The sequence below is a fragment of the Streptomyces sp. NPDC014676 genome (assembly GCF_043084105.1).
GTDB lineage: Bacteria > Actinomycetota > Actinomycetes > Streptomycetales > Streptomycetaceae > Streptomyces.
This window is the reverse complement of sequence record NZ_JBIBZI010000007.1, coordinates 116,892-173,748: the sequence shown is the minus strand read 5'-3', so window position 1 is coordinate 173,748 and position 56,857 is coordinate 116,892. Positions and strand designations below refer to the sequence as shown.

51 protein-coding genes and 1 pseudogene (1 of these 52 running past the window's edge) are annotated in these 56,857 nt (G+C 71.0%); 14 read left to right on the top strand and 38 right to left on the bottom strand.

Annotated features, from left to right (window positions below; translation table 11 throughout):
* The 17 genes from ACF1DX_RS21295 to ACF1DX_RS21215 all read right to left on the bottom strand — a co-directional run.
* Positions 1-72 carry the 5' end (the start) of a cytochrome P450 gene (locus ACF1DX_RS21295; RefSeq protein WP_391792710.1) on the bottom strand. Its footprint begins 1,470 nt before the window's first position, so only the first 72 of its 1,542 coding nucleotides appear in the window; it begins with the start codon at positions 70-72; the stop codon falls past the left edge of the window.
* Between the two features lie 51 nt (positions 73-123).
* Positions 124-744: an ATP/GTP-binding protein gene (locus ACF1DX_RS21290; RefSeq protein ID WP_391792709.1), complete on the bottom strand. Its 621-nt coding sequence runs from the start codon at positions 742-744 to the stop codon at positions 124-126.
* The gene (locus ACF1DX_RS21285) at positions 725-1,135 is read right to left on the bottom strand and encodes a DUF742 domain-containing protein (protein WP_391792708.1); all 411 of its coding nucleotides are present in this window, start codon (positions 1,133-1,135) and stop codon (positions 725-727) included. The genes ACF1DX_RS21290 and ACF1DX_RS21285 overlap by 20 nt, the downstream gene beginning before the upstream one ends.
* Complete coding sequence (locus tag ACF1DX_RS21280) at positions 1,132-1,539, bottom strand: roadblock/LC7 domain-containing protein (protein WP_385053612.1); 408 nt, start codon at positions 1,537-1,539, stop codon at positions 1,132-1,134. The genes ACF1DX_RS21285 and ACF1DX_RS21280 overlap by 4 nt, the downstream gene beginning before the upstream one ends.
* Entirely contained in the window at positions 1,536-3,113 is a 1,578-nt protein-coding gene (locus ACF1DX_RS21275; protein WP_391792707.1) for an ATP-binding protein, read from the bottom strand. Before ACF1DX_RS21275 ends, ACF1DX_RS21280 begins: the two co-directional genes overlap by 4 nt.
* Before the next feature lie 417 nt (positions 3,114-3,530).
* The gene (locus tag ACF1DX_RS21270; protein WP_391792706.1) at positions 3,531-6,389 is read right to left on the bottom strand and encodes a DEAD/DEAH box helicase; all 2,859 of its coding nucleotides are present in this window, start codon (positions 6,387-6,389) and stop codon (positions 3,531-3,533) included.
* A gap of 39 nt (positions 6,390-6,428) precedes the next feature.
* Positions 6,429-7,319: a diacylglycerol kinase gene (locus tag ACF1DX_RS21265; RefSeq protein ID WP_391792705.1), complete on the bottom strand. Its 891-nt coding sequence runs from the start codon at positions 7,317-7,319 to the stop codon at positions 6,429-6,431.
* A gap of 31 nt (positions 7,320-7,350) precedes the next feature.
* Positions 7,351-8,220 (bottom strand): twin-arginine translocase subunit TatC, encoded by an 870-nt coding sequence (tatC, locus tag ACF1DX_RS21260; RefSeq protein WP_391792906.1) that lies wholly within the window; start codon positions 8,218-8,220, stop codon positions 7,351-7,353.
* 92 nt (positions 8,221-8,312) lie between these two features.
* Positions 8,313-8,594, bottom strand: a complete 282-nt coding sequence (gene tatA / locus ACF1DX_RS21255) for a Sec-independent protein translocase subunit TatA (RefSeq protein WP_073933654.1) — start codon at positions 8,592-8,594, stop codon at positions 8,313-8,315.
* 236 nt (positions 8,595-8,830) lie between these two features.
* Positions 8,831-9,025: a hypothetical protein gene (locus ACF1DX_RS21250; protein ID WP_391792704.1), complete on the bottom strand. Its 195-nt coding sequence runs from the start codon at positions 9,023-9,025 to the stop codon at positions 8,831-8,833.
* 10 nt (positions 9,026-9,035) lie between these two features.
* Positions 9,036-9,329, bottom strand: coding sequence for a hypothetical protein (locus tag ACF1DX_RS21245; RefSeq protein ID WP_391792703.1), 294 nt, complete (start codon positions 9,327-9,329; stop codon positions 9,036-9,038).
* Positions 9,330-9,382: 53 nt separating this feature from the next.
* On the bottom strand, positions 9,383-10,378 hold the full coding sequence (locus ACF1DX_RS21240; protein WP_391792702.1) for a helix-turn-helix transcriptional regulator: 996 nt from the start codon (positions 10,376-10,378) through the stop codon (positions 9,383-9,385).
* An 18-nt stretch (positions 10,379-10,396) separates the two neighbouring features.
* A complete protein-coding gene (locus ACF1DX_RS21235; RefSeq protein ID WP_030867338.1) occupies positions 10,397-11,350 on the bottom strand; it encodes a YafY family protein in 954 nt (317 codons plus the stop codon).
* A 123-nt stretch (positions 11,351-11,473) separates the two neighbouring features.
* Positions 11,474-11,845: an FKBP-type peptidyl-prolyl cis-trans isomerase gene (locus tag ACF1DX_RS21230; protein WP_006132299.1), complete on the bottom strand. Its 372-nt coding sequence runs from the start codon at positions 11,843-11,845 to the stop codon at positions 11,474-11,476.
* A 56-nt stretch (positions 11,846-11,901) separates the two neighbouring features.
* The gene (locus tag ACF1DX_RS21225) at positions 11,902-12,882 is read right to left on the bottom strand and encodes an FKBP-type peptidyl-prolyl cis-trans isomerase (protein ID WP_391792701.1); all 981 of its coding nucleotides are present in this window, start codon (positions 12,880-12,882) and stop codon (positions 11,902-11,904) included.
* 199 nt (positions 12,883-13,081) lie between these two features.
* On the bottom strand, positions 13,082-14,443 hold the full coding sequence (pafA, locus tag ACF1DX_RS21220) for a Pup--protein ligase (protein ID WP_004933460.1): 1,362 nt from the start codon (positions 14,441-14,443) through the stop codon (positions 13,082-13,084).
* Between the two features lie 9 nt (positions 14,444-14,452).
* Complete coding sequence (locus tag ACF1DX_RS21215) at positions 14,453-15,712, bottom strand: MFS transporter (protein WP_391792700.1); 1,260 nt, start codon at positions 15,710-15,712, stop codon at positions 14,453-14,455.
* A 94-nt stretch (positions 15,713-15,806) separates the two neighbouring features.
* Here ACF1DX_RS21215 and ACF1DX_RS21210 point away from each other — a divergent pair, with 94 nt between their 5' ends.
* A complete protein-coding gene (locus tag ACF1DX_RS21210) occupies positions 15,807-16,829 on the top strand; it encodes a LacI family DNA-binding transcriptional regulator (protein WP_391792699.1) in 1,023 nt (340 codons plus the stop codon).
* 781 nt (positions 16,830-17,610) lie between these two features.
* Here the strand turns inward: ACF1DX_RS21210 and prcA are convergent.
* From prcA to arc, 6 genes are all read right to left on the bottom strand, one after another.
* Complete coding sequence (gene prcA / locus ACF1DX_RS21205; RefSeq protein ID WP_391792698.1) at positions 17,611-18,369, bottom strand: proteasome subunit alpha; 759 nt, start codon at positions 18,367-18,369, stop codon at positions 17,611-17,613.
* 67 nt (positions 18,370-18,436) lie between these two features.
* A complete protein-coding gene (gene prcB, locus ACF1DX_RS21200; protein WP_385193230.1) occupies positions 18,437-19,282 on the bottom strand; it encodes a proteasome subunit beta in 846 nt (281 codons plus the stop codon).
* Positions 19,234-19,827 carry an endonuclease VII domain-containing protein gene (locus ACF1DX_RS21195; protein ID WP_391792697.1) on the bottom strand — a complete coding sequence of 198 codons (594 nt, stop codon included), beginning with the start codon at positions 19,825-19,827 and terminating at the stop codon, positions 19,234-19,236. Before ACF1DX_RS21195 ends, prcB begins: the two co-directional genes overlap by 49 nt.
* Positions 19,828-19,859: 32 nt before the next feature.
* Positions 19,860-20,078 (bottom strand): ubiquitin-like protein Pup, encoded by a 219-nt coding sequence (locus ACF1DX_RS21190; RefSeq protein ID WP_030825909.1) that lies wholly within the window; start codon positions 20,076-20,078, stop codon positions 19,860-19,862.
* A gap of 178 nt (positions 20,079-20,256) precedes the next feature.
* Complete coding sequence (gene dop, locus ACF1DX_RS21185; RefSeq protein WP_391792696.1) at positions 20,257-21,768, bottom strand: depupylase/deamidase Dop; 1,512 nt, start codon at positions 21,766-21,768, stop codon at positions 20,257-20,259.
* A gap of 232 nt (positions 21,769-22,000) precedes the next feature.
* A complete protein-coding gene (gene arc / locus ACF1DX_RS21180) occupies positions 22,001-23,767 on the bottom strand; it encodes a proteasome ATPase (protein WP_391792695.1) in 1,767 nt (588 codons plus the stop codon).
* Between the two features lie 245 nt (positions 23,768-24,012).
* Here arc and ACF1DX_RS21175 point away from each other — a divergent pair, with 245 nt between their 5' ends.
* Entirely contained in the window at positions 24,013-24,318 is a 306-nt protein-coding gene (locus ACF1DX_RS21175; protein WP_391792694.1) for a ferredoxin, read from the top strand.
* A 79-nt stretch (positions 24,319-24,397) separates the two neighbouring features.
* Here ACF1DX_RS21175 and ACF1DX_RS21170 read toward each other — a convergent pair whose 3' ends face one another.
* From ACF1DX_RS21170 to ACF1DX_RS21160, 3 genes are all read right to left on the bottom strand, one after another.
* The gene (locus tag ACF1DX_RS21170) at positions 24,398-24,976 is read right to left on the bottom strand and encodes a hypothetical protein (protein WP_391792693.1); all 579 of its coding nucleotides are present in this window, start codon (positions 24,974-24,976) and stop codon (positions 24,398-24,400) included.
* Between the two features lie 229 nt (positions 24,977-25,205).
* Entirely contained in the window at positions 25,206-26,108 is a 903-nt protein-coding gene (locus tag ACF1DX_RS21165) for a tRNA (adenine-N1)-methyltransferase (RefSeq protein ID WP_030867301.1), read from the bottom strand.
* A 59-nt stretch (positions 26,109-26,167) separates the two neighbouring features.
* On the bottom strand, positions 26,168-27,853 hold the full coding sequence (locus tag ACF1DX_RS21160) for a site-2 protease family protein (protein ID WP_391792692.1): 1,686 nt from the start codon (positions 27,851-27,853) through the stop codon (positions 26,168-26,170).
* Between the two features lie 198 nt (positions 27,854-28,051).
* On the opposite strand from ACF1DX_RS21160, the gene ACF1DX_RS21155 reads away from it, so the two are divergent.
* The gene (locus tag ACF1DX_RS21155) at positions 28,052-28,981 is read left to right on the top strand and encodes a RecB family exonuclease (protein ID WP_391792691.1); all 930 of its coding nucleotides are present in this window, start codon (positions 28,052-28,054) and stop codon (positions 28,979-28,981) included.
* Positions 28,982-28,995: 14 nt separating this feature from the next.
* Positions 28,996-29,667 carry a response regulator transcription factor gene (locus tag ACF1DX_RS21150; protein WP_004990257.1) on the top strand — a complete coding sequence of 224 codons (672 nt, stop codon included), beginning with the start codon at positions 28,996-28,998 and terminating at the stop codon, positions 29,665-29,667.
* A gap of 72 nt (positions 29,668-29,739) precedes the next feature.
* On the opposite strand, the pseudogene ACF1DX_RS21145 reads toward ACF1DX_RS21150, so the two are convergent.
* From ACF1DX_RS21145 to metH, 4 genes and pseudogenes are all read right to left on the bottom strand, one after another.
* Positions 29,740-31,317 (bottom strand): annotated as a pseudogene (locus tag ACF1DX_RS21145) (ABC transporter substrate-binding protein).
* A gap of 69 nt (positions 31,318-31,386) precedes the next feature.
* Positions 31,387-32,994, bottom strand: a complete 1,608-nt coding sequence (locus tag ACF1DX_RS21140; protein WP_391792690.1) for an ABC transporter substrate-binding protein — start codon at positions 32,992-32,994, stop codon at positions 31,387-31,389.
* A gap of 444 nt (positions 32,995-33,438) precedes the next feature.
* Positions 33,439-34,140 (bottom strand): HAD family hydrolase, encoded by a 702-nt coding sequence (locus ACF1DX_RS21135; protein ID WP_391792689.1) that lies wholly within the window; start codon positions 34,138-34,140, stop codon positions 33,439-33,441.
* 117 nt (positions 34,141-34,257) lie between these two features.
* Entirely contained in the window at positions 34,258-37,770 is a 3,513-nt protein-coding gene (metH, locus tag ACF1DX_RS21130) for a methionine synthase (RefSeq protein ID WP_391792688.1), read from the bottom strand.
* A gap of 300 nt (positions 37,771-38,070) precedes the next feature.
* On the opposite strand from metH, the gene ACF1DX_RS21125 reads away from it, so the two are divergent.
* The 6 genes from ACF1DX_RS21125 to ACF1DX_RS21100 all read left to right on the top strand — a co-directional run bounded on the left by ACF1DX_RS21125 (position 38,071) and on the right by ACF1DX_RS21100 (position 45,134).
* Positions 38,071-38,835, top strand: coding sequence for an IclR family transcriptional regulator (locus ACF1DX_RS21125; RefSeq protein ID WP_030867272.1), 765 nt, complete (start codon positions 38,071-38,073; stop codon positions 38,833-38,835).
* A 334-nt stretch (positions 38,836-39,169) separates the two neighbouring features.
* Positions 39,170-39,964, top strand: coding sequence for an MIP/aquaporin family protein (locus ACF1DX_RS21120; RefSeq protein ID WP_391792687.1), 795 nt, complete (start codon positions 39,170-39,172; stop codon positions 39,962-39,964).
* A gap of 63 nt (positions 39,965-40,027) precedes the next feature.
* A complete protein-coding gene (gene glpK / locus ACF1DX_RS21115; protein WP_391792686.1) occupies positions 40,028-41,566 on the top strand; it encodes a glycerol kinase GlpK in 1,539 nt (512 codons plus the stop codon).
* Positions 41,567-41,574: 8 nt separating this feature from the next.
* Positions 41,575-43,191: an FAD-dependent oxidoreductase gene (locus tag ACF1DX_RS21110; RefSeq protein WP_391792685.1), complete on the top strand. Its 1,617-nt coding sequence runs from the start codon at positions 41,575-41,577 to the stop codon at positions 43,189-43,191.
* Between the two features lie 134 nt (positions 43,192-43,325).
* Complete coding sequence (locus ACF1DX_RS21105; RefSeq protein ID WP_030867249.1) at positions 43,326-43,997, top strand: FadR/GntR family transcriptional regulator; 672 nt, start codon at positions 43,326-43,328, stop codon at positions 43,995-43,997.
* A gap of 126 nt (positions 43,998-44,123) precedes the next feature.
* Positions 44,124-45,134: a PAC2 family protein gene (locus ACF1DX_RS21100; protein WP_391792684.1), complete on the top strand. Its 1,011-nt coding sequence runs from the start codon at positions 44,124-44,126 to the stop codon at positions 45,132-45,134.
* A gap of 51 nt (positions 45,135-45,185) precedes the next feature.
* Here ACF1DX_RS21100 and mshC read toward each other — a convergent pair whose 3' ends face one another.
* The 4 genes from mshC to ACF1DX_RS21080 form a co-directional block, all read right to left on the bottom strand.
* Entirely contained in the window at positions 45,186-46,415 is a 1,230-nt protein-coding gene (gene mshC, locus ACF1DX_RS21095; protein WP_391792683.1) for a cysteine--1-D-myo-inosityl 2-amino-2-deoxy-alpha-D-glucopyranoside ligase, read from the bottom strand.
* Positions 46,416-46,713: 298 nt separating this feature from the next.
* Positions 46,714-47,547: an SCO1664 family protein gene (locus ACF1DX_RS21090; RefSeq protein WP_391792682.1), complete on the bottom strand. Its 834-nt coding sequence runs from the start codon at positions 47,545-47,547 to the stop codon at positions 46,714-46,716.
* Positions 47,511-48,101, bottom strand: a complete 591-nt coding sequence (locus ACF1DX_RS21085; protein ID WP_030867241.1) for a DUF3090 domain-containing protein — start codon at positions 48,099-48,101, stop codon at positions 47,511-47,513. The genes ACF1DX_RS21090 and ACF1DX_RS21085 overlap by 37 nt, the downstream gene beginning before the upstream one ends.
* Before the next feature lie 89 nt (positions 48,102-48,190).
* On the bottom strand, positions 48,191-48,877 hold the full coding sequence (locus ACF1DX_RS21080; protein WP_391792681.1) for a histidine phosphatase family protein: 687 nt from the start codon (positions 48,875-48,877) through the stop codon (positions 48,191-48,193).
* Positions 48,878-48,939: 62 nt separating this feature from the next.
* On the opposite strand from ACF1DX_RS21080, the gene corA reads away from it, so the two are divergent.
* On the top strand, positions 48,940-49,935 hold the full coding sequence (corA, locus tag ACF1DX_RS21075) for a magnesium/cobalt transporter CorA (RefSeq protein WP_030867237.1): 996 nt from the start codon (positions 48,940-48,942) through the stop codon (positions 49,933-49,935).
* A gap of 62 nt (positions 49,936-49,997) precedes the next feature.
* Here corA and ACF1DX_RS21070 read toward each other — a convergent pair whose 3' ends face one another.
* Positions 49,998-50,786, bottom strand: a complete 789-nt coding sequence (locus tag ACF1DX_RS21070; RefSeq protein ID WP_391792680.1) for a ferritin-like domain-containing protein — start codon at positions 50,784-50,786, stop codon at positions 49,998-50,000.
* A 208-nt stretch (positions 50,787-50,994) separates the two neighbouring features.
* Positions 50,995-52,050 carry an LLM class F420-dependent oxidoreductase gene (locus ACF1DX_RS21065; RefSeq protein WP_391792679.1) on the bottom strand — a complete coding sequence of 352 codons (1,056 nt, stop codon included), beginning with the start codon at positions 52,048-52,050 and terminating at the stop codon, positions 50,995-50,997.
* A 185-nt stretch (positions 52,051-52,235) separates the two neighbouring features.
* Here ACF1DX_RS21065 and ACF1DX_RS21060 point away from each other — a divergent pair, with 185 nt between their 5' ends.
* Positions 52,236-53,222, top strand: a complete 987-nt coding sequence (locus tag ACF1DX_RS21060) for an aldo/keto reductase (RefSeq protein WP_391792678.1) — start codon at positions 52,236-52,238, stop codon at positions 53,220-53,222.
* Positions 53,219-55,282 (top strand): helix-hairpin-helix domain-containing protein, encoded by a 2,064-nt coding sequence (locus ACF1DX_RS21055; protein ID WP_391792677.1) that lies wholly within the window; start codon positions 53,219-53,221, stop codon positions 55,280-55,282. Before ACF1DX_RS21060 ends, ACF1DX_RS21055 begins: the two co-directional genes overlap by 4 nt.
* 60 nt (positions 55,283-55,342) lie before the next feature.
* Here ACF1DX_RS21055 and ACF1DX_RS21050 read toward each other — a convergent pair whose 3' ends face one another.
* A complete protein-coding gene (locus ACF1DX_RS21050) occupies positions 55,343-56,029 on the bottom strand; it encodes a hypothetical protein (protein ID WP_391792676.1) in 687 nt (228 codons plus the stop codon).
* Positions 56,030-56,076: 47 nt separating this feature from the next.
* Between ACF1DX_RS21050 and ACF1DX_RS21045 the strand changes: the two genes are divergently transcribed.
* Positions 56,077-56,265 carry a DUF5703 family protein gene (locus ACF1DX_RS21045; protein WP_026085313.1) on the top strand — a complete coding sequence of 63 codons (189 nt, stop codon included), beginning with the start codon at positions 56,077-56,079 and terminating at the stop codon, positions 56,263-56,265.
* Positions 56,266-56,338: 73 nt separating this feature from the next.
* Here ACF1DX_RS21045 and ACF1DX_RS21040 read toward each other — a convergent pair.
* Positions 56,339-56,857: chaplin (locus tag ACF1DX_RS21040; protein ID WP_391792675.1), on the bottom strand; the 519-nt coding region annotated here is incomplete at its 5' end.

Genomic DNA, 56,857 nt, shown 5'->3' with positions numbered 1-56,857 from the left:
GGGCGGGCCGGGCCGGGCGTCGTCCGTTCCGGTCGGGGAGTCTCCCGTCAGGGAGGTGGGTTCAGGCGTCACAGTGGTCGCTCCGAGGGGAAAGCGGGATCAGGGGCGGGAGGGATCCCGGGGTCAGGTGAGCGAGCCCGTCATGGCGAGCGAGTGCAGGAACCGCATCAGGGTCATCAGCACGTCGCGGCTGGAGGCGCGGCGCCGCACATCACAGTCCACGATGGGGATCTGCTCGGACAGGTCGAGGGCGGACCGCAGGTCCTCGACGGGGTAACGCGGGGCGTCCGGGAAGGAGTTGACCGCGACGACGAACGGCACACCGCGCTCCTCCAGCCGTCCCATGACGTCGAAGCTGACTTCGAGGCGGCGGGTGTCGACCAGCACGACCGCGCCGAGCGCCCCCTCGAACAGCCCGTTCCACAGGAACCAGAAGCGCTCCTGGCCGGGGGTGCCGAACAGGTACAGCACCAGCTGGTCCGTGATCTTGATGCGGCCGAAGTCCATGGCGACCGTGGTGGCCGTCTTGGACGCGGAACCGAAGTTGTCGTCGACCCCGATGCCGGCCTGTGTCATGGTCTCCTCGGTGGTCAGCGGTTTGATCTCGCTGACCGAGCCGACCATGGTCGTCTTGCCGACCCCGAATCCGCCCACGATCACGATCTTCACCGCGGCCTGTGCCGTGTGCGGCAACTGGTCCTCGGCGCGGGGGCCCGGGATGGTCTCAGAGCCTTTGAAGTCCATGCATCACCGCTTCGAGAAGGGAACGGTCGGGCAGCGCCTTGCGGACGATCGGGAAGCGTGCCTGGACCAGTTCCGCCGCCAGCATCTCGGTGAGCAGCCTGGTCACCACGCTGAACGGCAGATTGAGATAGGCCGACAGTTCGGCCACGGACAGGGGGGCGGCACAGAGCCGGAGCAGCGCCGCCTGCTCGGGGGTGGCGGAGGGCGGGGGGTCCGGGGAGCCGGCCACGATCAGCGTGACGAGATCGATGTCGGCACGTTCGCCGTCCGGTCCGGTGACGACGTACAGCCGCTCCGGGTTGCCGCCCTGGCCCCCCTTCCCGGCCTGTTCGGCCGGCTGCGGAGGGGGGCCGTCCTGGGGGAAGCGCCTCTGGCGTTGCGGAGGAGTCATACGGTCTGCCCGTTCCGTCGGGGCGGACTGGTCAGATGGGCGCCGATGCGGACGACGAGGTCGCGCATCATGCCGCCCATACGGCCCGGCTCGCAGGTCATGTCGGAGAGCACCGCGAGATAGGCGTTGGCGCCGGCCGCCATCAGGTAGAAGTAGCCCTCGTCGATCTCGATGAGCACCATCTTCATCTCGCCGTTGCCGTAAGGGAGTTCCTGGGCGACGGCCCCGGCGAGGCTCTGTACGCCCGCACAGGCCGCGGCGACCCGGTCGGCGGCGTCCGGCTCGCCGCCGTAGCGGGCGATGCGCAGGCCGTCGGCGGAGAGCACCACGATCATCTCGACGCCGGGTACGCCGTCGGCGAGCTCCTTGAGCATCCAGTCGAAGTTGGCTCGTTGCTGGATCACTTGAGGTCCCCCTCGTCATCGGCCTCGGTGCGGGCCGGTTCGTTGATGAGATGCAGGTAGGCGGTCGGGTTCCGGGTGAAGTCGGTGGTGGGGACGCCCGGGTCGAGGCCCTTGCGCATGCCCTCCCAGAAGGCGTCGACCCACAGCCCGGGTTCGCGGTCGTCCTGCTTCTTCTCGGGCTCGGGCCTGGCCCAGATGTCGTGGTACTCCTCGCCCCGCTCCTTGGCCTCCCGCTCGGCCCGTTCGGCGGCCGCCTGTTCGGCGTACCGCTGGGTGATCGGGGTCTTCACCCGGCTGCGGCGCTGGGGCAGTCCGCCCGCGGTCCACTCGGTGACCTCGGGGACGTCGTCCTCCATGGAGACGGTGGCGGGGATGCGGGGGCTGGTGGGGCGGCGTTTCTTGGGGGTGCGCTCGGGGCCGGGCAGGGCGTCGACCGGGCGGGGCACGGAGGTCGCCCCGATGCCGTGGGCGAGGCCCACGCCGGGCTCGTCGGTGATCATCTCGCTGGGTACGACGAGGACGGCGCGGACGCCGCCGTAGGCGGAGGCGCGCAGCGAGACCTGCATGTTGAACGCGGTGCAGAGGCGGCCGACGACGGCGAGGCCGAGGCGCGGGTTGCCGCCGATCTCCTGGAGGTCGGTGCCCTTCTGGGCCTGTTCGAGGATGCCCTCGATGCGGGCACGGGCCTGCTCGTCGAGGCTGACGCCGGCGTCCTCGATCTCGATGGCGACGCCGGTCTGCACCTCGGTGGCGGTGACGCTCACCTTGGAGGTCGGCGGCGAGTAGCGGGTGGCGTTGTCGAGGATCTCGGCGGCGGCGTGGATGACCGGCTCGACGTAGATGCCCTTGATGTTGATCTTGGCGATCGACTTCAGGTCGATGCGGCGGTACTCGAGGATGCGGGACATGGCACCGCGCAGCACGCTGTAGAGCGCGACGGGCTTGGGCCACTGGCGTCCGGGACGGCCGCCGCCGAGGACGGAGATGGAGTCGGCGAGGCGGCCGATCAGCGCGGTGCCGTGGTCGATGCGCAGCAGGTCGTCGAAGACCTCGGGGTTGCGGCCGTGGTCCTCCTCCATCTCGCGGAGTTCCTTGGCCTGCTGGTGGACGATCGCCTGGACGCGGCGGGCGATGCTGACGAAGGAGCGCTGGGCGGAGTCGCGCAGGTTCTCCTCGTCGTCGATGATCTTGAGCATCGTCCGCAGCATCCGGAGCTGGTACTCCGGCAGGTCGCGCCAGGCCGGGTCGAGCCGGGGCAGGTCGCGCAGCACCTCATGGGGGTCGTTCCCGCTGTGCAGGTGGTTCAGGGCCGCGGGGACGACCTGGTTGATGAAGTACTCCGTCTCCGTGTTGTGGGCGGCGATCCGGGACTCCAGGTACGCACGGTGACGGTCGTGCTCGGCCCGCGCCTCCCGCAGGATCCGGCCGCGGCGCACCGCCTCGGCCGCGGCGGCGGTCACCAGCAGGGTCGCGACGGCGCCGCACACGCCGACGGCGATCCGGGCGGGCTCCGTCACCAGGGCGACGGCGGCTCCGGTCGCCGCGGCCATCACTATGGCCGGCAACAACAGCACGCGTGTGTGGGGAAGTTGGACACTCGCCATATGAGCCCTCTGAAACGAATCGACTGACGGCCGGGAAACGTGCACATAGGGGAACAAGCGCACGAATTCATCTCAACTCGGTGCGCTGCGGGCGAGCTTAGTCCGACAGGATCATCGCCATGTCATATTCGGCGAGTGCCGGAAATGACCCCTGGGACAGGAGTACGCTCAGGTCGTTTACACGCTGCGCGGCCGTTCGAACACCATCCGTCACCGCGTCCAGGCGTACGAAAACCACTCACCGTAAGGGGTGAGGGAGCGCCTCGGGCTCCTTGATCCTGCCCACGGAACCGGGCGGTGACGCCCTTCGATGAGGGCGCGCGCAAGGCAGAAGCCCGGCGCGCACGGGGCGCACCGGGCTTCTCCAGGACTCCTGGACCGGGCCGTTCAGCCCACGGACGAGTAGGCGACCACACCGCGCAGCAGTCCGTCGACCGCCTTGCGGGCGTTCCTGCCGACCGTCGACCCCTCGACGGACGGCGCGGCGGCGGAGATCTGACCGAGCACGTCGATGACCTGCTTGCACCAGCGCACGAAGTCACCGGCCGGCATCTCCACCTCGCGCAGCACCTCGTCCAGGCCCTTGCCGGACGCCCACATGTAGGCGGCCCAGGCGAAGCCGAGGTCGGGCTCGCGCTGGCCCACGCCCTCCGTCTGGCTGATCCGGAAGTCCTCCTCCAGGGCGTCCAGCCGGCCCCAGATGCGGACCATCTCGCCGAGCGCCGCCTTCGCCCTGCCCGACGGCAGCTTGGGCGCCATCGCGTCGTCGGCGACCCGGGCCTCGTACACCAGCGCCGACACGCACGCGGCGAGCTCGGCGGGGGCGAGCCCCTCCCAGACGCCCTCGCGCAGGCATTCACTGGCCAGCAGGTCCAGTTCGCCGTACAGCCGGGCCAGCCGCTTGCCGTGCTCGGTGACCTCGTCGCCGCGCAGGTAGTCCATCTCGGTCAGCAGCGCGACGATCCGGTCGAAGGTACGGGCGATGGTGTTCGTCCGGCCCTCGATACGGCGCTCGAGCTGCGAGGTGTCGCGCAGCAGCCGGTGGTAGCGCTCGGCCCAGCGGGCGTGGTCCTCGCGGTCCTGGCAGCCGTGGCACGGGTGCGCCCGCAGCGCCTTGCGCAGCCGCGCGATCTCCCGGTCGTCGGCCGCCTGGGAACCCTTCTTGCGGTGCCGGTCCGGGACGATGTGCCCGGCCTTGGTGCGCAGCGCGGAGGCGAGGTCCCGGCGGGACTGCGGGGAACGCGCGTTGAAGGACTTCGGGATCCGCATCCGTTCCAGCGCCTCCACCGGCACCGGGAAGTCGATCAACGCCAGCCGCTTGACCTGGCGCTCGGCGGTCAGCACCAGCGGGCGCGGGCCGTCGGCGTACTCATAGCCGCGGTGGCCGTTGGAACGGCCCGCCGGCAGCCCCGGGTCGAGCACCAGCGCCAGCCCCGCGTACTTTCCGGTGGGTACGTGGATGACGTCACCGGGCTTCAGCTTCTCCAGCGCGGCGGCGGCCTCCGCGCGCCGCTGCACCGCGCCCTGCCGGGCCAGTTCGTTCTCCCGGTCCTTCAGCTCCCGGCGCAGCCGCGCGTACTCCTCGAAGTCGCCGAGGTGGCAGGTCATGGACTCCTTGTAGCCCTCAAGACCCTCCTCGTTGCGCTGCACCTGACGCGAGATGCCCACGACCGACTTGTCCGCCTGGAACTGCGCGAAGGACGTCTCGAGGAGCTCGCGCGAGCGGTGCCGGCCGAACTGCTCGACCAGGTTGACCGCCATGTTGTACGACGGCCGGAAACTGGAGCGCAGCGGATACGTGCGCGTGCCGGCCAGCCCCGCCAGGTGCTCGGGGTTCATGGCGCGCTGCCACAGCACGACCGCGTGGCCCTCGACATCGATGCCGCGCCGGCCGGCCCGGCCGGTCAGCTGGGTGTACTCGCCGGGGGTGATGTCGGCGTGCTGCTCGCCGTTCCACTTGACGAGCTTCTCCAGCACCACCGAGCGGGCGGGCATGTTGATGCCGAGCGCGAGGGTCTCGGTCGCGAACACGGCCTTCACCAGACCGCGCACGAACAGCTCCTCGACGACCTCCTTGAACGTCGGCAGCATGCCCGCGTGATGGGCCGCGATACCGCGCTCCAGGCCCTCCAGCCACTCGTAGTAGCCCAGGACGTGCAGGTCCTCGGCCGGGATGGAGGCCGTGCGCTCCTCGACCAGGGCGCGGACCTTGGCCCGCGCCTCCTCGTCGTTGAGCCTGAGGCCCGCGTACAGGCACTGCTGGACGGCGGCCTCGCAGGCGGCACGGCTGAAGATGAAGGTGATGGCGGGCAGCAGGCCCTCGGCGTCGAGCCGCTCGATGACCTCCGGCCGGCTCGGCGTCCACACCCGCGAGCGCTGCCGGCGCTCCCGCTCCCGGTCGGCCTCGCGCGTATTGCCCCGCCCGCGCTTGCGGTCGCCCCAGGACGGGCGGCTCGCCTCCAGGCGGGCCATGCGCGTGAGGTCCGGGTTGACGGCCTTCTTGCCGCCCTCCCCCTCCTCGAACAGGTCGTATATCCGGCGTCCCGCCAGCACGTGCTGGAACAGCGGCACGGGCCGGTGCTCGGAGACGATCACCTGGGTGTCACCGCGGACGGTGTCCAGCCAGTCGCCGAACTCCTCCGCGTTCGACACCGTCGCCGAGAGCGACACCAGGGTCACCGACTCGGGGAGGTGGATGATCACTTCCTCCCAGACGGCACCGCGGAAGCGGTCCGAGAGGTAGTGCACCTCGTCCATCACCACGTAGCCGAGGCCGAGCAGGGTCTGCGACCCGGCGTACAGCATGTTCCGCAGCACCTCGGTGGTCATCACGACCACCGGGGCGTCGGAGTTGACGCTGTTGTCGCCGGTGAGCAGGCCCACCTTCTCCGTGCCGTAGCGGCGGCACAGGTCGGCGTACTTCTGGTTCGACAGCGCCTTGATGGGTGTCGTGTAGAAGCACTTCTTGCCCTGCCGGAGGGCGAGGTGGACGGCGAACTCGCCGACGATCGTCTTGCCGGAGCCGGTGGGCGCGGCGACCAGCACGCCCTTCCCCGCTTCGAGCGCCTGGCAGGCCTCGATCTGGAAGGGGTCGAGGCCGAAGTCGTACATCTCGCGGAAGGAGGCGAGCGCGGTGGCCTGCTCGGCAGCGCGCCTGCGCGCCGCCGCGTACCGCTCGGCCGGTGAGAGGTCCTCTGTCATCGTGCTTTCGAGCGTACCGGGCCGCACCGACAACAGGACGATCATTATCCGGAACCGTCCCTGTGAGCAGCGGGGCCACCCGGTTCAGGGGCCGACGACCCGCAGCGCGCCCGGCACGCAGCGCGCGGTCAGCGGCAGCGGGCCCACCGGCTCCCCGTCCGCGTACCCGGTGACCTCCTCGGCGGCCAGTTCCACGCTCGCCGCCCGCAGCACGGTGATCGCGGGATGGCCGATGTGCGTGCCCCGGTACACCCTGGGGAAGACCCGTAGCAGCGTGGCCCGGCTGCACTCGCCGACCACCGTGATGTCGAACAGCCCGTCGGTCAGGTCCGCGCCGGGGCAGATCCGCATGCCGCCGCCGTACGACGGCCCGTTGCCGACGGCGACCAGCGTCGCCTCGACCTCGCGGACCTCGCCGCCGTCGAGGGTGATCCGGTAGGGCAGCGGACGGAAGGCGGCCAGCTCGGCGACCATCGCGACGTCGTACTTGACGCGGCCGAGGGGCAGCCGCATCCGGTTGCCGCGGTCGTTGACCCGGGAGTCGAAGCCGGAGGCGAGTACGGCGCCGAACCAGCGGTCGCCGACCCGGCCGAGGTCGATGTCGCGGACCCGGCCGCACTTGAGGGCGTCGGCGATCATCCGGCCGGCCGCGGCCGGTTCCCGCAGGGGCATGCCGAGGGCGCGGGCGAAGTCGTTGCCGGTCCCGGCGGCGACCAGGCCGAAGGGGGTGCCGGTGCCGACGACGGCCTGCAGGGCGAGGTTCGCCATGCCGTCGCCGCCGACGGCGATCAGGGCGCCGGTGCCCTCCTCGACGGCGGCGCGCGCCCGGTCCAGGGCGTCCCGCGGGTCGTCGCCGAGCACGGTCCGCACCGAGAAACCGGCGTCCCGGAACGCGGAAGCGGCCGGCCGCGCCGCGCGGGCGCCCCGGCCGCGGCCCGCGGTGGGGTTGACGAAGAGGGTGATCTCGCTGGTCACGGGGATGACCCTATGAGCTGCGGGGCGGTCCTCAGGTCACGTCGTCATAACCGTTGACCCGGTCCCTGGTCGCCTGCTCGGGCAGGGCGGCCACGGGCTCCACCGGATCGATGGACTCCGGGGTGAGGTCCAGCTCGGACGCCTCGTCGTCGGCGGGGCCCTGGGATTCCCTGCGGGCACGCCGTTTGTCGTTGAGCAGCGAGAACGCCACGGCGACGAAGTAGAGGACGACGATGGGTCCGGAGAGGGCGATCATCCCCACCGGGTCCGTGGTGGGCGTCGCGACCGCGCCGAAGACGAAGACGCCCATGACGACACCGCGCCACCAGCCGGCCATGCGGCGGCCGGAGACGATGCCGACCAGGTTCAGCATGATGAGCAGCAGGGGGAGCTCGAAGGCCAGGCCGAAGACCAGCACCATCCTGATGGTGAAGTCGAGGACCTCGTCGAGCGAGAGGATGTTGGCCGATCCCCCGGGGGTGAGGCTGAGCAGCACCTTGATGCTGACGGGGAGGATGACGTACGACAGGTAGGCGCCGCCGGCGAACAACGGAACCGCGGCCGAGACGAAGTAGTAGGTGTACTTCTTCTCGTGCTTGTGCAGCCCGGGGGCGACGAAGGCCCAGAGCTGGTAGAGCCACACAGGGCTGGAGACGATCAGGCCGGCCATGAGGCTCACCTTGATCGTCGTGGTGAACGGCGACGTCAGCGTGTTGAAGGAGACGATGGCGCAGTTACCACCGTCACTGTTCGCCAGGTCCTCGCATTTGGGCACCGGCTCCGCGAGGAACTGCATGAGCTGCTCGCTGTAGAACGCGGCCACGATCATCACCACGACGATCGCGACGACGGCCTTGGCGAGCCGGTTGCGCAACTCACGCAGGTGTTCCACGAGGGGCATCCGCCCCTCGGGATCCCTCTCCTGCTTGCGGGCAGACTTGAGCAACCCACGTTCCCATCTCGTGCGGCGGGCCGGAGTTCACCGGCCCTGCGTCAGCGCTTGGTCGTGTCCGTCGGCTCCGTGACCGGGCGGGAGCTGGTCACGTCGCCGGGGGCGGCCTGGATGGTGCGCTGCGCCGGGGGCTGCTCGCCGGTGGCCGGCGGGTCGGCGGGGGCGGCGGACTTGTTGTCGTCCTTCATCGCCTTCGCCTCGCTCTTGAGGATGCGGGCGGACTTGCCGAGCGACCGCGCCATGTCCGGGAGCTTCTTCGCGCCGAACAGCAGGATGATGACGACGAGGATCAGAATGATCTCGGTGGGGCCGAGCCGTCCCATAAGTCTTTACCTTCTCACCGAGGCGGGTGGGTGGGTGGCTGTCCGACCGGTCGGACAGGCGTCCGAACGACGGTGCTGACAGCGATCGTAACGCTCAGGGGTGAACGTCCGGCAATCCCTGTGCGTACTCCCGTCCGCGGTCCGGGCCTCGTTCTCCGGTCCGCGATCAGCAGCGTACCTGCCGGGACCCGCACGGTGACAGGGGCGAAGCCGCGCCGGGAGCCGGCCGGAACCGCTCAGAGGGACTCGGCGGAGCGGGCCGCTCCGGCCGCCGCGCGCTCCAGGTCCTCCGCGGCACGGCCGATACGGCGGGCCGAGTCCGTGACCTGCCTGCCGAGCCGTTCCGCCTCGACGAAGACCTTGACGGCGAACACCCCGAGCACCAGCAGACCCAGGAACCCCACCGCAACCGCGAACATCGGCCAGAACATGAGGGCGAGCCTAGACGGTCGAGTGCAGCCGCAGTGTCCGGACCCCGCCGCCGGTGAGCAGCTCCACGATCCGCTCCCCCGCCGGCTTGCGGACGGCCGCCCCGCACTCGGGGCAGGTGAAGGAGTAGAACGTGGTGCGGCTGCTGGCGCCGATGGCCAGGCGCAGCGCGCTCGCGGCGAGCTCGAAGCGCTCCCGGCAGTCCGGGCAGCCCGCCCGGAACATCACCGGGGCCACGCTCCTCATCCCCGCGAACGCGGACGCCGCCGTCATGGTCCGCGCTCCGGACATCGCCGACTCGCTCAAAGCCCTCGCTCCTGCCTGTCGTCCTGTCCGTCCCGCACCGTGCGCGGGCCCGGTCATCCGGCCGCCTCGACCCCGTCGTACGCCGCCAGCGCCTCGCGGGCCGCCTGCCGGGCGCTGTCGGCCAGCGCGCGCGGCTCCACGATGCGGCCGTCGCGGCCGAGCCGCAGGGCCAGCCGTCTGAGCGAGGCCGGGTCGGGCGTGCGCAGGGTGATACGCAGCCCGCCGTCGGGAAGCTCGTCCGCGCTGTCGTGCGGGTAGTACTCGGCGACCCAGCGGCCGCCCGGTCCGACCTCGACCACGACCTCGGGGTCCTCGGCCGCGGGCTGCACCAGCGCTTCCGACAGGTCCCGCAGCTCGACCTCGGGCGGCGCGGACGGCTCGTCGAGGATCCTGATCTCGGCGACCCGGTCGAGCCGGAAGGTGCGGCGCGCCTCGGAGCGCCGGCACCACGCCTCGACGTACGTGTGCCCGACGCTGACCAGGCGGATGGGGTCGATCTCCCGCTCGGTGACCTCGTCGCGCGCGGGCGAGTAGTAGCGGATCCAGAGTCTGCGGCGCTCGGCGATGGCCCGGTCGACGTCCGCGAAGACGCCGCCCTCGGACTCGAAGGTCACCGAGAGCCGGGAGCTGGCGCCGGCCGCCTCGCCGGCCGCGGTCTCCACCTTCGCGGTGGCCCGCAGCAGCGCCTGCCGGTCGCCCTCGCGCAGCCCCGGCAGAGTGGCCACGGCACGGGCGGCGACCAGCAGCGCGGTGGCCTCGTCGGCGGCGAGCCGCAGCGGCTCGGCCGCCTCCGCGCCGAGGGCGGCCGGGTTGTGCCACCAGATGCGCTCACCGTCGGTGTCGATGTCCAGCAGATCGCCGCCGCGGAAGCTGGTGCCGCACATGGGCAGCACGTCGAGGTCGGAGACCAGCTCGTCCTCGGTGATCCCGAAGGCACGCGCCACGTCCTCGATCCGCGCGCCGGGACGCTCCCGCAGATACGTCACCAGGGAGAGCATCCGCCGGGTCTGGTCGATGGCGTTCACGGGCCTGACCGGTTTGCCTGCCACGTCTTTCTCCGCTCCCCCTCAGCCCTTGGCCACGGCACGCAGCCGGTCCATCACGTCGGCCCGCAGCTCGGCGGGCTCCAGAACCACCACGTCCGGTCCGAACTCCACCAGCCAGGCGTCCAGGCCGTGCCCGTACGGAATCTCCAACTCGTCCCAGCCGTCGCCGAGTTCCCGCACCACGGTGGCCTTCGCCCGAAGGGGGTAACCGGCGTCGGAGCGCAGCCGGATCCGCGCCGAACGGTCCGCGCTCTCCCCCGCCCAGCTCGCCACGGTCTCCCGCACGGTGACGACGTCCGGCACCGGGACGGTGAACCGGCCGCCGCGCGAGCGCACCTTCCCGGTGATCCGGGAGAGCCGGAAGACCCGCTCGGCGCCCCGGTCGCGGTCCCAGCCGGCCAGGTACCAGTGGCCGCGCCAGCACTCCAGCGCCCACGGTTCGACGTGCCGCTGTCCGGGCTGGGCGGCGTTGGCCTTGCGGTAGTCGAAGACGACCGGCCGGCGGTCGCGGCAGGCCAGCATCAGCGGCTCGAACGCGGCCTCGTGCACCGGGATGCGCGGCTCCAGCGCGCCATGGGCACCGTACGGGTCGACGTCCTCGGGCAGACCGGCCGCGCGCAGCTTCTGCAGGGCGCCGCTGGCCGCTCCGGCGAGCCGGGCCTGCTGCCACACCTTGGCGGCGAGCCCGAGGGCGGCGGCCTCCTCGGCGTCCAGGGTGATGGGCGGCAGCCGGTTGCTGTCGCGGCGGGCCAGATAACCGACCTCGCCGTCGAGGTTCTCCACGGTCTCGATGACCAGTCCGAGTTCCCGCAGATCGTCCTTGTCGCGCTCGAACATGCGATTGAAGGAGTCGTCGGAGCCCGCTTCGAGATAGGCCTCGATCGACTCGCGCAGCTCACGCTTGCTGAGGGGCCGGCGTGTCCCGAGCAGACACAGCGCCAGATTCATCAGCCGCTCGGCCTTGGCAATGGCCATCGACCCGCTTCGCCTCCCTATGGTGCTTACGAGCGACGACCGTACCGCCCCGAGGCGGCGCGGTAAAAGCCGGAGGCCCATGCCCGGACAGGCATGGGCCCCGGATGATCGGCTCCGGTCGGATCAGACGCCGAGCAGGTCGACCACGAAGATCAGGGTCTCACCGGGCTTGATCGCCGGGGTGGGGCTCTGGTTGCCGTAGGCGAGGTGGGCGGGGATGGTCAGCTGACGACGGCCGCCGACCTTCATGCCCTGCACGCCCTGGTCCCAGCCCTTGATGACCCGGCCGCCGCCCAGCGGGAAGCGGAAGGGGGTGCCGCGGTTCCAGCTGGCGTCGAACTCCTCGCCCGTGCTGAAGGCCACACCGACGTAGTGCACGGTGACGGTCTGGCCCGCCTTCGCCACCTCGCCGTCGCCCTCCCAGATGTCCTTGATCTCGAGGTCCGCCGGGGGCTCGCCGCCCGGGAAGTCGATCTCGGGCTTGTCGATGCTCACTTGTTCTCTCCTTGTTGCGTGACCTGCGTCAGGAACAGTCTCACAGACTTTCCGGGTCAGACGGTGCCGAGGATGTCCACCACGAAGACCAGGGTGTTCTTGGCCAGCTCGCTGTCGGGGCTGGAGCCGTAACCGAGGGAGGGAGGGATCACCAGCAGGACCCGGTCGCCCACGTTCTTGCCGACGAGGCCCTGGTCCCAGCCCGCCACCACGGCACCGGTGCCGATCTGGAACGCGGTGGCGCCCCCGTGGTCCCAGGAGGAGTCGAACTTCTCGCCGTCCTCCCACTTGACACCGGTGTACTGGGCGATGAGCCCCTGACCGGCCTCGACCTTCTTGCCGTCGCCCTTGATCAGCACCTGCTGCGTGAGCTTCTCGGGGGCCTTGGCGCCCTTGGGGACGGTGATGGTCGCCGCCTTCTGCGACGGGGCCTTCACCTCCGGCATCCCCTCCTCGGAGGCCGCCTGCTCGCCCTTGACCTCGGCCTTGGCGTCGACGGCGGCGGCCCCGACCGGGTCGACCACCCAGATCAGCACGTCCTTCGCGGCGATGCCGGACGAGGGGTTCAGACTCTCGCCGATCAACTCACCCGCGGTGCCCTGCACAAGGATCCGGCTGCCCGGCTTCTTGCCCTTCAGGGCGTCGAGGACCTTGGGGGGCAGTTGGCGGCTCTGCTTGCCCACCTGCTCCACGGACTGCTGGTGGGGCGCCTTGCCGTCCGCGGCGGGCGCGGCCCAGGTGCCGCCGAGTTCCTGGTCGCCGCCCCACTTCTCCACCGTCCAGTCCAGCCGGACGTAGTCGGAGGCCTTGATCGCGGTGCCGCTGCCCTCCGAGACCGTCTCGACGACGGTCTTCTCGGACGGCTTGCCGTCCTCGGGAACGGAGATCTCGGGCTTCTCCCCGGCCTTCCCGTCGACCTGTGCGACGCCTCCCGTCTTGTCGCCGTTGCTGTCGTCGTCCGACCCGCACGCGGCGGTGAGCAGCAGTGCGGGAACGGCCAGCAGCGCCGCGACGCGTCGTTTCATATTGTAGTTCATCAGTCCCACTGGAATCGGGGGTGGGGGGCAATGGCCGCCACTCTACGACGTACCTGCCCCGCACGCGGCTCACGCCGGGACACGTCGCGGCCATGAGCGCCGTGCGGGCCCACGATCAGCACCCGCCGCCTTCCCTCCGGAAAAACGCCCGAATGCCCGGAGACCGAGAGGCCTCCGGGCATTCGGGCGTCGCACCTGATCACATACCGGCGATCAGCTTCTCCACCCGCTCGTCCACCGAACGGAACGGGTCCTTGCACAACACCGTGCGCTGGGCCTGGTCGTTCAGCTTGAGGTGCACCCAGTCGACGGTGAAGTCGCGGCGCTGCTCCTGGGCCCGCCGGATGAAGTCGCCCCGCAGCCGGGCCCGAGTCGTCTGCGGCGGAACGGACTTGCCCTCGAAGATCTTCAAATCGTTGCAGATCCGGGCCGCTTGTCCCTTTTTCTCCAGCAGGTAGTACAGGCCCCGCCGACGGTGGATGTCGTGGTAGGCGAGGTCTATCTGCGCGACCCTCGGGTGCGACATCGTCATGTTGTGCTTGGCCCGGTACCGCTCCAGGAGCTTGTACTTCATGACCCAGTCGATCTCGGTGCCGATACGGTCGAGGTCCTCGGCCTCGATCGCGTCCAGCGTACGGCCCCACAGCTCCAGCACCTGCTCGACGGTGCCCGTGCGGATACCCCGGCGCTCGCAGAAGTCCAGCGCCTTCTCGTAGTACTCGCGCTGCACCTCCAGCGCGGAGGCCTCCCGGCCACTGGCCAGACGCACCTTCCTGCGCCCGGTGATGTCGTGGCTGACCTCGCGGATCGCCCGGATCGGGTTCTCCAGGGTGAGGTCGCGCATCACGGTGCCCGCCTCGATCATGCGCAGCACCAGGTCGGTGGCGCCGACCTTGAGCAGCATGGTCGTCTCGGACATGTTCGAGTCGCCCACGATGACGTGCAGCCGGCGGTAGCGCTCGGCGTCCGCGTGCGGCTCGTCGCGCGTGTTGATGATGGGCCGCGAGCGGGTCGTCGCCGAGGAGACGCCCTCCCAGATGTGCTCGGCCCGCTGGCTGACGCAGTACACGGCGCCGCGCGGCGTCTGCAGCACCTTGCCGGCGCCGCACAGGAGCTGCCTTGTCACCAGGAACGGAATGAGGATGTCCGCGAGCCGCGAGAACTCCCCGTGCCGGGCCACCAGATAATTCTCGTGACAACCGTACGAGTTGCCCGCGGAGTCGGTGTTGTTCTTGAAGAGGTAGACGTCGCCCGCGATTCCCTCCTCGTGCAGGCGTCGTTCGGCGTCCACCAGGAGTCCCTCGAGAATGCGCTCGCCGGCCTTGTCGTGGGTGACCAGTTCGGTCACGTTGTCACATTCCGGCGTTGCGTATTCCGGATGTGACCCCACGTCGAGATAGAGGCGGGCACCGTTCCGCAGAAAGACATTGCTGCTGCGGCCCCATGACACGACACGGCGGAAGAGGTACCGCGCCACCTCGTCAGGCGACAGGCGGCGCTGTCCCCTGAACGTGCACGTGACGCCGTACTCGTTCTCCAGCCCGAAAATGCGGCGGTCCATGAGGGAACATTACGCCCGATCCCCCGACCTGAAACGAGGTTCGACGGCACGATTCGGATCATTTTCCGAACGGGCCGCGACCACCGCTCTCCCGGCGGGAACTGCCAGTACCCGCCCCGTGGCGATCAAAACCAGCAGCGACACACCACCCGCGACCCCCGGCACGGCGAACCCCCACAGCGCCCCGCCCGCCTCGACGACCGGACCGGTGAGGCCCGTTCCGACCGACGCGCCGACGGTGAAGGTGGTCACCAGCCAGGAGAACGCCTCCGTGACCGTCCCGCGCGGCGCGTGCCGGTCCACGAGCACAAAGGCACAAGCGATGGCCGGTGCCAGGAAGAGCCCGGCGACCACCATGAGCAACGTCATGGCCACCGCGCCCGGCATCAGCATCAGCGGCAGGTAACACACCGCCAGAAGGGCCACCAGCCCCTGGAGTCGCCGCGCGGGCTCACCGGTCCACTGCCGCGCCCCGTACGCCATACCGCCGACGAGCGCACCCAGCCCGATCCCGGCCATCAGCCAGCCGTACACCTGGTCGCCGCCGTGCTCGTCCGCGTACGACACCGCCGCCACGGTGATGGACCCCAGCGCCATCCCCACGGCCAGGAAGGCACCCAGCAGCGCGAGCAGCCCCGGCGAGCGCAGCGCGCCCAGCCAGTGCGCCTCGCGCGGCGCCGACCGCCAGGCCCGCGAGGGCGGCGAGACGACCACGGAGAGGGCGCCCAGCACCCCGATGACGTTCAGCACCAGCAGCGCGGCCTGCGCCGACCACAACGAGGCGCACACCGTCACCAGCAGCGGCCCGACGGTGAACATCACCTCCTGCGCCACGGCGTCCATGGCGTACGCCCGGTGCACATGGTCCTCCTCGGGCAGCACGGAGGACCACAGGGCGCGCAGCCCGCCCTCCAGGGGCGGGGTGAAGAGCCCCGCCGCGGCCACCGCGCCGTACGCCACCGCGGGCGACCCGGTCCCCGCGAAGGCGAACACGGCCATCGCCAGCGCCGACAGCACCGCGGCCGGCAACTGCACCCTCGGCTGCCCGCGCAGATCCACCAGCCGCCCCAGCACCGGCTGCCCCACGGCGTTGGCGACGCCGTACACCGCCGCCAGCGCGCCGGCCAGGCTGTACGTACCGCCCTCCGCGCGCACGAACAGCACGATCGCGATGGCGGCGGTCGCGTTGGGCAGCCGTCCCACGAGCGTCCCCACGAGCAGCCGGGTGGCGTGCCGCGCCCGGAGGATCTCCAGGTATCCCGTGGCCATGCGGGCCCCTTCACTGGAAGTTTTACGTATAACTAAGCTCTCCATACGTACCATGTCCGCTGTTCACCAGTCCAGACGAAGGAGCGGCCCGACGATGCCCCGAGCCGGCACCCGCCCCACGAGCCGGGACGTCGCCCGGGCCGCCGGCGTCTCCCAGGCCGCCGTCTCCCTGGTCCTCGGCGACAAGTGGCGCGGCCGGGTCTCCGAGACCACCGCGGAACGCGTCCGGGAGGCCGCACGCACCCTGGGCTACCGCCCCAACCTGGCCGCCCGCAACCTCCGCCTGGGCCGCACCCGCACCGTCCTCCTGGTCGTCCCCGCCCTCACCACGGAGTTCTTCGCCGGCGTCTACACCGGGGCCGCCCGGGTGGCCTCCCGGCACGGCTTCGGCGTGGTCCTCTACCCCTCCCCCGAGGGCATCGGCCCCGCCCGCGACCCCTTCGCGTCCGCACAGGCGGCCCTGGACGGCGTCATCGCCTCCTCCATGGCCGCGGAAGCCCTCACCGCGATCCGCGGCGAGGCACTGCCCCTGGTGATGCTGGACAGCGACCCCGAGGGCAGCGTGGGCGCGGCCACGGTCAACCTCGACATCGCCGACGGCGTCCGCCGGCTCACCGACCACCTCCTGGCACTGGGCCACCGCCACTTCCTCCACCTGGCGGCGGATGTGCCGTCCTGGACCTTCGAGGTGCGCGCACGGGAGCTGGCGGCACGACTGCGGGAGGTTCCCGGAGCGTCGTTGCGTACGGCGCGGGCACCGATCTCGATCAAGGGGGCGGAGGCGGCGGCGGAGGCCGCACTCCGCGGGGCGGCGACGACACCGGACCGCCCCACCGCCGTGGTCTGCGACGACGACCACCTGGCGGCCGGCACGTACAAGGCCGCACGACGACTGGGGTTGCGTGTTCCCGAGGACCTGTCCGTCACCGGCCTGGACGATCTGGCCCTCGCGAGCGCGATCGATCCGGAGCTGACCACGGTGCGGTTGGACGCGGAGCTTTTCGGCGAGCGGGGGATGGAAGCGCTGCTGGCGGTCCTGGAGGGCCGCGCCCCCGCCGCGGGCGACATCCCGGTCGAACTGGTGGTACGGGGTTCCACGGCCCCGGCGCCCCGCTGAGGGCCACGGCGGCCCTCCGCGCCGGTGCTGAGCGGGGCGGGCTCGCAGCCCGGCGGCTTACCGGGTGCCCCGCGCTGGTGCCGGCCGGGCGGGTTCGCGCGGCCCGGCGCCGTGTGGGTGCCCCGGTGTTCGGTGTGGGCCGGGGGTTGCACGGCCCGGCGCCTTGCGGGTGCCCCGGCGTTGGTGCGGGCCGGGGGTGTTCGCGCCGCCCGGCGCTTGCGGGGTGCCTCCCCCACTCTCGGCTGCGCTCGAGCGGGAGGTACCCCCACCGCCCACCCGTGCCGCCCTGGGGGTACCTCCCAGGCCCTCAAGGCACTGGGGGAGGCACGACTGCCCGCGGATCGCGGGGCATGCGGCGCGGCTGCCCGCGACTGACGCGGCACGCGACTGCCCGCGGGAGCGGCGGCATGCGGCAGCGACTGTCCGCGGATCGCGAGAGGCGAGGGCAGGTAGTCGCGTACGGCGGGAAGGGGACGGGGCGGGGGTGGCCGCCCGCAGTGGCTGGCGCGTCCGCACCCCGCGCCCTCCGAGAAACGTGATCCGCGCCAGTCCGAGGACGGACACCCCCGACGCGGCCCCGACCCACCCACCGGCCGTGGGCGCTACGCACACCCCCACCGAAGCCGCACAGGCGCCGCAGGCATCCCACCCACCGGGCCGAAAGCCGCACCACGGGCATCCCGCCCACCGGACCGAACGCCACGCCGCAGGCGCTGCCCCGGCCCCACCGGACCGAACGCCACGCCGCAGGCACCCCGCAGGCGTCAGACGCGCACCCCCACTACTCGACGTCCCCGCCGGAGTCCGTCTCGGCCTCCGCCTCGGAGGCCGTCTCCGCACCGCCCGCCTCCAGCAGACGGGACAACTGACGCCCCCCGATCCGCTTGAACTTCCGCTTCTGCGGCCGCGTACGGTCCAGCACCGCCACCTCCAGCCGCTCCGCGGGAATCTCCCGCTCACTGCCATTGGTGTCCCGCGACAACGCCTGCACCGCCAGCCGCAGCGCCTCCGCCAGCGTCATCCCGTCCCGGTGCCGCTGATCCAGATACCCGCTGATCTGCTCCGCGTTACCCCCTACCGCCACCGAGCCGTGCTCGTCCACGATGGACCCGTCATGCGGCAACCGGTAGATCTGGTCGAACTCCGGGGTCTCCCCGACCTCGGCCACCACCAGCTCCACCTCGTACGGCTTCTCCCCCACACTCGAGAAGATCGTCCCCAGCGTCTGCGCGTACACGTTCGCCAGACCCCGGGCCGTCACATCGCCCCGGTCATAGGTGTAACCCCGCAGATCGGCGTACCGCACGCCCCCGATCCGCAGATTCTCGTACTCGTTGTACTTACCGGCCGCGGCGAACCCGATCCGGTCATAGATCTCGCTGAACTTGTGCAGCGCACGGGACGGGTTCTCACCGACGAACACGATCCCATCGGCATACTGCAGCACCACAAGGCTGCGACCACGGGCGATCCCCTTCCGGGCATACTCCGCCCGGTCCGCCATCGCCTGCTGAGGTGAGACATAGAACGGCGTCGACACCGGTTATCCGTCCCTTTCTGTCGAAGTCACTGGACCACCAAACAACCGAACAACCCTCCCGCGCGGCCTACAGCAGCGAGGCCCGCGGCCCGTCCGGCTGCTCCAGCCGCCGCTCCAGCACCGACCGGGCGATGTCGGACGCCTCGTCCTCGGTGAGCCGGCGGAAGCCGTCATCGGTGATCACGGTGACGATCGGGTAGATCCGGCGGGCGACATCGGGACCACCGGTCGCCGAGTCGTCGTCTGCCGCGTCATACAGCGCCTGCACCACCAACGTGGTGGCCTCGGCCTCACTCAGGTCGTCCCGGAACAGCTTCTTCATCGCACCGCGCGCGAAGATCGACCCGGAACCCGTCGCGGCGTACCCCTGCTCCTCCGAACGCCCGCCCGTGACGTCGTAGGAGAAGATCCGCCCCTTCTCCCGGTCCACGTCGTACCCCGCGAACAGCGGGACGACGGCCAGCCCCTGCATCGCCATGCCCAAATTCGAACGGATCATCGTCGACAGCCGGTTCGCCTTGCCCTCCAGCGACAGCTGCGCGCCCTCGACCTTCTCGAAGTGCTCCAGCTCCAGCTGGAACAGCTTCACCATCTCCACGGCGAGACCCGCCGTACCGGCGATCCCCACCGCCGAGTACTCGTCGGCAGGGAACACCTTCTCGATGTCCCGCTGCGCGATGACGTTCCCCATGGTGGCCCGCCGGTCACCGGCGAGCACGACCCCGCCGGGGAACGTCACCGCCACGATCGTCGTCCCGTGCGGTGCCTCGATCACACCCTTCACGGGCGGCAACGACCTCTTGCCCGGCAGCAGCTCCGGCTGGTGCTCGGAGAGGAAGTCCATGAAGGAGGAGGACCCCGGCGTCAGGAAGGCAGCCGGTAGACGCCCGGTGCTACGAGTGTTGGCTTCCACGCGATTCCTTCCACGTATGCGGCAGCCCGCCTTATGGCATCGGGCCGATCCTTGAACTGCCCCAGCGCCGCGTTGCAGCTGAAGCACAGTACGCCACGGACCCTACCCGTCTCATGGCAGTGATCCACATGTGCGGCAGGCGCCGCCAGACATATGCAGCAGACGCCTCCCTGGGAGGCGACCAACTCGTCACGCTCGGCTTCGGTGATGCCGTACTGGCGCTTCAGATAACCTGCGCGCCCCTCGGCGGCTCGGCAAGCCTTGCAACGCGTCGACAGCCCATCCGACGCTGTTGCATTGCGGTGCCACTCGCTCCACGGCTTGACCTCGTCGCACTTAAGGCAGAGCTTGTGCCCCTCGGGCACCTCTGCCTTGGGGCGGACTTTCCGCCCCAAGGCTTGCTGACGCATCCGGTGATAGCGCGACGCGCAATCTCGACAGTGTGGCTGCAGGCCGTCCAGGTTTGACCGCTTGCGGGCGAAGGCTGCGCGCGGTTTGTCCTCACCGCACCGCGCGCAGCGCTTCAGATCCTCTTTCAACGCCAACCCCGAAGCCCCCCAAACCTTCGATTCGAAGGTTACTCGCCGCCCTTTTGGACGAATGAACGAACGAAGTCCTCGGCATTAGCCTCCAGGACATCGTCGATCTCGTCCAGGACGTCGTCCACGTCCTCGCTCAGCTTTTCCTGACGCTCCTTGAGGTCCTCCGAAGCCTGCGCCTCAGCCGCCTGCTCCTCGACCTCCTCCGTGGACCGGGTGGCCTTCTGCTGTCCGCCGCCGGTGTCCTTGGTCGCCATCACCCTCACCCCGCTCGGTTCGCCCGACACACTTGCTCGGTCAAGATCAGACCCTACTCGCCGGGTCCGACAATGCCCCCGCAGTTGCTCCAACGTACGGGGACCATCTCGATGATTCCCGGACCCGGCGTTTTCCACCCTGTCCGGCCGGTCCTTCCCGGGTGTCCCCGGTACCCGCTCAATTTCCCGACAACACCCTGACCAGGTCTTCTGCCGTGCGGCAGCGGTCCAGGAGCTCCTTGACGTGATTACGCGTTCCGCGAAGCGGTTCCAGGGTTGGGACCCGCTGGAGCGAGTCCCGGCCCGGCAGATCGAAGATCACCGAGTCCCAGGAGGCCGCCGCGACGTCGTCCGCGTACTGCTCCAGACAGCGCCCGCGGAAGTACGCGCGGGTGTCCTCCGGAGGCTTCGTACGGGCCCGCTCGACCTCTCCCTCGTCCAGCAGCCGCTTCATCCGCCCCCGGGCCACCAGGCGGTTGTAGAGGCCCTTCTCGGGGCGTACGTCGGCGTACTGCAGGTCCACCAGGTGCAGCCGGGCGGCGTCCCAGTCCAGGCCGTCCCTGCGCCGGTAGCCCTCCATGAGCTCCCGCTTGGCGACCCAGTCCAGCTCGCCGGCCAGGCTCATCGGGTCGTTCTCCAGCCGTGTGAGCGTGTCCTCCCAGCGGAGCAGTACGTCCTTGGTCTGTTCGTCGGCGTCCGCCCCGAATCGCTCCTCGACGTACTTGCGGGCCAGCTCGAAGTACTCCATCTGGAGCTGTACCGCGGTCAGGGTCCGTCCGCTGCGCAGCGTGACGAGTCGTTTCAGGGAGGGATCGTGCGATACCTGGTGCAGTGTCCGTACCGGCTGGTCGACCGCCAGGTCCACCGCGATGAACCCGTCCTCGATCATGGACAGGACCAGCGCCGTCGTACCCAGTTTCAGGTAGGTGGAGATCTCGGACAGGTTCGCGTCGCCGATGATCACGTGGAGTCGCCGGTACTTCTCGGCGTCGGCGTGCGGTTCGTCGCGTGTGTTGATGATGGGCCGTTTGAGGGTGGTCTCCAGGCCTACTTCGACCTCGAAGTAGTCCGCGCGCTGGCTGAGCTGGAAGCCGTGCTCGTGGCCGTCCTGGCCGATGCCGACGCGGCCGGCACCCGCGAAGACCTGTCGGGAGACGAAGAAGGGCGTCAGGTGGCGCACGATGTCCGAGAAGGGGGTCTCCCGCTTCATCAGGTAGTTCTCGTGTGTGCCGTAGGAGGCGCCCTTGTTGTCGGTGTTGTTCTTGTAGAGGTGGATGGGCTGGGCGCCGGGGAGCTGTCCGGCGCGTTCTGCCGCTTCGGCCATGATCCGTTCGCCGGCCTTGTCCCAGAGGACGGCGTCGCGGGGGTTGGTGACTTCGGGGGCGCTGTACTCCGGATGGGCGTGGTCGACGTAGAGCCGTGCGCCGTTGGTGAGGATGACGTTGGCCAGGCCGATGTCCTCGTCGGTGAGCTGGCTGGTGTCGGCGGCCTCACGGGCGAGGTCGAAGCCTCGTGCGTCCCGCAGCGGGTTCTCCTCCTCGAAGTCCCAGCGGGCCCGGCGGGCCCGGTGCATCGCCGCCGCGTAGGCGTTCACGATCTGGGACGAGGTGAGCATGGCATTGGCGTTGGGGTGGCCGGGGACGGAGATGCCGTACTCCGTCTCGATGCCCATTACTCGCCGTACGGTCATGCGGCCCTCCTTGCCCGGCGGCGTCCCCGGTCGGGGGCGCTGCTGTACCGCCGGCGCTCCGGTGCGTGTGCGGTGCCCGTCCCCGCACTGCGCGACTCGGCGGTATGGAAGAGCCTAGAACGCCTTTGCGCTGGTGGGGAGATCATTTGCGTCATTGCTGTGCTCCAGCCGTGGCCCGAAAAGCAGTCGGCTGCGGGTACCCGTCGAGGGGCACCCGCAGCCGCCCTGGCTTTTACAGGTACTGTCCGGTGTTCGCCACCGTGTCGATGGAGCGTCCGGTGTCGGCGCCCTGCTTTCCGGTGATGAGGGTGCGGATGTAGACGATCCGCTCGCCCTTCTTTCCGGAGATGCGGGCCCAGTCGTCCGGGTTGGTGGTGTTGGGCAGGTCCTCGTTCTCCTTGAACTCGTCCACGCAGGCCTGGAGCAGGTGGGAGACGCGGAGGCCCTTCTGGTTCTTCTCCAGGAAGTCCTTGATCGCCATCTTCTTGGCGCGGCCCACGATGTTCTCGATCATGGCGCCGGAATTGAAGTCCTTGAAGTAGAGGACTTCCTTGTCGCCGTTGGCGTAGGTGACTTCCAGGAAGCGGTTTTCCTCGGATTCGGCGTACATCTGTTCCACGGCGGTCTGGATCATGCTCTGGACCGTCATGGCCTTGTCGCCGCCGTGCTCGGCGAGGTCGTCGCCGTGCAGCGGGAGGCGTTCGGTGAGATATTTGCCGAAGATGTCCTGGGCCGCTTCGGCGTCCGGACGCTCGATCTTGATCTTCACGTCCAGCCGGCCGGGCCGCAGGATGGCGGGGTCGATCATGTCCTCGCGGTTGGAGGCGCCGATGACGACCACGTTCTGCAGGCCTTCCACGCCGTCGATCTCGGCGAGGAGCTGGGGGACGATGGTGTTCTCCACGTCCGAGCTGACACCGGAGCCGCGGGTGCGGAAGAGGGATTCCATCTCGTCGAAGAAGACGATGACGGGGGTGCCCTCGCTGGCCTTCTCCCGGGCTCGCTGGAAGACCAGGCGGATCTGCCGCTCGGTCTCGCCGACGTACTTGTTCAGCAGCTCGGGGCCCTTGATGTTGAGGAAGAAGCTCTTGCCGGCGGCCTGGCCGGTGACCTCGGCGACCTTCTTGGCCAGCGAGTTGGCGACGGCCTTGGCGATGAGCGTCTTGCCGCATCCGGGGGGCCCGTACAGCAGCACGCCCTTGGGCGGCCGCAGTTCGTGCTCCTTGAACAGGTCGGGGTAGAGGTACGGCAGCTCGACCGCGTCGCGGATGGCTTCGATCTGGCCGCCGAGGCCGCCGATCTGCTCGTAGCCGATGTCGGGGACTTCCTCGAGGACGAGTTCCTCGACCTCGCTCTTGGGGACGACCTCGTAGACGTATCCGGAGCGGGGCTCCATGAGCAGGGCGTCGCCGGGGCGGATGGTGACGTCCAGCAGCGGCTCGGCGAGCCGCACCACCCGTTCCTCGTCGGTGTGCCCGAGCACGAGTGCCCGCTCGCCGTCCTCGAGGATCTCCTTGAGGGTGACGATGTCACCGACGCGCTCGAATTCCATGGCCTCGACCACGTTGAGCGCTTCGTTGAGCATCACTTCCTGGCCGCGTCGGAGCTCTTCCAGTTCGACGCTGGGGCTGACGTTCACCCGGAGCTTGCGGCCGCCGGTGAAGATGTCGGCGGTGCCGTCCTCGTTCGCCGTGAGGAAGACCCCGAAGCCGGCCGGGGGCTGTGCGAGTCGGTCGACCTCCTCCTTGAGGGCCACGATCTGGTCGCGGGCCTCACGGAGCGTGCCGGCGAGTCGTTCGTTCTGGGCGGACACGCCGGCCAGGTTGGTCTGCAGCTCGACGATCCGCTCTTCGAGAATCCTCGTGTGTCGCGGAGAGTCGGCGAGCTTGCGTCGCAGGACGGCGATCTCCTGCTCAAGGTAGGCAATCTGCCCGGCCGGGTCGTCGGACCCGCGTCCCGGGCGGATGCCGCGGTTCATGTCGTCGTCGTGGGCTGCCACGGTCCTCACCTCCTCCAAGGGGAGCTGGACGCTTCCAGACCCTACCTGGGCGGGTGTCGATTGAAACCCCTAGATCACAAAGACGGTCGGGGTGTGTCCGATCTTCACCCTTGCGCTCTCCCTCACGCCAGGGGAATACCCACCGAAGATGATTGGAACCCAGGCGGGGGTAGGGTCGAAGTGTTCAACACCCGTCGGAGCTGGCCGGATTCCCGTTCGGTTCGACGCAGGAAACGGCAGGAGAGATGAGCGTGCGGCAGGAGACCGGAGTCGGTGGCGAGGCCCTGGAGGTCTGGATCGACCAGGATCTGTGTACCGGTGACGGCATCTGCGCCCAGTACGCGCCGGAGGTGTTCGAGCTGGACATCGACGGTCTGGCCTATGTGAAGAGTCCGCAGGACGAGTTGTTGCAGGACAGGGGGGCGGCAACGCCCGTGCCGCTGCCGCTTCTCACGGATGTGGTCGACTCGGCGAAGGAGTGTCCGGGCGAGTGCATCCATGTCCGTCGGGTTTCGGACGGCGTCGAGGTGTACGGGCCGGACACCGAGTGACCGGTGTGATGCGACGTGTCACGACTGTCTGATTTATCACACGTCGGGGTGTGTGCCCTGCCGTACGCCCGCGCGCGGGTCACACACTCCTGGCGTCGGACGGGGCGGACCGTACGAACGCGCCGTCCTGCCACCGCCATTTCACGTTCTCGCGCACATCGGGGCAGCAACTGGGCACGTCGGCGGAGGAGTAGCCGAAGAGCACGGCGGTGACTTCGCCGTCACGTACGGCGAAGTCGCCGACGTTGGTGCGGTCCTCGGGGCCGGCGAGGGTGGCCACCACGCGCGGTGCCGTGCCGCTCGCGCTCCGGGTGAGGACGTACACGCTGTCGGGTGGGGTGCCCATCGGGGTGTCGCAGTGGACCACGGCCACCGTTTCCGGGCGGCCGTCGCCGTCGAGGTCGCCGGACGCCTTCTTCTTCACCACGGCCTTCACCCTGCCGCAGTCGAGGGGGAACTCGACGGTCGCGGGGTCCGGCGGGGTGATGTGCGCCGGGGCGCTCTTCGTGTGCGGTCCGGGCGTCGGGGCCGCGGTGGCGGCGTCGGGCCCCAGGGCCGGGGAGAGGGCCACGACACCGGCGAGGGCCGTGGCGGTGGCGACCCAGTGGATGGGCCGGGTGTGCGTGTGGGCGAGCTCCGGGACGGCGGATGGCTGCACTAGGAGTGTCTCCTGTGAGGGCTGTGCCGGTGGGGGTGGCCAGCATCGTGCCACACGTCACAGTACGGAGGGAACGGCGGGGGTGTGCGGTTCCGGTGCGGGGGGACCGGGAAGGGTTTCGCCCTCCGTGCCGTCGGTCGGGTCAACGTGAGGACGCCGTGGCGCAGTTCCGAGCGGTTGCCGGGAACTGCGCCACGGCGCCTGTTCGTTGCGGGGGTGGCGGTCCGCGTCAGCGGGCGGTGCCTCCGTCGGCGTTGGGGCCGGCGTAGTCCTCGCCGTAGGCGCCCTTGGCGGGGCGGCGGCGGCGCATGGGCGGCTCGACGCCGTCGGCGAGGCGGCGGGCGGTGAGGAGGAAGCCGGTGTGGCCGATCATCCGGTGGTCCGGGCGGACGGCCAGGCCCTCGATGTGCCAGTTGCGGATCATCGTCTCCCAGGAGGTCGGCTCGTTGAAGCAGCCGATCTCGCGGATGGACTCGACGGTCCGGGCGAGCTGGGTGGTGGTGGCGACGTAGCAGCACAGGATGCCGCCGGGGACGAGCGCCTTGGAGACGGCCTCCAGGCACTCCCAGGGGGCGAGCATGTCGAGGATGACGCGGTCGACGTCGGTGTCGGACAGGTTGTCCTGGAGGTCGCCGACGGTGAGCTGCCAGGCGGGGTGCGGGCCGCCGAAGTAGCGCTCGACGTTCTGCCGGGCGATGTCGGCGAAGTCCTCGCGGCGCTCGTAGGAGTGCAGCATGCCCTGGTCGCCGATGGCGCGCAGCAGGAAGCTGCTGAGCGAGCCGGAGCCGACGCCGGCCTCGACGACGCGCGCGCCGGGGAAGATGTCGGCGAAGGCGAGGATCTGCCCCGCGTCCTTGGGGTAGACGACGGCTGCCCCGCGGGGCATGGACAGGACGTAGTCGGGGAGCAGGGGGCGCAGCGCGAGGTAGGCGACGTTCCCGGTGGTGCGGACAACGCTGCCCTCGGGAGCGCCGATCAGTTCGTCGTGGGGGAAGGAACCCTTGTGGGTGTGGAAGTTCTTCCCGGCCTCGAGCGTGAACGTGTAGTGGCGGCCCTTGGGGTCGGTCAGCTGAACCTGGTCCCCGACCTTGAAGGGCCCGCGCCTGCGGGCGGCACCGGTCGGTTCGGACATGTGAACAGCCTACCCGTCCCGGGAGGGGGCGCCGACCACGGCGGGGTGCGGGCGGGGGGTCAGCTGGGCCGTGCCATCGCCTTCACGAAGGCCCGCTCGACGTCCGCGGCGGACAGGACGCCGTAGATCTCGCCGCTGTCCTCGACCACCAGGTACTCGGTGGCGGGGGTGGCGCGCAGGGCGTCCAGGAGGTCCTCTCCGGCGAGCTCGGCGGAGACGTGCATGCCGTCGGTGAGGTCCTGGGCGAGTCCGCCGACGGGTACCCAGGGGCGGCGGTGTTCGGGTACGCCGACGATGGCGGCCTCGCGGACCAGGGAGAGGGGGACGCCGTCGGGGTCGACGACGACCAGGGCGCGGGCACCGGCGGCGTTGGCCCGGCGGAGGGCCTCGGAGAGGGGGGTGTCGGTCTCGACGGGCACCGCGCGGCGGGTGAGGTTGCGGGCGCGCAGTTCGGGGAGGTGTTCGCGCAGCCGGGCCATGCGCAGGCTGTTGCCGGCGCCGGTCCAGATGATCGCGGCGAGGATGGCGGCGAGCAGGGCGTCCAGGACGGTGTCCATGCCCACGTTGTCCACGGCGTCGGAGCCGAGGGCGCCGGACTGGGTGAGCAGGGGGAGGCCGATCAGGACGGCGACGGCGAGGGCGCGGCCGACCCAGGCGGCGGCGATGGTGCCGGTCATGGGGGTGCCGCTGATCGCCCAGACGACGGCGCGGAGCATGCGGCCGCCGTCCAGGGGGAGGCCGGGCAGGAGGTTGAAGACGGCGACGATGAGGTTGGAGACCATCAGGCCGGCCAGCAGGACGCCGGGGACGCTGCTGGGGTCGACGGCCAGCAGTCCGAGGTAGAAGAGGCCGGACAGGACGAGGGAGAGCAGGGGGCCGACGAAGGCCAGCACGAACTCGCGGCCGGGGGTCTCGGCCTCCTTCTCGATCTCTGAGACGCCGCCGAAGAATTGGAGCTGGATGCGGCGCACCGGGAGTTCGAAGCGGAGGGCGGCGAGGGTGTGGGCGAGTTCGTGGACCAGGACGGAGGCGTAGAAGGCGACCGCGAAGAACAGGGAGACGAGGTAGCTGGCGGCGCCGAGCTCGGGCAGCACGCGGTCGATCTGTCCGCCGAACACCCAGGTGATGAGGATGGCGACGAGGAACCAGCTGGGTGCCACGTACACGGGCACTCCGAACGGGCGCCCCATCAGCAGCCCGCCCCGCTGCTTCTCCCGCGGCCGCTGCGGCGGCCCCGCCTGCCCGGCACCGGAGTGAGCCGGCGTCCGCCCTCCGCCGCGTTCGTCGCCGGGCCCGCCCGTGGGCGCGGGGGGTTCGCCGGACCCGGCGCCCGGGGACCCCGGCCGCGCGGGAGCGGCGGCAGGCGCCTGGGGACCGGTACCGGTGGCGGGGGTGCCGGGGCGACGGTCGGGCTGTTCGCCGGTGGGGTTGCCCGCGGGCGTCGGGGGCTCGCCGGACCCGGCTCCCGGGGACCTCGGCTCCACGGGAGCGGCGGCAGGCGCCTGGGGACCGGTGCCGGGGCGGCGGTCGGGCTGTTCGCCGGGGGGGTTGCCCGCGGACGTGGTGTCCGGGGGGCGTGGGTGTTCGTCGGCGGGGCGGTCCGCGGGCGTGGAGTCCGCGGCCGGGGGCCCGGGGTGCTCGGGCCCGTGGACGGAGGGCTCGGGGGCCGGGGGCCGAGGGCCCGTGTGGTCGGGCGACCCGTCGTTGCCGGGTCGCGGCTGTCCGCGCCCGCCGCTTACGTCCACCGGTGTCCCCTCGTTCGCTGCGTCTCCCGCGCCTGCCGGCCGGGAGGGTCTCGTGTCGATGGTATGCGGCCTGTGCCGCGCGTTCCGCCCCGGCACCCTGTCTCTTCCCCTCCTTCCCCTTCCCTCCCCGTCGTCACGCACGGCGCCCGCGGCCGTCGGCGTACGCGCTGTCGGTGGCGGGCCGTAAGGTCTGTGGGCATGGAGACGAGCATCGAGGGCGAGGGGCGGGCCGGTGGCGGTCCGGGGACCGTGGGCGTACGAGCGGACACGGCCGCCGCCATACCGCCCGCGTCGCTGTCCCCCTCGCGTGCGAGTGACTTCATGCAGTGCCCGCTGCTGTACCGGTTCCGGGTGATCGACCGGCTGCCGGAGAAGCCGAGCGAGGCGGCGACCAGGGGCACGCTGGTGCACGCGGTGCTGGAGCGGCTCTTCGACGCCCCGGCCGCCGACCGCACCGCGCCCCGGGCGAAGTCGCTGGTCCCGGGTCAGTGGGACCGGCTGCGCGAGAGCAGGCCGGAGGTCATGGAGCTGTTCGCCGACGATCCGGGGGGCGAGCGGCTGGCGCGCTGGCTGGCGGAGGCGGAGAGGCTGGTCGAGCGGTGGTTCTCGCTGGAGGATCCGAGCCGGCTGGAGCCCGCCGAACGGGAGCTGTTCGTCGAGGCGGAGCTGGACTCCGGGCTGAGGCTGCGCGGCATCATCGACCGGGTGGATGTGGCGCCCACCGGTGAGGTGCGGATCGTCGACTACAAGACGGGCAAGGCGCCCCGGCCGGAGTACGCCGAGGGCGCGCTGTTCCAGATGAAGTTCTACGCCCTGGTGGTGTGGCGGCTGAAGAAGGTGATCCCGCGTCGGCTCCAGCTGGTGTACCTCGGCAGTGGTGACGTGGTGACCTACGATCCCGTGCTCGCGGATCTGGAGCGGGTGGAGCGCAAGCTGCTCGCGCTGTGGGACGCGATCCGGCTGGCGACCGAGACGGGTGTCTGGCGTCCGCGTCCCACGAAGCTGTGCGGCTGGTGCGACCACCAGGCGCACTGTCCGGAGTTCGGCGGCACTCCCCCGCCGTACCCCCTGCCGGTGAGGGCGCCCGAGTCCGGCGGGGGCCGGCAGGGCAGAATGGGGCCGGACTAGCGAAGGAGACTTACGTGGCCATCCGCGTCCTACTGGTCGACGACCAGCCGCTGCTGCGCACCGGGTTCCGGATGATTCTGGAGGCCGAGCAGGACATCGCGGTCGTCGGCGAGGCCGGAGACGGCCTCCAGGCCCTGGACCAGGTGCGGGCGCTGCAGCCCGATGTGGTGCTGATGGACATCCGCATGCCGCGGATGGACGGGGTGGAGGCGACCCGGCAGATCACCGGGCCCGAGCGGGACGGGCCGGCGAAGGTGCTGGTGCTGACGACGTTCGATCTCGACGAGTACGTGGTGGAGGCGCTGAGGGCGGGGGCCAGCGGCTTCCTGCTGAAGGACGCCCCGGCCAACGAGCTGGTGCAGGCGATCCGTGTGGTGGCCGCCGGAGAGGCGATGCTCGCGCCGAGCATCACGCGCCGACTGCTGGACAAGTACGCCACGCATCTGCCGTCCGGTGACGAGCCGGTGCCGGACACGCTGCACACGCTGACCGAGCGTGAGGTCGAGGTGTTGAAGCTGGTGGCGCGCGGGCTGTCCAACGCGGAGATCGCCGCGGATCTGTTCGTCAGCGAGACCACCGTCAAGACGCACGTCGGTCACGTCCTGACCAAGCTGGGGCTGCGTGACCGGGTGCAGGCGGCGGTGTACGCCTACGAGAGCGGGCTGGTGCGCCCCGGCGCGCAGTAGCGCGGCAGTCGCGCCGTACGACGAGGGCGCCCTTCCTGTCGGGGAGGGCGCCCTCGTCGTACGGGTACGGCGTCAGTTCTTGCTCAGTTCCCAGAACCGGAACACGGTGGAGGCGTCGAGGCAGTACTCCAGGCCGTACACGCCGTCCCGGACGACCGCGTACTGCTTGGCCTGCCAGAGCGGGAGGACGGGGATGTCCTCGGCGACGATGTCCTGGATCCGGCCGAACTCCTCGTCGGTGGCGGAGCGGTCGCTCTGGGCGGCCGTGCGCGGGAGGAGCGAGTCGGTGATCGGGCCGGCGTCGTAGTTGTTGTGCAGTACGTTGCCCTTACCGAAGAAGGGGCCGGTGAAGTTGTCGGCGTCCGGGTAGTCGGGCACCCAGCCCTTGACGTAGACGCCGTACTTGCCGGCCGCGATGTCCTGCTCGTACTGGGCGAAGGGGACCGATTCGACGTCGGCGTCGAACAGTCCGCTGGCGTTGAGCTGTCCGGCGATCGTCTTCAGTTCCTGGTCGGTGGCCGGGCCGTAGCGGGACGGGGTGGACCACGGGGTCAGCCTCACCTTGCCGGTGATGCCCTCCTCCTCCAGTGCGGCGGCGGCCTTGGCCCGGGAGGGGCGGGCGCCGTAGGTGTCGAAGAAGGCGGTGTTGTGGCCGCCGATGCCGGCCGGGACGACCGAGTACAGCGGGCTGGCCGTGCCCTGGTGGACGTCCCGGACGAGGGCGTCACGGTCGATCAGATGGGCGATGGCCCGGCGCACGCCGGGTTTCCCGGCGACCGGGTCGTCCATGTTGAAGACCAGGTGCTGGACCTCGGCGCTGCTGCCCTCGACGATCTCGACGCCGCCGGTGCCGTCGTCGGCCCGGTCGATGTCGTTGATGGCCCCGGCGGTGAGGCCGCGGTAGGCGATGTCGACCTGGGCGTCCTATACGGCCTTCTTCAGGGCGTTCTGGTCGCCGTGGAAGAACTCCAGGGTCACGCCGGAGTTCTTGGTCCCGGCGCTGCCCCGGTAGTGCTCGTTGACGGAGAAGACGGCGCGGTCGTTGGCGAACGAGTCCAGCCGGTACGGGCCGGAGCCGACCGCCTCCCCGTCCTCGCGCAGTCCGTCGGCGTCGTACTCGCGGTGGTCGACGATGGAACCGGCGCCGGACGCGATCTTGCTGGGGAAGGTGGCGTCGGGTGTGTTGAGTTCGAAGACGACCGTCTTCTCGTCGGGGGTGCTGACCTTCTCCAGTGTGGGGAACATGATCGCGGGCCCGTCGGGGTCGTTGATCTTCAGCATGCGGTCGAAGGAGAACTTCACGTCCTGCGAGGTGAGCGGGTCGCCGTTGCTGAACTTCAGTCCGTCCCGCAGTGTGCAGCGGTAGACGGTGGTGCCGGTGTCCGCGAAGCCGCAGCTCTCGGCGGCGTCCGGCTGCGGCTCGGTGGCTCCCTTGGGGAAGCCGAGCAGCGACTGGAAGACGTTGTTGAACAGCAGCCAGGAGCCGGGGTCGTAGCCGGAGGCGGGGTCGGTGGCCAGGATGTCCCCGGACATCCCCACCACGATGCCTGAGCCGTCGGCCCCCGTGTCGCCGCTCTCGGCGCCACAACCGGTCAACAGGCCGGAGGCCAGCCCCGCCACGATGGGCAGGACTGGCCACGGGTTACGCACATTCTCGTGCTGTGCCTTGTCGTTCTTGCTGCCCGGATCGCGTCGGCGCTCCGGGGTCGTGCGGTTTCGTCACTCGGTGACGCCGCGCTCGAGCTCCCAGAGCTGGAGAGACGAGGAGGAGTTGATCGCGTAAGCGGTGCCGGTGACGCCGTCGCGTGCGGCGATGTACTGCTTACCCTGCCACAGCGGGATCAGCGGGACGTCCTCGGCGACGATGTTCTGGATCTCCGCGAGGCTGTCGGAGGCGGACAGCCGGTCGGCCTGGCGGCGCGACTCCGGGATCAGATCGTTGATGATCTCGGGGTTGGCGTAGGGGGAGCTGAGGAAGTTGTCCTCACCGAGGAAGGGGGCGGTGAAGGCGTCGGCGTCCGGGTAGTCGGGGAACCAGCCCATGCCGTAGACGTCGTACTTCTCGTTCTGAGCGGCGGTCTTGAACTTGTTCCAGGTCTCGCTCTTGATGTCGGTGTCGAACAGACCGCTGGCGTTGAGCTGCTTGCTCAGCTGCTCGAACTCCGTCTTGGCGGCGGGGCCGTAGTGGTCGTTCGTGTAGTGCAGCGTCAGCTTCACCGGGGTGCTGACGCCGGCCTCCTCCAGCGCCTTGCGGGCCTTGGCCACACTCGGGTCGCCGTACGTGTTGAAGAACGCGTTGGTGTGTCCGGTGACGCCGGCGGGGACCAGCGAGAACAGCGGCTCGGCCTGGGAGCCGTAGACGTTGCCGATCAGCTCGCTGCGGTTGACGACCTGGGCCATCGCCTGGCGGACGGCCTTGTCCTTCACGGTGGGGGCCTCGGTGTTGAACGCCAGGTACCGGATCTCCAGACCGGGCGACTCGATCAGCTCGATCTCGTCGTCGGTGGCGTTGCCGAGTTCCTCGATCTGCTCCGGCGACATGGTGCGGGTCGCCATGTCGATGTCGCCCTTCTTCAGCGCCTCGACCATGGCCTCGGAGCTGTCGTAGGAGACCATCTCGACCTTGTCGTTCTTCACCTCCAGCGCGCCCTTGTAGGAGGGGTTCTTGGTGAAGGTGGCGCTGACCAGCGTGTCGCCCTCGACCTTGCCCTCGAAGGTGTACGGGCCGGAGCCGTCGATCTCGAAGCCCTCGCGCAGCGCGCCCTTGTCGTAGGCGTCCGCGTTGACGATGCCGGCGACCGGGGTGGACAGCTTGTACGGGAAGGTGGCGTCGGCGCTCTTGAGGTGGAAGATCACCTCACGGTCGCCCTGCGTCTCGACGGTGTCGATGATGGACAGCAGCGCGAAGACACCACTGTCGCCCTCGAGGGAGAGGGCGCGCTCGATGGAGAACTTCACGTCCTCCGCGGTGATCGCCTCGCCGTTCGAGAACTTCAGACCGTCGCGCAGGGTGCAGCTGTAGCGCTCGTTGCCGGCGTCGGTGAACCCGCAGGACTCGGCCGCATCGGGCACCGGCTCGCCGTCGCCCCGGGGCTGGACCATCAGGGTCTGCACGGTCTGCCGCAGGATGTTCCAGCTGCCGACGTCATAGGCCCAGGCCGGGTCGAGGGGCGCGGGGCCGTCCTCCTTGGATGCGGTGAACCGGTCCGTGGTGCCCACGAAGATCGCTTCGCCGTCTCCGCTCCCGCCCTCGCTGTCGCCACAGGCGGCGAGCACCGGGGCGAGCAGGCCCATCGCGGCCGCCAGCACCAAAGTCTTGCGGTTCATGCTCGAGTTTCTCCAGGACTGTCGACTCCGTGTATCCGGCATACGGGGGTTGTCGCAGCGGAACACGGGGATGGGGGCGAGGTTCTCGCGATGACATTAGTCCGCGCCCGCAGGAGGGTTCACAGCCGCCGGAGTTGGGGGCACATCACGCAGTGGAACCGGGTGTGAACGCACCGGTAAAGGCGACCGGGGAATGATTGGTGCAGCTTCTCATGAATCAGGACACAAGGGCGTAGCGGTGACCTCCGAAATGGTGCGGAAGGCACGGGAGGACATCGTTGTCGACCCCCCTCCATGTGGCGAACCTCACATGTGAAAACGGGCTCGGCGGTACCGGAATTCAGCCACCGGCAAGCGGGGCGAATTCTTCGGGCGCGGATGTCCGGGCCCGGGAAGCCGAGTGGCGGGAATTCCGGCGGTAACACCGCTGCGCTGGGTGAACACCTAGCGCATTTCCGTCATCAGCCCGCGCAGGAATGTCAGGTCCACGACTTCCAGGGAGGGTACGACCGTCCGCCGGGCGGCAGGCATGATCGGGCCCACCGAGGGCACCGCGACGACCTGGCAGCCCGCCGCCTCCGCGGCGGCGACACCGGTCACGGTGTCCTCGACGACGGCGCACCGCACGGGGTCCACGCCGAGCCCGGCGGCGGCCGCGAGATACGGGTCGGGGTGCGGCTTGGTGCGCGGGACCTCGTCGCCGGCGACCGACAGCGCGAAGTGCTGGGGGCCCAGCGTCTTCAGCACCCGGTCGATGATGCGCCGGTGGGAGGCGGAGACCAGCGCCGTGGGGATCTCGTGCTCGGACAGCTCGGCGAGCAGCCGCGCGGCGCCCGGCATCAGCGGCAGGGCGTGGTCGATACGGTCCTCGAAGCCGTCGTTGAGCAGCACCGTCAGCTCGGGCAGGCCGATGTCGGCGCCGGTGGCCTCGATGAGGAACCCCGCGCTGCGGGTCATGGGGCCGCCGACCACGACATGGCGCCAGGAGTCGTCCAGGGTGTGGCCGAGGGAGGCGAAGACCTCGACCTCGACGTCCCACCAGAAGCCCTCGGTGTCCACCAGGGTGCCGTCCATGTCGAGGAGGACGGCCTGCAGGGCCGAACCCTCGGCCGTCCGGGTTCCGAGCGCGGGGACCGTACTGGTCATCCGCGTACCTCCTTCACAGGGACGACCAGGCCGGTTCCCACGGGGGGAACCGGCCTGCGGTGGATCGACCAGTGTACGTCGTGTGTGCTCGAAACGCCCGGTGCGGCTCCTGGTGCCTCAGCGGGCGTTGAAGTACTTGGCCTCCGGGTGGTGGATGACGATGGCGTCCGTGGACTGCTCGGGGTGGAGCTGGAACTCCTCGGACAGGTGCACGCCGATGCGCTCGGGTTCGAGCAGGGCGGCGATCTTGGCGCGGTCCTCCAGGTCGGGGCAGGCGCCGTAGCCGAGGGAGAAGCGGGCGCCCCGGTACTTCAGGGCGAACATGTCCTCCATCGCGGCCGGGTCCTCGTCCGCGAAGCCGAGTTCGGAGCGCACGCGCGCGTGCCAGTACTCGGCGAGGGCCTCCGCGAGCTGCACGGAGAGCCCGTGCAGCTCCAGGTAGTCGCGGTAGGCGTTGGCCTCGAACATCCGGGCGGTCTCTTCGCCGATCCTCGATCCGACGGTGACCACCTGCAGGCCGACGACGTCGGTCTCGCCGGACTCCTCCGGGCGGAAGAAGTCCGCCAGGCACAGCCGGCGGCCGCGGCGCTGGCGCGGGAAGGTGAAGCGGGTGCGCTCGTTGCCCTGCTCGTCCAGGATGATCAGGTCGTCGTCCTTGGAGACGCAGGGGAAGTAGCCGTAGACCACGGCCGCTTCCAGCAGGTTCTCCGTCTGGAGCCGGTCGAGCAGTCCGCGCAGCCTGGGCCGGCCCTCGGTCTCGGCCAGCTCCTCGTAGGTCGGCCCGTCGCCGGTGCGGGCCTGCTTCAGACCCCACTGGCCCTTGAACAGGGCGCCCTCGTCGAGCCAGCTCGCGTACTCCTTGAGCTGGATGCCCTTGACGACGCGGGTGCCCTTGAAGGGCGGTGTGGGGACCGGGTTGTCGGTGGCGACGTCGGAGCGGACGTGCCCCTCCTCGGGCCGTTCCTCGATCTCCACGGTGGCCGCGCGGACCCGGCGTTGCTTCAGCTCGGGCAGCTTCGCACCGGGCACACCGCGCTTGATGCCGATGAGGGCGTCCATCAGGCGCAGGCCCTCGAAGGCGTCGCGGGCGTAGCGGACCTCGCCCTGGTAGATCTCGTGCAGGTCCTGTTCGACGTAGGCGCGGGTGAGGGCGGCGCCGCCGAGGATCACCGGGTAGTCGGTGGCCAGGCCGCGCTGGTTGAGCTCCTCCAGGTTCTCCTTCATGATCACCGTGGACTTCACCAGCAGCCCGGACATGCCGATGACGTCGGCCTTGTGCTCGTCGGCGGCGTCCAGGATCGCGGAGACCGGCTGCTTGATGCCCAGGTTGACCACGTTGTAGCCGTTGTTCGACAGGATGATGTCGACCAGGTTCTTGCCGATGTCGTGCACGTCGCCGCGGACGGTGGCCAGCACGATGGTGCCCTTGCCGGCCTCGTCGGTCTTCTCCATGTGCGGCTCGAGGTGCGCGACGGCGTTCTTCATCACCTCGGCGGACTGGAGCACGAACGGCAGCTGCATCTGGCCGGAGCCGAACAGCTCGCCGACCACCTTCATGCCGTCCAGGAGGGTGTCGTTGACGATGTCGAGCGCGGGCCGCTCCCGCAGGGCCTCGTCCAGGTCGGCCTCGAGCCCGTTGCGCTCGCCGTCGATGATGCGGCGCTTGAGGCGCTCCTCCAGGGGCAGCGCGGCCAGTTCCCCGGCCTTGTCGGCCTTGAGGGACTTGGCGGTGGCGCCCTCGAAGAGCGCCATCAGCTTCTGGAGCGGGTCGTAGCCCTCGCGGCGCCGGTCGTAGATGAGGTCGAGGGCCGTGGTGACCTCTTCCTCGCTGAAGCGGGCGATGGGCAGGATCTTCGACGCGTGGACGATCGCCGAGTCCAGGCCGGCCTTGACGCACTCGTCGAGGAAGACCGAGTTCAGCAGGATGCGGGCGGCCGGGTTGAGGCCGAAGGAGATGTTCGACAGGCCCAGCGTGGTCTGCACCTCGGGGTGGCGCCTCTTCAGCTCGCGGATTCCCTCGATGGTGGCCAGGCCGTCCTTGCGGGACTCCTCCTGGCCGGTGCAGATGGTGAAGGTCAGACAGTCGACGAGGATGTCCTCCTCGCGGATGCCCCAGTTGCCGGTCAGGTCGTCGATCAGCCGCTCGGCGATCTCGACCTTCTTCTCGGCGGTACGGGCCTGGCCCTCCTCGTCGATGGTGAGCGCGATCAGCGCGGCGCCGTGCTCCTGCGCCAGCCGCGTGACCTTGGCGAACCGCGACTCGGGCCCGTCGCCGTCCTCGTAGTTCACCGAGTTGATCACCGCGCGGCCGCCGAGCTTCTCCAGGCCGGCCCGGATGACGTCGACCTCGGTGGAGTCCAGGACGATGGGGAGGGTGGAGGCGGTGGCGAAGCGTCCGGCCAGTTCCTCCATGTCGGCGACGCCGTCGCGGCCCACGTAGTCCACGCACAGGTCCAGCATGTGCGCGCCCTCGCGGATCTGTTCGCGGGCCATCTCCACGCAGTTGTCCCAGCGGCCCTCGAGCATCGCCTCGCGGAACTTCTTCGATCCGTTGGCGTTCGTCCGCTCGCCGATCGCCAGGTAGGAGGTGTCCTGGCGGAAGGGGACGGTCTGGTAGAGGGAGGCCGCGCCGGGCTCCGGGCGCGGGTCGCGTTCCGCCGGGGCCAGGCCGTGCACGCGCTCCACGAGCTGTCGCAGGTGCTCGGGCGTGGTGCCGCAGCAGCCGCCCACCAGGGACAGGCCGTAGTCGCGGACGAAGTTCTCCTGGGCGTCCGCCAGCTCCTCCGGGGACAGCGGGTAGCGGGCGCCGTCCTTGGTGAGTTCCGGCAGGCCGGCGTTGGGCATGCAGGACAGCCGGGCGCGGGAGTGGCGGGCCAGGTGGCGCAGGTGCTCGCTCATCTCGGCCGGGCCGGTGGCGCAGTTCAGGCCGATCATGTCGATGCCCAGCGGTTCCAGCGCGGTGAGGGCGGCGCCGATCTCGGAGCCGAGCAGCATGGTGCCGGTGGTCTCGACCGTGACCGACACGATCAGCGGGACCTCGAACCCGGCGGTCTCCATCGCGCGGCGGGCGGCGATCACGGAGGCCTTGGTCTGCAGCAGGTCCTGGGTCGTCTCCACCAGCAGTGCGTCCGCGCCGCCCGCGAGGAGGCCCTCGGCGTTGCGCTGGTAGGCGTCCCGGATGGCGGTGAAGGTGGTGTGGCCGAGGGTGGGCAGCTTGGTGCCGGGTCCCATGGAGCCCAGGACCCAGCGGGTGCGGCCGTCCCGCGCGGCGTACTCGTCGGCCGTCTCGCGGGCGATGCGGGCGCCGGCCTCGGACAGTTCGGTGACGCGCTCCGGGATGTCGTACTCGCCGAGGGCGGTGAGGTTGGCGCCGAAGGTGTTCGTCTCGACGCAGTCGACCCCGGCGGCGAAGTACTCGGAGTGGACCGAGCGGACGATGTCCGGGCGCGTCAGGTTCAGGATCTCGTTGCAGCCCTCGAGGTTCTGGAAGTCCTCGAGTGTGGGGTCCTGGGCCTGGAGCATGGTGCCCATGGCTCCGTCGGCGACCACCACCCGGGTGGCGAGCGCCTCGCGGAGGGCGGACACACGGGTCCGGCTGTCGGCGGAAGGGGTCTGCGGCAACGAGGCCATGAAAGGGGCTCCCTCTGGGTGCGACGGCTGTCGGCTTTGCGGCTGCCCGGGAATCCCCTCACGGAGCGTCCCCGGCTGAGCGCACCACGCCAGGGTATCCGGGACCGCTCCCTGATGTTCAGGGCGTCCACGGGGCGGACGATGATGGCCGACAACCGACGCACGGGGTACGGGTGGCGGAACCGATCACGACCGACCATTGGCGAGAGGTCGGCATCGACCGGTAGTGTTCGACAATGCCGAACAGCGGCAGCGGCGCGTCGTGGGTAGACGGCCGAAGGGGACGGAGGCAGTACGGCGATGGCACGGAACATCCAGTCGCTCGAACGGGCGGCGGCGATGCTGCGCCTGCTGGCGGGCGGCGAGCGGCGGCTCGGCCTGTCGGACATCGCCTCGTCGCTGGGCCTCGCCAAGGGCACCGCCCACGGCATCCTGCGCACCCTCCAGCAGGAGGGGTTCGTCGAGCAGGACGACGCCTCCGGGCGTTACCAGCTGGGCGCCGAGCTGCTGCGCCTGGGCACCACCTATCTCGACGTGCACGAGCTGCGGGCGCGCGCCCTGGTGTGGACGGACGACCTGGCCCGCTCCAGCGGCGAGAGCGTCTACCTCGGCGTGCTGCACCAGCAGGGCGTGCTGATCGTGCACCACGTCTTCCGGCCGGACGACAGCCGGCAGGTCCTGGAGATAGGGGCCATGCAGCCGCTGCACTCCACGGCCCTGGGGAAGGTGCTGTCGGCCTACGACCCGGTGGCGCACAGCGAGGCCCTGGAGGCCGACCGCAAGGCCTTCACCGACCGCACGGTGTGCGACCCGGACGACTTCGAGCGCGTCCTGGACCTCACCCGCGCGCGCGGCTACGCGGCGGACGTGGAGGAGACCTGGGAGGGCGTCGCCGCCGTCGCCGCCCCCATCCACGACCGGCGGCGCATGCCGGTGGGCGCGGTGGGCATCACGGGGGCGGTGGAGCGGCTGCGCCGGGACGGCGAGCTGCGGCCCGAGCTGATCGCGGCGGTACGGGACTGTGCCCGCGCGGTGTCGCGGGACCTGGGCGCCGGGCGGTTCTGAGCGGAACACACGGGAGGCCGGGACGCCGTACGGCGTCCCGGCCTCCCGTCGTGCCCCGGGGCGGACAGACCGGGCGCGAGTCGGCGCAACCGCCGCGAAGATCGATAACTCGGGACGCTCCATAACGATCGCGTTTTCGATAACCAAACTCTTGACGCCCGCGAGGTGCCGGGAAAGACTCCCGTCCATCGGTCGGCATTGTCGAACACCTACCGGCAATACGAGTTAGAGTGTGACAACGCCAAGGGCCGGCATCGCTCTCATCCCTGAGGGCGCCAATCCCCGGTGGGACCCGGGGGTCGGCTTCCCTGGACGAAGGACAAAGGAGTCGCGGGTGTCCAGCTCCGACATCTTCATCGGCGAGACCATCGGTACCGCCATACTCATCCTGCTCGGCGGCGGTGTGTGCGCCGCCGTGACGCTGAAGGCCTCCAAGGCCCGTAACGCCGGCTGGCTCGCCATCGCCTTCGGGTGGGGTTTCGCCGTCATGACGGCGGTCTACATCGCCGGACCGCTCTCCGGCGCCCACCTCAACCCGGCCGTCACCGTGGCACTCGCCATCAAGGACGGCGAGTGGAGCAATGTTCCGGTCTACTTCGCCGGAGAGTTCCTCGGCGCGATGATCGGCGCGGCCCTGGTCTGGGTGGCCTACTACGGCCAGTTCCTGGCCCACCTCACCGACAAGGAGATCGTCGGCGGTCCGGGCGCGCAGACCACCGCCGCCAAGGCGGTCGAGGCGCAGGAGAAGGGCGCGGGCCCGGTGCTCGGCGTCTTCTCCACCGGCCCGGAGATCCGGAACCCGGTGCAGAACCTCGCCACGGAGATCATCGGCACCGTCGTGCTGCTGCTGGCCGTGCTCACCCAGGGCCTGAACGACGCGGGCAACGGCCTGGGCGTGCTGGGCGGTCTGATCACGGCGCTCGTCGTCGTCTCGATCGGTCTGTCGCTGGGCGGCCCGACCGGTTACGCCATCAACCCGGCCCGTGACCTCGGCCCGCGCGTCGTGCACGCCCTGCTGCCGCTGCCGAACAAGGGTGGTTCCGACTGGTCCTACGCCTGGATCCCGGTGGTCGGCCCGCTGATCGGCGGTGCCCTCGCGGCCGGCCTCTACAACGTCGCCTTCGCGTAGGCCCCGGCATCTTCGACAGCGCCGTACGTACCGCCCCGTAACCAAGGAACCCAGGAGCACACAGTGACCGACGCCCACACCGCCGGCCCGTTCATCGCCGCCATCGACCAGGGCACCACCTCCTCCCGCTGCATCGTCTTCGACCGCGACGGGCGCATCGTCTCCGTCGACCAGAAGGAGCACGAGCAGATCTTCCCCAAGCCCGGCTGGGTCGAGCACGACGCCACCGAGATCTGGACCAACGTCCAGGAGGTCGTCGCCGGAGCCGTCGAGAAGGCCGGCATCACCCGCGACGACATCAAGGCCATCGGCATCACCAACCAGCGCGAGACCACCGTGCTGTGGGACCGGAACACCGGTGAGCCGGTCCACAACGCCATCGTCTGGCAGGACACCCGCACCGACGCCCTCTGCCGCGAGCTCGGCCGCAACGTCGGCCAGGACCGCTTCCGCCGCGAGACCGGCCTGCCCCTGGCCTCCTACTTCGCCGGTCCCAAGGCCCGCTGGCTGCTCGACAACGTCGACGGCCTCAAGGAGCGCGCCGAGGCGGGCGACATCCTCTTCGGCACCATGGACACCTGGGTCATCTGGAACCTGACCGGCGGTGTGAACGGCGGCCGCCACGTCACCGACGTCACCAACGCCTCCCGCACGCTGCTGATGAACCTGCACACCATGCGGTGGGACGAGAAGATCGCCGAGTCCATCGGCGTCCCGTTGACGATGCTGCCGGAGATCCGCTCCTCCGCCGAGGTCTACGGCGAGATCACGGGCGGCCGGCTGGGCGAGCTGCTCGGCGGCATCCCGGTCGCCTCCGCGCTGGGCGACCAGCAGGCGGCCCTGTTCGGCCAGACCTGCTTCGCCGAGGGCGAGACCAAGTCGACGTACGGCACCGGCACCTTCATGGTGATGAACACCGGCGACAAGATCATCAACTCCTACAGCGGCCTGCTGACCACGGTCGGCTATCAGATCGGCGACCAGAAGCCGGTCTACGCCCTGGAGGGCTCGATCGCCGTCACCGGCTCGCTGGTGCAGTGGATGCGCGACCAGATGGGCCTGATCTCCACCGCCGCCGAGATCGAGACCCTCGCGCTGACCGTCGAGGACAACGGCGGCGCCTACTTCGTGCCGGCCTTCTCCGGCCTGTTCGCCCCGTACTGGCGCTCCGACGCCCGCGGTGTGATCGCCGGCCTGACCCGGTACGTCACCAAGGCGCACCTCGCGCGCGCCGTCCTGGAGGCCACCGCCTGGCAGACCCGTGAGATCGCGGACGCCATGACGAAGGACTCCGGTGTGGAGCTGACCGCCCTCAAGGTCGACGGCGGCATGACCTCCAACAACCTGCTGATGCAGACGCTCTCGGACTTCCTGGACGCCCCCGTGGTGCGCCCCATGGTCGCCGAGACCACCTGCCTCGGCGCCGCCTACGCCGCCGGCCTCGCCGTCGGCTTCTGGAACAGCACCGACGACCTGCGCGCCAACTGGCGGCGGGCCGCCGAGTGGACCCCCCGCATGGACGCGGAGACCCGCGACCGTGAGTACAAGAGCTGGCTCAAGGCCGTCGAGCGGACCATGGGCTGGCTCGAGGACGAGGAGTAAGAACCGCCATGACCAGCCAGTCCACCCTGCAGTCCGTGCCTGCCCTGGGGACGCACCCGGCGTCCGGCTCGAACCCGAGCCGCGCCGAGACCCGGGAGCAGCTCTCCAAGGCGTCGTACGACCTTCTCGTGATCGGCGGCGGCATCCTGGGCATCTCCACCGCCTGGCACGCCGCGCAGTCCGGCCTCAGGGTGGCCCTGGTGGACGCAGGCGACTTCGCCGGCGCCACCTCCTCCGCCTCCTCCAAGCTCCTCCACGGCGGTCTGCGCTACCTGCAGACCGGCGCGGTGAAGCTGGTGGCGGAGAACCACTTCGAGCGCCGTGCGGTCTCCCGCCAGGTGGCCCCCCACCTGGCGAACCCGCTCACGTTCTACCTCCCCGTGTACAAGGGCGGGCCGCACGGCGCGGCGAAGCTCGGCGCCGGTGTCTTCGCGTACTCGGCGCTGTCCGCCTTCGGCGACGGCGTCGGGCATCTGCTCTCGCCGGCCAAGGCCGCGCAGGACGTGCCGGAGCTGCGCACCGACAACCTCAAGGCCGTGGCCGTGTACGGCGACGACCAGATGAACGACGCGCGCATGGCGCTGATGACGGTCCGCGCGGCGGCCGAGTCCGGTGCGGTCGTCCTCAACCACGCCGAGGTGACGGGCCTGCGCTTCACCCGGGGCCGGGTCACCGGCGCCGAGCTGCGCGACCGGCTCTCCGGCGACGAGTTCGGCGTGAACGCCCGGCTCGTGCTCAACGCGACCGGCCCGTGGGTCGACCACCTGCGCCGCATGGAGGACCCGGAGGCCGCGCCGTCCATCCGGCTGTCGAAGGGCGCGCACCTGGTCCTGAAGCGGACCTCCCCGTGGAAGGCCGCGCTGGCCACGCCGATCGACAAGTACCGGATCACCTTCGCCCTCCCCTGGGAGGACATGCTGCTGCTCGGCACGACCGACGAGGAGTTCGAGGGCGACCCGGCGGACGTCGCGGTCACCGAGAAGGACACCGCGCAGATACTCGACGAGGCCGCGTTCTCCATCCGCGACCAGCAGCTCGACCGTGACCTGATCACGTACGCCTTCGCCGGTCTGCGGGTGCTGCCGGGCGGCCCCGGGGACACGGCCAAGGCCAAGCGGGAGACCGTCGTCACCGAGGGCCGGGGCGGGATGCTGTCCGTCGCGGGCGGCAAGTGGACCACCTTCCGCCACATCGGCCGTACGGTGATGCGCAAGCTCCAGGAGCTGCCCGGCCACCCGCTGGGCGACGACTTCGAGCCGGTCGCCTCGCTGCCGAAGAAGCTGCCGCTGCCGGGCGTGGCCAACCCCCGCGCGGTGGCCCACCGGCTGCTGGTCGACGGTCCGGCGCCCGGCCCGCGCATGGCGGCGGACACCGCCAGGCACCTGGCCACCCACTACGGTTCGCTGGCCTTCGACATCGCCCGCCTGGCCAACGAGGACCCGGCGCTCGCCCGGCGCGTCCACCCGGACGCCCCGGAGATCTGGGCGCAGGTCGTCTGGGCCCGGGACCACGAGTGGGCCGAGACGGTGGACGACGTGCTGCGCCGCCGTACGACGCTGACGATCCGGGGCCTGGCCACGGACGAGGTCCGCGCCGATGTGCAGGAGATCCTCGACAAGAAGTGACCCGCCGTCCCCGGCTCCCCCGCACGGGAGCCGGCCCACGGGCCGGGGGGCGGCTCCGCGCCGGCGGAGCCGCCCCCCGGCCCGTACATAATGGGCTGGATACATCGGAGGTCTGGCCCGCAGGGAGGCGCGGTATGGCAGTGACCGACGAGGCGATCGAGAAGATCAAGGGGATGATCGTCTCGGGTGCGCTGCGTCCCGGCGCCCGGCTGCCCAAGGAGAGCGAGCTGGCCGCCGAGCTGGGGCTGTCCCGCAACTCGCTGCGCGAGGCGGTGCGCGCGCTGTCGCTGATCCGCATCCTGGACGTACGGCAGGGCGACGGCACCTACGTCACCAGTCTCGACCCGCAACTCCTGCTGGAGGCGCTGAGTTTCGTCGTCGACTTCCACCGCGACGACACGGTGCTGGAGTTCCTCGCCGTACGCCGCATCCTGGAGCCGGCCGCGACGGCCCTCGCGGCCACCCGGATCGGCGAGGAGCAACTGGACGCGCTGTCGGAGCAGTTGGACAGGCTCGGCGACGAGCCGTCGGTGGAGGACCTGGTCGCCGCCGACCTGGAGTTCCACCGGGGCATCGTGCGCGGCTGCGGCAACTCCGTGCTGTGCTCCCTGCTCGACGGTCTGTCCGGTCCCACCACCCGGGCCCGGATCTGGCGCGGGCTCACCCAGAAGGACTCGGTCGGCCGCACCCTGCGCGAGCACCGGGCCATCCTCGCCGCCCTGCGGGACCGGGACGCGGAGGCGGCGCGGTCCTGGGCGACGGTGCACATCGCGAGCGTGGAGCAGTGGCTGCGGTCCACGCTGTGAGGGGTGTTTCCCGGCGCCCCGCGGGGCAGTGATGGGGGCACTCCCCCTGTGAGGGGGCTGCGGGCGCCCCGCGGGCACGCCGTAAGGTTGGGGCGTACGCGAGGGCACGTCGGAAGGAGGCGCTGGGTGATCGAGCTCGAGGGGGTTCCCGAGCTGATCGACCCGGTCATGGTGGCCGCGTTCGAGGGCTGGAACGATGCCGGTGACGCCGCCTCCGCCGCGGTCGCTCATCTGGAGCGGGAGTGGAAGGGCGAGGTGTTCGCGGCGCTGGACGCCGAGGACTACTACGACTTCCAGGTGAACCGCCCCACGGTGTTCATGGACGGCGGGATCCGCAGGATCACCTGGCCGACGACGCGGTTGTCGGTGGTCCGGGTCGGCGGCGAGAAGCCGCGCGACCTGGTGCTGGTCCGCGGTATCGAACCGTCCATGCGGTGGCGTTCGTTCTGCAACGAGATCCTCGGCTTCGCGCACGAACTCGGCGTGGAGCTGGTGGTCGTGCTGGGCGCGCTGCTCGGGGACACCCCGCACACCCGGCCGGTCCCGGTCAGCGGGACCACGTCCGACCCGGACCTGGCCCGCCGCATGGATCTGGAGGAGACCAAGTACGAGGGCCCCACGGGCATCGTCGGCATCCTCCAGGAGGCGTGCACGCACGCGGGCGTGCCCGCGGTGTCGCTGTGGGCGGCGGTCCCGCACTATGTGTCGCAGCCGCCCAACCCGAAGGCCACGCTGGCCCTCCTGAACCGTCTGGAGGACCTGATCGACGTGCGGATCCCGCTGGGCGAGCTGCCCGAGGACGCGCGTGCCTGGCAGGTGGGTGTGGACCAACTGGCCGCGGAGGACAGCGAGGTGGCCGAGTACGTCCAGACGCTGGAGGAGGCCCGGGACACCGCCGAGCTGCCGGAGGCGTCGGGCGAGGCGATCGCCCGCGAGTTCGAGCGCTATCTGCGGCGCCGTGACGGGGCGTCGGGTCCGCCCGGCGGGCACGCCACGGCCGACGGCTCGGACGGCACGTCGTACCGGCGGGAGGGTCCGGGCGGGCGCAACCGTCCGCCGAGGCCGCCGAAGCCGGAGACGGACCCCGATCCGGGCTCGGGGCCGGACTCGGGTGGCGACGAGTCGTCGGAGGACTGAGCGAAGGGGCGCCCCGTGGTGAACGGGGCGCCCCTTCGTCGTCGCGTCCGGTTACAGCGCCACGCCGAGCAGCGCGTCCACCGCGCGGGAGACGACGCCGGGCGCACCGGTGTCCGTGCCGCCGCCCTCCTCCTGGAGGACGGTCCAGCGGTCGACGGCGGCCAGCGCGGCCGGGGCGTCCAGATCGTTGGCCAGCGCCTCGCGGATCTCCTCGACCAGCGCCTCGGCGGGCGGGCCGTCGGGGCGGGAGACCGCGGCACGCCAGTGGCCGAGGCGGGTCACGGCGTCCTGGAGGACCTGGTCGGTCCACTCCCAGTCGGCGCGGTAGTGGTGGGCGAGCAGCGCCAGCCGGATCGCCGCCGGGTCCACGCCGTCGCGCCGCAACCGGGACACGAAGACCAGGTTGCCCTTGGACTTGGACATCTTCTCGCCGTGCAGGGCGACCATGCCGGCGTGGACGTACGCCTTCGCCATGGGGAACTCGCCGGTGAGCGCCTGGGCGTGCGAGGCGCCCATCTCGTGGTGCGGGAAGACCAGGTCGGAGCCGCCGCCCTGGACGTCGAAGCCCATGCCGAGGTGGTCGAGGGCGATGGCCACGCACTCGATGTGCCAGCCGGGGCGGCCCCGGCCGAGGGAGCCGCCGTCCCAGCTCGGCTCGCCCTCGCGGGCGGCCATCCAGAGCATCGGGTCGACGGGGTTCTTCTTGCCCGGACGGTCCGGGTCGCCGCCGCGCTCGGCGGACAGCAGCCGCATGGCGGCGGCGTCGAGGTTCGAGACCTGGCCGAAGTGCGGGTCGGACTCGACGGAGAAGTAGACGTCGCCGTCGATCTCGTAGGTCGCGCCGAGGTCACGCAGCCGTTCGACGAGGGGGACGATGCCGGGTATCGCCTCCACGGCGCCTATGTACTGGCGCGGGGGCAGCATCCGCAGGGCCGTCATGTCCTCACGGAACAGCGCGGTCTCGCGCTCGGCGAGCTCGGCCCAGTCGAGGCCGTCCCGGTCGGCCCGCTCCAGCAGCGGGTCGTCGACGTCGGTGACGTTCTGGACGTAGTGAACCTGCCGCTTGGTGTCGAGCCACACGCGCTGCACGAGGTCGAACGCGTTGTAGGTCGCCGCGTGTCCGATGTGGGTGGCGTCGTAGGGGGTGATGCCGCAGACGTAGATACGGGCGACGGGACCGGGAGCCGAGGTGATCAGGCCGCCGGTCGCGGTGTCGTGGATCCTCAGGTCGCGGCCCTGACCAGGCAGGGCGGGGACCTCGGAAGCGGGCCAGGCATGCATGTCATGAGCCTAACCGGACCGCGGTTCGGAAAACGAACGGGAGCAGGCCGGATGACCGGGAAGGCGCTCTTGCGCCGCGGCGTCCGGCGTGCTGCCGGTCTTGTTCCGGAGGGGTGGCCGTCCCGTTCCGGAGGGACCGCCTCCCGTGCGGGCCGGGCTGCCCTCCGTTCCGGACGGACCGCCGTCCCGCTCCGGACGGACCGCCGTCCCGTTCAGACCCAGGCCCAGGGATGACCGGCCAGCCGCCGCCCGGCTCCGGACGAGCCGCCGTCCCGCTCCGGACGGACCGCCGCCCCGTTCAGACCGGGGGCCAGGGGATGGCCGGCCAGTCGCCGCCCGGTTGTGGGTGGGTGCCGGTGGTGAGGAGGGTCTCGACGCGCGCGCGGGTGGCGTCGATCTCCGCGCGGGTGATGAGGGGGGTCAGGGCGGCGGTGAGGGGGCCGGTGTCGGTGAGGGCCGTTCTGAGGCCCTCGAGGACGTCCAGCGCCTCCGCGGTCAGGGGCTCCCCGGCCCAGCCCCACAGCAGGGTGCGGAGCTTGTCCTCGGCGTTGAAGGTGACCCCGTGGTCGATGCCGTACAGCAGGCCCTCGGCGGTGGGCAGCAGATGGCCGCCCTTGCGGTCGGCATTGTTGATCACCGCGTCGAGGACCGCCAGCCTGCGCAGCCGCTCGTCGTCGGCGTGCACGAGCAGCGCGGTGCGGCCCTCGCCGACCTCGGCGAAGCCGATCGCCTTCCAGCCGGGTTCCGGCTCCTCGCCGTCGACCAGGGCGAGGAGTTCCGCGCCGGGCGCCGTCTCGATCCACAGCTGGCACATGCCCTCGCCGTAGGGGCCGTCACGGAGCACGGTGGGCGGGACGAGGCCCCAGCCGGTCGCCTCGGAGACCGCGTAGGCGGCGACCTCCCGCCCGGCGAGCGTGCCGTCGGGGAAGTCCCACAGGGGCCGCTCCCCGGCGACCGGCTTGTAGACGCAGGCGGCCTCGCGCCCCTCGTGGGTGACGGTGCAGTACAGCGCCGCGTTCGACGCCTCACGGATGCGCCCGCGCACGGTCAGCTCGCCCTCGGCGAGCAGCACGGCGGCGGCCGGGTCGGCGGCCGTCACGCTCCGCGGCGGTATCCGTTCTGGCGCGGACATACGTGTCCTTCCGGGTCGAGCGGGAGGCTGCACAGCGGGCACGGCGGCCGCCCGGCGTTGACGATGTCGAGGGCGCGCTTGGCGAAGGCCCGGGCCTGCGCGCCGGTGAGCCGGACGCGGAGCATCGGGGGTCCGTTCTCCTCGTCCTGGAGCAGCCGCTCCTCGGCCTCGGCGAGGTCCTCCTCGGAGTCGGCGTCCAGTTCGACGAGCGCCTGCGCCTCGACGATCATGCGCTGCTCCTCGCCGTCCCAGGCGAGCGCCATGGTGCCGACGCGGAACTCCTCCTCCACGGGGGTGTCCAGCGGGGCGCTGTCGGTGGTCTCGGCCGGCGTCATCGCGGGCACCGCGGCGCTGCCGCCGCTGCGGCGCACGACTTCGTCGAGCAGTTCGTCCATCCGCTCGGCGAGCGCCGCGACCTGGGTCTTCTCCAGAGCCACGCTGGTCACCCGGGAGCCGGCGGAGGCCTGGAGGAAGAACGTACGGCGCCCTGGCAGTCCGACCGTGCCGGCCACGAAACGTTCCGGTTGGTCGTAGAGGAACACCTGACGGGACACGTCCTGTCTCCATTGAGAGTCGTGGGTAGGGGCGGCTGTGTGCACGGGGACGCACTCCTGCGGACGCTTCACCCTACTGCGCCCGACGATCACGGTGCGCCCGCGTCGCCCCCGACCGTGGCGTCGTCGGCCGGCGATTCCTCGCGCGGCGCCAGGGACGCGAAGTCGCCGGTGTCGCCGAGGCGGACGAGAAAGGGGCGCAACCGTGTGTAACGGATCGCGGTGATGGAACACGGTTCAACGGAAATCCGCTGGAAGAGGTCGAGATGAAGTCCGAGTGCGTCCGCGACGAGAGACTTGATGATGTCGCCGTGCGAGCACATGAGGTACACGGCGTCGGCACCGTGATCGCGTTCCACGCGCGCGTTCCACTCGCGCACCGCCTCGGCGGCGCGCGTCTGCATCGCGCGCATGGACTCCCCGCCGGGGAAGGCCGCCGCCGACGGGTGTGCCTGCACCACCTCCATCAGGGGCTCGTCCTTGAGCTCGACGAGTTTGCGGCCCGACCAGTCGCCGTAGTGGCACTCGCCGATGCGGTCGTCGGTGTGCGGGGTGAGACCGGGGCGTTCCTCCAGCAGCGGCCGGATCGTCTCCCGGCAGCGCTGGAGCGGGCTGGTGACGATCTCGGCCAGCGGCAGCCCGGCGAGCCGTCCGGGCAGTGCGGCGGCCTGGGCGGCGCCGCGGTCGTCGAGGGCGACGCCGGGCGTCCACCCGGCGAGCAGTCCCTCGGTGTTGGCGGTGGAGCGTCCGTGCCGGACCAGGAGCAACGTGGGCATGCGGCCCAGGGTAGGCGTACGCGCGGATGTGGTGTCCGCCGAGAGAGAGGAGAGTGCGTTTCGTGATCGTCGACTGTGCCATCTACCGGGAGGGGCATCGGTCGGAGGGGCCCCAGGACTTCTCCGACGCGCTGGACGAGGCGCGGTCGGCCGGGGGGTTCGTCTGGATCGGGCTGCACGAACCGACGGCGGACGAGTTCGACCTGGTCACGCAGGAGTTCGGCCTGCATCCGCTGGCGGTCGAGGACGCCCTCAAGGCTCATCAGCGGCCCAAGCTGGAGGTGTACGACGACTCGCTCTTCGTGGTGCTGAAACCGGTCGTGTACGAGCCGCGGAGCGACACGGTCTCCTCCGGCGAGGTCATGATCTTCCTCGGTGACTCCTTCGCGGTGACCGTACGCCACGGCGAGGGCGCGCCGCTCAAAGCCGTACGGCGGCGGCTGGAGCGGGAGCCCGAGCTGCTGGGCGAGGGGCCCACGTCGGTGCTGTACGCGATCGCCGACGCCGTCGTCGACCACTACCTGGACGTGGCGACCGAGCTGCAGACCGACCTGGAGGAGCTGGAGGCGGAGGTCTTCACCCCCGACGGCGGGGGGTCGCGGCACACCGCGTCCAAGATCTACAACTTCAAGCGGCAGATCCTGGAGTTCCGCCGCGCGACCGGGCCGCTGGCGCTGCCGATGACGCGGCTGGCGGGGGTGGGCTCGTACGGGGCGGGGGTGCCGTTCGTGGAGGACAGGGCGCGGCCCTTCTTCCGTGACGTGCACGACCACCTCACCCGGGTGAACGAGTCCGTGGAGGGGCTGGACCGGCTGGTCTCGGACATCCTCTCGGCGCATCTGGCGCAGATGAGCGTGCGGCAGAACGACGACATGCGGAAGATCTCCGCGTGGGCGGCCATGGCCGCGATCCCCACGATGCTCGCGGGGATCTACGGGATGAACTTCGAGCACATGCCGGAGCTGCGGTGGGAGTGGTCGTATCCGGTGGTGATCGTGGTGATGGTGGCGCTGGAGGTGCTGTTGTTCCGGCTGTTCAAGCGGCGGGGGTGGATGTGAAGGGCTGTGCCGGTGGCCGGTGGCCGACGACCGGCAGCCGGTGGCCGGTGGTCCGTGACCGGTCACGCGAACTCCGGTTCCGGGGTCGCGGGGCCGCCGAGCGCGTCGCGGCGGTCGGGCGTCCTGAGGGAGACCATGCGGCGCCAGCCGCCCAGGCGTTCGTACGCGTACACCGCGTGGATGCCCGCCGCGAGGACCGCCGCCTTGGGTCCGGACCAGCCGAGGATACGGCCCATGTGGGCCATCACCGCCAGGCTGACGTCCCGGTGGACGCGGATCTCCGCGAGCGCGCACGCGCGCAGGGTGCGCTGGATCTCGCGGCCGTGTCCGGCGTACGCGAAGCGCAGCAGTTCCTCGTGGCAGTAGGCGAGGTGGTTGTCCTCGTCGTCGGAGATCATCCTGACCGCGCGGCCGAGGTCGGGGTGGTCGGCGAAGTGCCTGCGGAGCAGGTCCATCTGCTCGGAGGCGCGTTGTTCGGTGACCCTGCTGTGGGCGAGGTAGGTGACGATGTCCCGCACGGTGAGCGGTTCGTCGCGCTTCAGCCGGCCGTGGGCCAGGCCGATGCCCTTGTTCTCGAGGAGCATCGTGTAGTCGGTCTCCGGGGGGACCGGGACGGGTTTCAGGCCGCGCTTCCTCATCAGGGCGTTGAAGATGCGGCCGTGCTTGTCCTCGTCGGCGCCGTGCCTGGTGATCTTGGGGGCGAGTTCGCGCTGGGTCCCGGGGACCAGCGCGGCGATCCGGGCGTTCTCCCAGCCGCCCTGGGACTCGCCGCTCGCGGCGATGGAGCAGAACAGGGCGAAGGACTCGTCGTTGTCGAGGATCTCCTGGAACAGACTCTTGGCCGAAAGCATGGTGGGCCACCTCTCCGCGGGCTTTCACGGTTCCGAAGTTCCGCAGAGGAAGAGTCAAGTGCGCGGGGGCCGGGGCGGCAACAGGTGCGTCGGGCGACTCCGCCGAAAGGAGTACGGGGCGGGAGCGTGACCGGGTAGGCCGGCGGGCGTTGGTGTGGGTGACGGCCGTGGCGGGGTGGACCCCGAGCCCCCACCACGGCCGTGAGGACTACGCGAGGCCCGCGCGTTCCAGGGCCTCGGTGCCGGCGCGGAGCGATGCCAGGCGCTCGTCGAGCGTGAAGCCGGCCGGGGCGAGGGTGAGGGTGGTGACCCCGGCGGCGGCGTAGGCCTTCATCCGGTCGGCGATGCGGTCGACGGAGCCGAGGAGGGTCGTCCGGTCGATCAGGTCGTGGGGGACGGCCGCTGCCGCGCCCTGCTTGTCGCCGGACAGGTACTTGTCCTGGATCTCGGCGGCCTCCTGCTCGTAGCCCATGCGCCGGGCGAGCTGGTTGTAGAAGTTCTGCTTGCGGCTGCCCATGCCGCCGACGTACAGCGCGGTGTAGGGGCGGAAGGTGTCGGCGAGGGTGGTGACGTCCTTGTCGTCGCCCACGGCGAGGGGGACGGTGGGGCAGATGTCGAAGCCGTCGAGGGTCTTGCCGGCCTTCTCGCGGCCCGCGCGGAGGTGCTTGACGGCGGTGTCCTCGAGGTGGTCGGCGGAGGGGAAGATCAGCAGGGCGCCGTCGGCGATCTCGCCGGTCTGTTCGAGGTTCTTCGGGCCGATGGCGGCGATGTAGAGGGGGATGTGCTCGCGCTGGGGGTGCACGGTGAGCTTGAGGGGCTTGCCGGGGCCGCCGGGGAGGGGGAGGGTCCAGTGCTCGCCGTCGTGGGTGAGACGTTCGCGGGTCATGGCCTTGCGGATGATCTCGACGTACTCGCGGGTGCGGGCGAGGGGCTTGTCGAACTTGACGCCGTACCAGCCCTCGGAGACCTGGGGGCCGGAGACGCCGAGGCCGAGGCGGAAGCGGCCCTGGGAGAGGGAGTCCAGGGTGGCGGCCGTCATCGCGGTCATCGCGGGCTGGCGGGCGGGGATCTGGAAGATGGCCGAGCCGACGTCGATGCGGTGGGTCCGGGCGGCGACCCAGGTGAGTACGGTGGCGGCGTCGGAACCGTAGGCCTCCGCGGCCCAGCAGACGGCGTATCCGAGGCGGTCCGCCTCCTGGGCCACGGCGAGGTTGTCCGCGTCCATTCCGGCACCCCAGTAGCCGAGGTTGATCCCTAGCTGCATGGCGGCTTTCCCCTTACCGATGAGTAACGTCGTTGGTGCGGAGACCATATACCTCCGGTGGGCGGGCGGGAGGCCCGCGGCGCGGCTTTCGGTCCGGTGGGGGCGAGGGTCTTGCGCCCGCGGCCCGGAAATCCGTTGTCCACAGGCCCTCACACCCAACGCTCCGGCCAGTAATCTCGGCGTTCATGGAGCAGAGGCATCTCGGCCGTACCGGCCTGCGTGTGTCCCGGATCGGACTCGGGACCCTGACCTGGGGTCGGGACACCGACGAGCACGACGCCGCGGACCTCCTGAAGACCTTCTGGGAAGCCGGCGGGACCCTCGTCGACACCGCCGACGTGTACGGCGACGGAGAGTCCGAGTACCTGCTCGGCAGGCTGATGGAGGGACTCGTCCCCCGCCGGGACCTCGTCATCTCGACGAAGGCCGGGAGCGTGCCCGACCCGGACCGCCGGTTCGACGGCTCGCGCGGTCATCTGCTCTCCGCCCTGGACGCCTCGCTCGCCCGCCTCGGCACCGACTACGTCGACGTGTGGCACGTCCACGCCTACGACCCCGCCACCCCGCTGGACGAGACGCTGGAGGCGCTCGACATCGCCGTCGGCAGCGGGCGCGTGCGCTACGCCGGTGTCTCCAACTTCTGCGGCTGGCAGCTGGCCAAGGCGGCGACCTGGCAGCTCGCCGCGCCGGGCGCGCGGACCCGGCTGGCGAGCACCCAGATGGAGTACTCGCTGCTCCAGCGGGGCGTGGAGCGAGAGGTCCTTCCCGCCGCGCTCGATCTGGGCATCGGGCTGCTGCCGTCCTCGCCGCTCGGCCGGGGCGTGCTCACCGGCAAGTACCGCAACGACGCCGCGCCGGTGGACTCCCGGGGTGCCTCGGAGCATCTCGCCCCGTTCGTCGCGCCGTATCTCGACGACACGGCGAGCCGGATCGTGGACGCCGTGACCACGGCGGCGGACGGGCTCGCCGTGACCGCGCTGCAGGTGGCCCTCGCCTGGGTCCGTGACCGTCCCGGTGTGGCCGCCCCCATCGTCGGCGCGCGCACCGCGCAGCAGCTCACGGCGGCGTTGTCAGTGGAGGCGCTTAGTCTTCCTGACGAGATCTGCCGGGCGCTCGACGATGTGTCGGCGCCCGTGCACCGCTATCCCGATCACGACTGGAGCACGCTGTGAGCACGGAGCCGCCCGAGACCGCGGAGGACGCCGAGGAGCCGGGGACGCCCGCCGAGGCCGCGCAGGTGTCCGAGGCCGCGCAGGTGTCCGAGGCCGAGGCGGAGCTGGCCGCGCAGCGCCTGGAGCGGGAGCGGATCGAGCGGCGGAAGGCGGAGCGGGAGGGCCCGATCGAGGCCGGCGGCAAGCTGAGCGGCACGGCCGCGGATCTGCTGGCCGCCGTGCGGGCCGTGGAGAGCGGTGAGAAGCCGGCCGCCACCGTGTTCGAGGAGGCCGGGACCGCGCCGCGGCGGCCCGCTCCCGAACCCGTGCGGCGGGCACCGGAGGCGGCCCCCGGCCCGGTGGTTCCGGCCGCCGGTGCCGTCGAGGACGTGCGGGGGGTGCTGGTCCAGGGGGGTGCGCCGGAAGGGCTTGCCGTCCAGGCCGCCGGTGTGTTCGGGGACGGGGGCGCCGATGTGCTGCGCGCCGATCCCTGGCAGTTGCTGCGGGTTCCCGGGGTGCGGCCCGAGCAGGCGGACGGGTTCGCCCGTGCGCTGCTCGGCGCCGAGGCCGGGCCGGACGACGAGCGGCGGGGGCGGGCGGTCACCGTGTGGCTGCTGGAGCAGGCCGCGCTCGCCGGGCATACCGTGCTGGAGATGGCCGCGCTGGTCACCGCGCTGGGGCGGCAGGGGGTGCCGGAGCCCGAGGAGGCCGTGCAGGACGCCGCCTCGGAGGGGGACGTGCTCGTTTTCCAGGACGCCGTCGGCGAAGCCGGTGACACCGGGGAGGACGAGGAGCGGCCGGTCCGGGTGCTGGTGGGGCTGGAGCGGTATGCGATGGCCGAGGAGAGTCTGGCCGACGGGCTGGCCCGACTGGTCAACTCCGTGACCGAGCGGGACGGTGCGGGTGAGGAGTGGGAGCGTGCGGCGGCCTCGGCGGAGGGTTCCGCGGGTGAGCTGATCCGGGCGGTCGCCGGGCACGGGCTGGTGCTGCACACCGGTGGGGAGGCCTCGCTGGCCGATCCTGCGGCGCTGGTGAGCGCCGCGCGGGGTCTGGGGCTGCGGGTCTGGGCCGCCGCCCACGGTCCGGTGGGGCGTACCCGGTTCGCGGGACTGGTCGAGGGGACCGGGGTCGCCACCGTCGCGGGGCTGCTGTCCGGTGCCGAGGGGCCCGGGCGGGACGCCGACGGGGCGCTGGACGTGGATCTGCTGGTGGTGCTCGACGCCCCGCAGCTGGACGTGGAGACCGCCGCGCTGGTGACGGAGTCGCTGCCGGACGGGGCGCGGCTGGTGCTGGCCGGTGATCCGGGAGTGCTGTGGTCGGTGGGGCCCGGGCGGGTGTTCGCGGATCTGCTGGCGGCGCGGGTCTGCCCGCAGATCGCCTCACGGCGGCCGGATCCCGGCCCGCTGGGCGAGCTGGTCTCGGGCATCGGTGTCGGTGAGCTGAACCAGGTGGCGGCGCCCGGCAAGGAGGTCGTGATCGTGCCGGTGCGGGACGCGGGAGAGGCCGTGCACCGGACCGTGCAGCTGGTGGCGGACTCGGTGCCGCGCGCGATCGGGGTACCGGCCGAGGAGACCCGGGTGATCACCCCGGGGCACGGGGGCGCGGTGGGGACGCGTGCGCTGAACGCGGCGCTGAAGGAGCGGCTGAACCCGGGGCCGGGGCGCTTCGGCGGGTTCGATCCGGGTGACCGGGTCGCCTACTCCCCCGCTCCGGGACGTACGCTGCCGGGCCGCGTGGTGCGGGCCGACGGCGAGGGGCTGCACCTGGAGTGCGGGGGTGAGGAGATCGTCGTACCGAGGGAGCGGGTGGAGTCGTCCGTGCGGCACGGGTGGGCGCTGACCGCGCACCAGGCGGTGGGCTGCCGGTGGCCCGCGGTGGTCGCGGTGCTGCCCGGTGACGCCGTGCAGGCGCTGAGCCGTCCCTGGGTGTACACGGCGTTCAGCAGGGCCGACCGGCATCTGTCCGTGGTGCACGGCGTGGAGCAGGCGCTGCCGCGCGCCGTGGCCGAGGTGACGGCGAAGCCGCGGACCACCCGGCTGCCGGAGCTGCTGGCCCCGCAGGTGCCGGTGGCGGAGGGCTGATCCCGGCCCGTGCGCGGGCGGCGGCACCGGGGGTGCCGCCGCCGTGCGGGGCGGGTGCGGTCAGCGGTCCGCGTCGAGGGGTTCCAGGTCCCCGTCCTCGTCCAGGATCGGATCCAGCTCGTCCTCCAGGTCCTCCTCGTCGTCGAGGTCCTCGTCGTCGTCGAAGACCGCACTGACGTCGAAGCGGCACACCACCTGCTGCGGGTCCACCCGCTCGAACGGCGCCTCCAGCCACTCGCCGGGTTCCGCGAGGTCGTCCGATGCCGTCACCCAGAGCGTGGAGTCGCCTTCCTCCAGGCCGAACTCCTTGTGCCGGGAGGCGATCTCGTCCGGCTCGAACTCGCCGAACAGCAGGCCGAGCGCACCGTGGACGGTGCCCGACGCCTCCGAGGTCTCGTCGTCCGCCGCCTCGATCCGCTGGGCGTGCGCGCGCAGCCGCTGGGGTTCCACGACGGCGTAGTCGCGGCGGATCAGCACGCTGAGCGCCGCCGGTTCCTCGGGACCGGTGTAGGGCGGCGCGTCCTCCGCGCCGGGAATCTCGAAGGGGGTGACCTCGTCGTAACGGTCGTAGAGCAGTTCGTCGTACGTCTCCGCGGCCGCGGCCAGCTGGTTGAACGCCTCGTAGACGGCCGGGTCGTCCTCCCCCGACCGGCGTTCGACCGCGGCCAGGTGGCGGTCGAGCGCGGTCTTGACCGCCTCGGCGGCGGCGCGTACCTCGGCAGCGGTGGGCTGCGCAGCATCAGACATAGTGCAGACGCTATCCGTACCGGGGCCCGGCCCGCACAATAGATGCGATGCCGGAATACGAATTTGTCGACGTGCACGTACCGCGCGGGGTCTCCCGCAAGGAGACGGCACGTCTGCTGACGGACCATGCAGAGTACGGTCACTGGGAGTTGTACCGCCTGACGCTGATGCGTGACGGCAGTCGCAGGGTGCGGCTGCGGAGGCGGATCATCCGCCAGGTGCGCGCCACCTGGTGATCTTCGACACCCGACCGGAATCACACGACGGAGCGGACCCCGCGGTCGCGGGGTCCGCTCCGTGTGTCCGGTGTCACGCGGCGGTCCGTGCCCTGCGGTAGAGGACCGCGCCGGCGAGCAGCGCGCCCGCGCCGACGGGCAGGACGAGACCCATCGGCAGCTCGCTGCCGGTCTGCGCGAGCTGCGCGTCGTGCCGGGGCTGGGTGAGGGAGTGGACGCCCGGCCGGTCGCCGGCCGACGGGCGGTCCGGGGTGCCCGGCTCGTCACCGGGGTACCCGGGGTCGCCGGGGTCACCCGGGTCGCCGGGCTGTCCCGGGGTGTCGTGGCCCGGGCCGCCGTTCGCGCAGTCGTTGCCCTCGGTGGCGTTTCCGGCGCCGAGAACGTTGACACTGTCGCCGCAGACGTTCACCGGCACGTGGATCGGTACCTGGACGTGGTTGCCGGAACCCACACCGGGCGAGCCCTCGGCATACCCGTCGGCGTGCGCACCGCCGTGACCGCCGGAGTCGCCGTACCCGTCCGAGGAGGAGCCGCCCTGGTTCGCACAGTCGTTGCCCACGGCCACGTTTCCGGCGCCGAGAACGTTGACGCT

What these genes read in the sequence shown, in the direction of transcription:
- ACF1DX_RS21270 (WP_391792706.1), bottom strand. Translation starts at nt 6,389, where the DNA reads ATGATCGTCCTGTTGTCGGTGCGGCCCGGTACGCTCGAAAGCACGATG.
- ACF1DX_RS21110 (WP_391792685.1), top strand. Translation starts at nt 41,575, where the DNA reads ATGACCAGCCAGTCCACCCTGCAGTCCGTGCCTGCCCTGGGGACGCAC.
- tatA (WP_073933654.1), bottom strand. Translation starts at nt 8,594, where the DNA reads ATGGGACGGCTCGGCCCCACCGAGATCATTCTGATCCTCGTCGTCATC.
- ACF1DX_RS21090 (WP_391792682.1), bottom strand. Translation starts at nt 47,547, where the DNA reads ATGTCCGCGCCAGAACGGATACCGCCGCGGAGCGTGACGGCCGCCGAC.
- ACF1DX_RS21285 (WP_391792708.1), bottom strand. Translation starts at nt 1,135, where the DNA reads ATGACTCCTCCGCAACGCCAGAGGCGCTTCCCCCAGGACGGCCCCCCT.
- ACF1DX_RS21105 (WP_030867249.1), top strand. Translation starts at nt 43,326, where the DNA reads ATGGCAGTGACCGACGAGGCGATCGAGAAGATCAAGGGGATGATCGTC.
- ACF1DX_RS21235 (WP_030867338.1), bottom strand. Translation starts at nt 11,350, where the DNA reads ATGGCCATTGCCAAGGCCGAGCGGCTGATGAATCTGGCGCTGTGTCTG.
- tatC (WP_391792906.1), bottom strand. Translation starts at nt 8,220, where the DNA reads ATGCCCCTCGTGGAACACCTGCGTGAGTTGCGCAACCGGCTCGCCAAG.
- ACF1DX_RS21250 (WP_391792704.1), bottom strand. Translation starts at nt 9,025, where the DNA reads ATGTTCTGGCCGATGTTCGCGGTTGCGGTGGGGTTCCTGGGTCTGCTG.
- ACF1DX_RS21135 (WP_391792689.1), bottom strand. Translation starts at nt 34,140, where the DNA reads ATGACCAGTACGGTCCCCGCGCTCGGAACCCGGACGGCCGAGGGTTCG.
- ACF1DX_RS21210 (WP_391792699.1), top strand. Translation starts at nt 15,807, where the DNA reads ATGCCCCGAGCCGGCACCCGCCCCACGAGCCGGGACGTCGCCCGGGCC.
- ACF1DX_RS21155 (WP_391792691.1), top strand. Translation starts at nt 28,052, where the DNA reads ATGGAGACGAGCATCGAGGGCGAGGGGCGGGCCGGTGGCGGTCCGGGG.
- ACF1DX_RS21190 (WP_030825909.1), bottom strand. Translation starts at nt 20,078, where the DNA reads ATGGCGACCAAGGACACCGGCGGCGGACAGCAGAAGGCCACCCGGTCC.
- ACF1DX_RS21080 (WP_391792681.1), bottom strand. Translation starts at nt 48,877, where the DNA reads ATGCCCACGTTGCTCCTGGTCCGGCACGGACGCTCCACCGCCAACACC.
- pafA (WP_004933460.1), bottom strand. Translation starts at nt 14,443, where the DNA reads ATGGACCGCCGCATTTTCGGGCTGGAGAACGAGTACGGCGTCACGTGC.
- metH (WP_391792688.1), bottom strand. Translation starts at nt 37,770, where the DNA reads ATGGCCTCGTTGCCGCAGACCCCTTCCGCCGACAGCCGGACCCGTGTG.
- ACF1DX_RS21140 (WP_391792690.1), bottom strand. Translation starts at nt 32,994, where the DNA reads ATGAACCGCAAGACTTTGGTGCTGGCGGCCGCGATGGGCCTGCTCGCC.
- ACF1DX_RS21165 (WP_030867301.1), bottom strand. Translation starts at nt 26,108, where the DNA reads ATGTCCGAACCGACCGGTGCCGCCCGCAGGCGCGGGCCCTTCAAGGTC.
- ACF1DX_RS21060 (WP_391792678.1), top strand. Translation starts at nt 52,236, where the DNA reads ATGGAGCAGAGGCATCTCGGCCGTACCGGCCTGCGTGTGTCCCGGATC.
- ACF1DX_RS21225 (WP_391792701.1), bottom strand. Translation starts at nt 12,882, where the DNA reads ATGAACTACAATATGAAACGACGCGTCGCGGCGCTGCTGGCCGTTCCC.
- dop (WP_391792696.1), bottom strand. Translation starts at nt 21,768, where the DNA reads ATGACCGTACGGCGAGTAATGGGCATCGAGACGGAGTACGGCATCTCC.
- ACF1DX_RS21050 (WP_391792676.1), bottom strand. Translation starts at nt 56,029, where the DNA reads ATGTCTGATGCTGCGCAGCCCACCGCTGCCGAGGTACGCGCCGCCGCC.
- mshC (WP_391792683.1), bottom strand. Translation starts at nt 46,415, where the DNA reads ATGCATGCCTGGCCCGCTTCCGAGGTCCCCGCCCTGCCTGGTCAGGGC.
- ACF1DX_RS21215 (WP_391792700.1), bottom strand. Translation starts at nt 15,712, where the DNA reads ATGGCCACGGGATACCTGGAGATCCTCCGGGCGCGGCACGCCACCCGG.
- ACF1DX_RS21290 (WP_391792709.1), bottom strand. Translation starts at nt 744, where the DNA reads ATGGACTTCAAAGGCTCTGAGACCATCCCGGGCCCCCGCGCCGAGGAC.
- ACF1DX_RS21070 (WP_391792680.1), bottom strand. Translation starts at nt 50,786, where the DNA reads ATGCTTTCGGCCAAGAGTCTGTTCCAGGAGATCCTCGACAACGACGAG.
- ACF1DX_RS21125 (WP_030867272.1), top strand. Translation starts at nt 38,071, where the DNA reads ATGGCACGGAACATCCAGTCGCTCGAACGGGCGGCGGCGATGCTGCGC.
- ACF1DX_RS21065 (WP_391792679.1), bottom strand. Translation starts at nt 52,050, where the DNA reads ATGCAGCTAGGGATCAACCTCGGCTACTGGGGTGCCGGAATGGACGCG.
- ACF1DX_RS21045 (WP_026085313.1), top strand. Translation starts at nt 56,077, where the DNA reads ATGCCGGAATACGAATTTGTCGACGTGCACGTACCGCGCGGGGTCTCC.
- ACF1DX_RS21175 (WP_391792694.1), top strand. Translation starts at nt 24,013, where the DNA reads ATGAGCGTGCGGCAGGAGACCGGAGTCGGTGGCGAGGCCCTGGAGGTC.